We start from the raw sequence: 57,339 nt of genomic DNA, 5'->3' as shown, positions 1-57,339 counted from the left end.
CCCGCCCGACGACCTCGGCGCTGAACCGCCGGCCGTCCGGCAGCTCCACCGTCACCGGTCCCCCGCCGCCCCGGGCCAGGATGTGGTCGTTGGTGACGATGTGCTGCTGGTTGTCGATGGCGAAGCCGGAGCCGGTGGCCGACGACCCCGCCGCCCCGCCGGCCATCACCGAGACCACCCCCGGCACCGTCTTCTGGGCGGCGGTGACCAGCTCGGCCGGGACCGGCGCCGCCGAGGCCGCGGCGGGGCCGGGCGCGTCCCGGCCGGCGACCCACCCACCCGCCGCCGCGCCGGAGACGGTGGAGAGGGCCACCACCGCCAGCGCGGTCAGCCACCGGCCGGGCCGCCGCCGCCCCGGATCCCGGTCCGAGCCCGGTACGTCCCAGCGTCCGCGCCCGTCCGGATCGAGGTCCGGCGAGATGAACCAGGGACCGCGTGGCTCCCCCAGTCCGGTCTGCACTGCCATCCGTGCGCTCCTCACGTGTCGTGCGGCTCAGGTGCGGTCAGCGCCGCTCCGTGCCGTGGTCAGGGCAGGCGGGAGAACCACCGCAGCGACCCGGCCGCGGCGCCCATGGCGAAGACCAGTCCCAGGCCGATGAAGCGGGCGGAGATGTCCTGCCGCTCAGTGCGGTAGCCGACCGAGGTGCCGATGTCCTCGTAGACGGCCCGCAGCTCGGCGGTGGTGGACGCCTCGTGGAAGCCGCCGCCGGTCTCCTCGGCGACCGCCTTGAGGGTCTGCCCGTCGACCGGCACCTGGATGGCCCGGCCGCCCCGGTCCACCGAGCCGGACGGGGTGCCGAACGAGATGGTGTGCACCGGCACCTTGACCGCGACCGCCTGCGCGGCCGCCTCCATCGGGTCCATGCCGGAGGTGTTCGCCCCATCGGAGAGCAGGATGATCCGGGCCGGCGGGGGATCCTTGACCGCATTGCTGTCCAGGCTCTTCACCGCCCCGAGCGAGGTGCTGATCGCCTCCCCGATCGCGGTGCCCTGGACCCCGGTGATCCCCTCGTTCAGCCGCTCGATCCCCTCGTGCAGCGCCTCCCGGTCGGTGCTCGGCGGCACCAGCACCGCGGCGCTGCCGGCGAACGCGACCAGCCCCACGTTGAACTCGTCGGGCAGGCCGTCGACGAAGCGCCGGGCGGCCTCCTTCGCCGCGCTCAGCCGGTCCGGGTCGACGTCGTTGGCGAGCATCGAGGTGGAGACGTCCACCGCGACCATCACCGTGGCCCGCTCCCGGGGCACCCGCACCTCCGCGTTGGGCCGGGCGAAGCCGACCACCAGCAGCGCCAGCATGGCGAGGAACAGCCCCGCCGGGACGTGCCGGCGCCAGGCCGGCCGCTGCGGCGCGACCCGGTCCAGCAGCCGCAGGTTGGTGAAGCGGACGGCGTACCGGCTGCTGCGACGCTGCATCACCAGGTAGCCCACCACCAGGGCGAGCACGCCGAGCAGCAGCCAGAGCCGGGCGGGCGACTGCCAGGTCACGCGGCACCTCCCCGGGCCGCGGCCGGCGCGGCGACCAGCCGACGCTGGGCGTGCACGTGCCGGACGATGTCGGCGCTCCAGTCCCGGTCCGTCCGCAGCGCCAGGTGGGTCGCCCCGGACCGGCGCAGCGCGTGACGTACCTGGTCGCGCTGGGCGGCGGCGGCCTCGGCGTACCGCTCCCGCAGCGCCCGGTCGCCGGTCCACACCTCGCGCCGCCGGCCGGTCTCCGGGTCGACCAGGGTGATCAGGCCGACGTCCGGCAGCTCCAGCTCGCGCGGGTCGGTCACCTCGACGGCGAGCACCTGGTGCCGGACGGCCAGCCGGCGCAGGCCCGCCTCCCACGGCGGGGCGCCGGCCGGGTCGTCGGGCAGCCCGTCGAGGAAGTCGGAGACCACCACGACCAGCCCGCGCCGGTTCGCCACCCGCCCCACGCCGTCGAGCCCGTCGGTGAGCGTCGGCGGCACGAGCGGAGCTGTCTCCTCGTCGTAGCCGCCGGCGCGCGGGGCGGCGAGCAGCGCGCGGAGCAGCGCGAGCAGGTGGGTACGTCCGCTGCGGGCCGGAAACCGGCGCAGGCCGTCCGGGCCGAGCACCTGCGCGCCGAGGCAGTTGCCGACGCCGGCGGTGAGGAAGCCGACCGCGGCGACGGCGGCCACCGCGAGTTCCCGCTTGTCCAGCTCGGCGGTGCCGTACTCCATGCTGGGGCTGGCGTCCACCAGCACCCAGGTGGTCAGCTCCCGGTCGGCGTCGACCTCACGGACGTGCGGGACGGTGGTCCGGGCGGTGACCGCCCAGTCCATCCGGCGTACCTCGTCCTCGCCCGGGCGGTACTCGCGGCTGCCCGCGATCTCGCTGCCCGGCCCGGGCAGCAGGCCGCGGTGCTGCCCGTGCAGCAGCCCGTCGAGCCGGCGGGTCACGGTCAGTTCCAGCCGGCGCAGCCGCTGGTCGCCGGCGAGGTCGGCCAGGCCGGGATCGGCGGGACGGGACGGGGCGGGGCGCCGCCTCATGCCGCTGCCAGGTCCGGCGCCACCTCGGGGTGGCCGGTGGCGACCCGGGGCGGCGGCACCGCCTCGACCAGCCGGCGCACCACCGCCTCGGCGGAGACCCCGTCCGCCACCGCGTCGAAGGAGAGCACCAGCCGGTGGGCGAGCACGTCCACCGCCAGCTCCCGGACGTCCTCCGGCAGCACGTACTCGCGCCCGCGCAGCAGCGCCTGGGCCCGGGCGGCGGCGACCAGGCCGAGGGTGGCCCGGGGACTCGCCCCGTACGCCAGCAGCGGCGCGATCTCGGGCAGCCCGAACCGGCCCGGGTCCCGGGTGGACAGGATGAGCCGGACGACGTACTCGGCCAGCGCGTGGTGCACGAAGATGTGGCCGGCGCGCCGCTGCAGCTCGCGCAGCCGGGGCGGGTCGAGCACCTGCCGGGGGCTGGGCCGGTCGGCGCTCATCCGGTAGAGGATGGCCAGCTCGTCGGCGTCGCTCGGGTAGTCGACGACGACCTTCATCAGGAACCGGTCGCGCTGCGCCTCGGGAAGCTGGTAGACGCCCTCCGACTCGATCGGGTTCTGGGTGGCCAGCACCAGGAACGGGTCGGGGACCGGCCAGCTCCGCCCGCCGAGCGAGACCTGCCGCTCGGCCATCGCCTCCAGCAGCGCCGACTGCACCTTGGCCGGGGCCCGGTTGATCTCGTCGGCGAGGACCAGGTTGGCCATGATCGGACCGAGCTCGACGTCGAAGGTCTCCGTGGAGGCGCGGTAGATGCGGGTGCCGACGATGTCCGAGGGGACCAGGTCGGGGGTGAACTGGATCCGGGAGAAGCTGCCCCCGACGACCCGGGCGAGAGTCTGGGCGGCGAGCGTCTTCGCGACGCCGGGCACACCCTCAAGGAGGCAGTGCCCCTCGGCGATCAGGGCTGTGAGCAGGCGTTCGACGAGCCGATCCTGCCCCACGATCACGCGTTTGACCTCGAAGAGGGTCTGATCCAGCTCGACGCCGCTCGCGTCGGCATCGACCGGGCTGGGCACGCTGGCCAGGGTGTCCGAGATGTCCGTCACGGTGCTTGCTTCCCGTGCCGGCGGTGCGCAAACGTCGGATTATCAGCCCTCAGCGGCCCTTTGTCGCCCGAATCGGGACAACTCCCCCGACCGGCCCGTAACGGCGCGGACGGTACGGCCCGACGCAGGTGGGCCCGGACGGCACCGGCCCGCGCCGGGGCGGGGCCAGCACGTTCGGTGCGTCGCTCAGTTGGCGATGACGATGTGGAACGGCCGGTCCGACGGGTTGCCGGACGAGCTGCGGGTCCGGGCGAAGATGGCGTCGGGGGTCAGGGTCCGTGGGGCGACCGAGGTCTCGCCACCGGGCGGCACGTGGAGCGGATCGTCGGTCGGCGGCGGGCAACAGACTGACGCGTCGACCGGTAGCGTGGACGTGGTGGCCACGGGGACGCCTCAGCGGCGGGTCGAATGGCAGGCCCGGGCGGCGACGGCGGCCTGCTGGCTCGGCGTCGGGCCAGGGGCGGCCTGGGCGCTGCTCCGGCTCGCCGGGCTGGAACGCGGGCCGCTGGTGCAGGCGGTCGCCTTCACCCCGTACGTTGCCATCGGGACGCTGGCCCCGCTCGTGCTGGCGCTCGCCCTGCGGCGCCGCTGGCCCGCGGTCGTCGCGGCCGTCGCGGCGCTGGCGCTGGTCGGCGTGGTGACGCCCCGCGCGTTCGCCTCCGGGCAGCCGACGGTCGGCGGGCCCACCCTGCGGCTGCTCACCGCCAACCTGCTCAAGGGCAGCGCCGACCCGCCCACCCTGGTCGACCTGGTCCGCGCGCACCGGGTGGACGTGCTGACCGTGCAGGAGTTCACCCCGGGGATAGCCGCCGAGCTGGATCGGCTGGGGCTGGCCGAGCTGCTGCCCCACCGGCAGCTCAACCCCGAGCTGGGCACCACCGGCTCGGGCCTCTACGCCCGGTTCCCGATCACCGAGGCGGGGGTGCGCCGCAACCAGGGTTTCTTCTTCAGCCAGGCCTACGGAACCCTCATCGTGCCGGGCGCGCCGCCGCTCCGGGTCGAGTCGGCGCACCCGGCCGCCCCGTACGCCGTCGAGGTGGTCCCGGACTGGTGGACCGACCTGCGGGCGCAGCCGCCGGCCACCCCGGACGAGAGGCTGAGCATCCTGGCCGGGGACTTCAACGCCACCCTCGACCACACCCCGCTCCGCGCCCTCATCCGCACCGGGTACGTCGACGCCGCCGATCAGGCCGGTGCCGGCCTGGCCGGCACCTGGGGCCCCTACGACGGCGACCTGATCCCGCCGGTCACCATCGACCACGTCCTGGCCGACCGCCGCATCGCCGTCCGGTCGGTCACCGTGCACGGTCTCCCCGGCAGCGACCACCGCGCCGTCCTCGCCGAACTCCGCCTGCCCGCCACCTGACCAGCGTCACACCCGGGCGCGGTCGAGACCGTAGGTGAGCGAATCGACCAGGGCGTGCCAGGAGGCCTCGACCACGTTGGGGTGGACCCCCACCGTGGTCCAGTCGCGGCCCCCGGCGCCGGCGGTCTCCACCAGCACCCGGGTCACCGCGCCGGTGCCGTGGCTGCCCTCCAGGATGCGGACCTTGTAGTCGGCCAGCTCGAAGTCGCGCAGCTCCGGGTAGTGCCGGGCCAGCCCGACCCGCAGCGCCTCGTCCAGGGCGTTGACCGGACCGTTCCCCTCGGCGGTGGCGATCACCCGCTCGCCGCGTACCCGGATCTTGACCGTGGCCTCGGAGACCACCGCGCCGTCCTCCCGGTGTTCGACGATCACCCGGTAGGACTCCAGGGCGAACGGCCGGGGTGCCGCCCGGTCCGGCAGCTCGGAGCGGACCAGCAGCTCGAACGAGGCGTCGGCCGCCTCGAACGACCAGCCGCCCGCCTCCAGCTCCTTGACCCGCTTGGTCACCCTCGACAGCGCGTCCGGATGGCCGGCCAGGTCCAGGCCCAGCTCGCGGCTCTTGAGCTCGACGCTGGCCCGGCCGGCCATCTCGGTCACCAGGATCCGCATGTCGTTGCCCACCACCGCCGGGTCCACGTGGTTGTAGAGCAACGGGTCGACCTTGATCGCGCTCGCGTGCAGCCCCGCCTTGTGGGCGAAGGCGGCGGCCCCGGCGTACGCCTGGTGGGTGTCGGGGGCGATGTTGGCGATCTCGGCGATGGCGTGCGAGACCCGCACCATCTGTTCCAGGCAGCCGTCCGGGAGGACGGGCAGCCCGAGCTTGAGCTGGAGGTTGGCGACGACCGCGAAGATGTCGGCGTTGCCGGGGCGCTCGCCGTACCCGTTGGCGGTGCCCTGGAAGTGCCGTACCCCGGCCTCGACGGCGGCGATGGTGTTGGCCACCGCGCAGGCGGTGTCGTTCTGCGCGTGCATGCCGAACAGCTCCGGGCCGACGCCGACCCGCGCGGTCAGCTCGGCGATGGCGGCGGTGACCTGGGACGGCAGCATGCCGCCGTTGGTGTCGCAGAGCACCATCCGCTCGGCGCCGGCGGCCAGCGCCGCCTCCACCACCGCGGCGGTGTACGCCGGGTCGTGTCGCCACCCGTCGAAGAAGTGCTCGCCGTCGACGAAGACCCGCCGCCCCTCCTTCACCAGGTGGGTCACCGTGTCGTGGATCATCGCGAGGTTCTCCGCGCCGCTGGTGCGCAGAGCCCGCTCCACGTGCCGGATGTCGGCCTTGGCGACCAGGGCGACCGCCGGGGTCTGCGCGTCCAGCAGGCCGCGCACCTGCGGGTCGGCGTCGACGGCGACGCCGGCCTTGCGGGTGGCGCCGAAGGCGACCAGGATCGCGTGCCGCAGCTCCAGTTCGGTGCGCGCCCGGCGGAAGAACTCGGTGTCCTTCGGCACGGCGCCCGGCCAGCCGCCCTCGATGAAGCCGACGCCGAACTCGTCGAGCAGCCGGGCCACGGCGAGCTTGTCGACGACCGAGTAGCTGAGCCCCTCGCGCTGGGCGCCGTCGCGCAGCGTCGTGTCGTACACCTGGAAGGTCATGGAAGTCCTCTTCTCGAACCACGGCGGAAGCAACAAAAAGACCCCCCGCGGGATGCGGGAGGTCTGCGCGCTCGGCGAGAGGGGAAGCCGGCGCGCTAGCTGCCAATAATCAGGACGGAGCTGGTCACGATCGCTACTTTGCCACCTCGACCCTGGTTTTGGGAGGCACAATCCACATATCGGGACAGTGACGGAGGGTGGCCGATACCTGATCGACGGCCGGGGTCGGGGCGGAACCCGCCCGTCGTGATCGGCTTCACAAGTCACCCGGCCGCCACCAGGCGGAAACATCGCTGCGGAAGTATCTGGAACCGATCCAGTTACCGGCCTCGCGCCGCTGACAAGCCGCTGCAAGGAGGACCCGTGCTCACTGTCGGTGACCGCTTCCCTGAGTACGAACTCACCGCCTGCGTGTCGCTCGACGCCGACAAGGCGTTCGAGACGATCAACCACAAGTCCCACGAGGGCAAGTGGCGGGTGGTCTTCTTCTGGCCGAAGGACTTCACCTTCATCTGCCCGACGGAGATCGCCGAGTTCGGTCGCCTCAATTGCGATTTCGCCGACCGCGACGCCCAGGTGCTCGGCGTCTCGGTGGACAACGAGTTCGTCCACTACGCCTGGCGCAAGGACCACCCGGACCTGCGCGAGCTGCCCTTCCCGATGCTCAGCGACATCAAGCGCGAGCTGACCGCCGACTGCGGCGTGCTCGGCGAGGACGGCGTCGCCCAGCGGGCCACCTTCATCGTCGACCCGGACAACGAGATCCAGTTCGCCATGGTGACCGCCGGCTCCGTGGGCCGGAACGTCTCCGAGGTGCTGCGGGTGCTCGACGCGCTGCAGACGGACGAGCTCTGCCCGTGCAACTGGAACAAGGGTGGCGCGACCCTCGACGCCAACGCGCTGCTCGCCGGGGCCGGGGCCTGACATGGGTCTGGACGCGGTCAAGGCGGCCCTGCCCGAGTACGCCAAGGACATCAAGCTCAACCTCGGCTCGACCATCAGCACCTCCACGCTGACGTCGTTGCAGGCCTGGGGCACCGCCCTGGCCTGCGCGGTGGCGGCCCGCAACCCGATGGTGCTGCGGGAGATCGCCGCCGAGGCGGCCACCCAGCTCAAGCCGGAGGCGATCGAGGCGGCCAAGGGCGCCGCCACGATCATGGCGATGAACAACGTCTACTACCGGGCCAAGCACCTGATCGGCGACGAGCAGTACGCCTCGATGCCGGCCCGGCTGCGGATGCAGATCATCGCCCGGCCCGGCGTGGAGAAGGCCGACTTCGAGCTCTGGTGCCTCGCCGTCTCGGCGATCACCGGCTGCGGCGTCTGCCTGGAGTCGCACGAGAAGACCCTGCGCGGCACCGGGTTCACCCGGGAGCAGGTGCACGAGGGGCTGCGGATCGCCGCCGTCGTGCACGCCGCCGCGGTGGCCCTCGACGCGGAGGCCGCGCTCGGCTGAGCCGTACGAACCAAGGGCCGGTGCCGCGACCGCGGCGCCGGCCCTTCGCCGTCTCGTGGTTGGAAAACCGACAGGTGGGTAGAAGTACCTGTGACAGCGGAAAACGCACTCTCCACGACGACTACGACAGTCGGGACAGGAGTATCCCTCATGGACAGGCTTGATCCGCACACGACGCACGGCACCACCGACCCGATGATCGACGGCGGTCAGGGCACCGTCGCCGGCGGCGCGCCGGCCGGCGCGTTCGACCCGTGGCGCTACCGGGACGAGGCGGGCATCGCCAGCGCCGACCTGGTGGGCTACAAGGTCGAGGCCACCGACGGCAGCATCGGCAAGATCGACAGCGCCAGTCACGAGGTCAACGACAGCTACCTGGTGGTCGACACCGGCCCGTGGATCTTCGGCAAGAAGGTCATGCTGCCGGCCGGCACCGTGAGCCACGTCGACCACGACGAGCGCAAGGTCTACGTCGACCGGGAGAAGGACCAGATCAAGGCCGCCCCGGAGTACGACGAGTCGAGCCACGCCGACCCGGCCTACCGGGACAAGCTCGGCGGCTACTACGGCGAGAACTACTCCGCGCTGCCGCCGGACGGCCCGGCGCGGGTCTGACGACTCGGCAGCCTGGTCCAATGATCGGGCAGAACGGCCGGTGGGGCGACGCCCCACCGGCCGTTACCGTGTCAAGGGTGGACGCCACCGAGACCAGCCCGTTCCCCGCCCTTTTCAACTTCCGCGACGTCGGCGGACACACCGGCCACGACGGGCGTACCGTCCGCCGGGGCCGGCTCTACCGCTCCGACTCGCTGCACCGGATCGACGAGACCGACCGGGAGGCGTTCACCGCCCTCGGCATCCGGACCGTCATCGATCTGCGCCGTCCCACCGAGGTGGAGCGGGACGGCCGGGTGCCCGCGTACGACGGGCTCACCTACCGGCACATCCACCCGGAGCACCGGGACTGGGCCGGGATCCGGTACGACCCTGCCCAGACCCTCGCCCGCTACCTCGCCGACCGGTACGCGGACCTGGCCGAGACCGGCACCGCCGGGCTGGCCGAGGCGGTCGGCCTGATCGCCGACAGCGCCAACGCGCCGGTGGTGGTGCACTGCGTCGCCGGCAAGGACCGGACCGGCATCGTCTGTGCCCTCACCCTCGCCGTGCTCGGGGTCGCCGACGCCGACATCGCCACCGACTACGCGTTGAGCACCGAGGCCTCGGCGCGGTTCAGCGCCTGGGTCGCCGCCACCACCCCGGCGGCCGAGGAGCTGCCCCCGCCGTTCCTCGCCTCCCCCGCCGAGGCGATGACGCTCTTCCTCACGGAGCTGCGCGTGGGGTACGGCTCGGTGGAGGGCTACCTGCGCCACGCCGGGGTCACCGACGCGCAGCTCGCCGCCCTCCGCGACCACCTGCTCGACTGAATCCCGCCGCGGCGTCGGCACCCGGCCGCGGCTCGACTGTTCCGCCTCGCCACCGGCCCGAACGGCGGCGAGGGCCGCGGCCCTCGCGGCGGCGGTTGGTCTCCGCACTCCCTATGAAGCTGATGACGCAGACGATTCAGGGCCTGGACGGGCCGGCGCTCGCGAGCGGGCCGGGAGTGATGGGCGGCAGCGGCCGGGCCGGCGAATCGTTTACGTCATCAGCTTCATAGGAACGCCCCGGCAACCCCGCGGCTTCCCATCACCGGTGACACTTCGAGCCGACGCGCCCGCGGGCCGGGCGAACGCGAACGGCCGGCACCGTCGTGGACGGTGCCGGCCGTTGTGGAATTCGCGCGGGTGGCCGAGGGCCGGGTCAGAGCACCTGCCGCACCCAGCCGTACGGGTCCTCGACCCGGCCGCGCTGGATGTCCACCAGCTGCTGCCGCAGCGCCATGGTGGAGCGACCCGGCTCGCCGCCGCCGACCAGGAACTCGCCGTCGGGGAAGCGCACCTGACCGATCGGGGTGATCACCGCGGCGGTGCCGCAGGCGAAGACCTCGCGCAGCCGCCCGCTGGCCGCGTCCGCCTGCCAGTCGGCGAAGCTGATCGGCCGCTCCTCGATCCGGTGCCCGGCCGCGGCGCCCAGGGTGAGGATCGCGTCGCGGGTGATGCCCGGCAGGATGGTGCCGGTCAGCGGCGGGGTGACCAGGGTGTTGTCGTCGTAGACGAAGAAGACGTTCATGCCGCCCAGCTCGTCGATGAACCGGCGCTCCACCGCGTCCAGGAAGACCACCTGGTCGCAGCCCGCCTCGATCGCCTCCGCCTGCGCGACCAGCGAGGCGGCGTAGTTGCCGCCGCACTTCGCGGCGCCGGTGCCGCCCGGGGCGGCCCGGGTGTAGTCCGGGGAGACCCAGACCGTGATCGGCTTGACCCCGCCGGAGAAGTACGCCCCGGCCGGGGAGGCGATGACCACGTAGAGGTACTCGTTGGCCGGCCGGACGCCGAGGAAGACCTCGCTGGCGAACATGAACGGGCGCAGGTAGAGGCTGGCGTCCTCGTGCTCGGGGATCCACTCCCGGTCGATCTCCACCAGCCGGCGCAGCGACTCGACGAACGTCTCCCGCGGCAGCTCGGGCATCGCCAGCCGCTGGGCGGAGGCGGCGAAGCGGGCGGCGTTGGCCTCCGGGCGGAACATCGTCACCGCGCCCTCGGCGGTCCGGTACGCCTTGAGCCCCTCGAAGATCTCCTGCGCGTAGTGCAGCACCGCGCTCGCCGGATCCATCGGGATCGGTCCACGGGCCTCGACCCGGGCGTCGTACCAACCCTTCCCGTCGGCGTACCGGATCGTCACCATGTGGTCGGTGAAGACCCGGCCGAAACCGGGGTTGGCCAGCAGGGCGGCCCGATCGGCGGCGGATACCGGCGCGGGATTCGGACGGATCTCGAATTCGAGCTTGTCACCACCGCTCATCGCGCTGACCTCCCTGCGGGTTGACGACATGCGGGACCGCACGCCGGATCTGGTGCCAGAAACTTACCCCGAACGGTCGTTCAGCGGATAGCTCCGCCCCGGCAGATCGAGCGCGCCGAATGGCGGGCACGATCGCGGTCGCGCCGTCACGGAGGACGTCGCGAGGTGGGCCCGGAGCGGGTCTGGCGGCCCGGATCCGGGCCGGCGGACGGCCCGGATCAGGCTACGGCGTACCCGGCGAGCCGGTCACCGACCTCGGCGGTGCGCAGCGGCACGCCCGGGGTCCGGCCGGCCAGCTCGGTGCCGACCGCGGCGGTGACCCGCGCCGCGGCGTCGGCGTGGCCGAGCTGGTCGAGCAGGAGCGCGGCGGAGAGCACCGCGGCCACCGGGTCGGCGACGCCCTTGCCGGCGATGTCCGGGGCCGAGCCATGCACCGGCTCGAACATCGACGGGTACGTCCCGGCGGGGTTGATGCAGCCGCTGGCGGCCAGGCCGATGCCGCCGGTGACCGCGGCGGCGATGTCGGTGAGGATGTCGCCGAAGAGGTTGTCGGTGACCACCACGTCGTACCGCTGGGGCTGGGTGACCAGGAACATCGCGGCCGCGTCGACGTGCTGGTACTCGGTGGTGACGTCGGGGTGCTCGGCAGCGACCGCCGCGAAGGCGCGGGCCCAGAGCGAACCGGCGTGGGTGAGCACGTTGGTCTTGTGCACCAGGGTGACCTTGCGCCGCTCGCGGCGGCGGGCCCGGGCGAAGGCGTCCCGGATCACCCGCTCGACGCCGTGCCGGGTGTTCAGGCTCTCCTCGGTGGCGACCTCGGCCGGGGTGTCCCGGTGCAGCGAGCCGCCGGCGCCGGCGTACAGGCCCTCGGTGCCCTCGCGGACGACCACCAGGTCGACCTCGCCGGGCTTCACGGTGGCCAGCGGCCCGGAGACCCCCGGCCAGAGCCGGGACGGGCGGAGGTTCACGTACTGGTCGAAGGCGAACCGGAGCTTGAGCAGCAGACCCCGCTCCAGCACCCCCGGCGGGACGGTCGGGTCGCCGACCGCGCCCAGCAGAATGGCGTCGTGCCCGGCCAGCTCGGCCAGCACGGAGTCGGGCAGCACCTCGCCGGTGCGGTGGTAGCGTGCGGCGCCGAGATCGTACTCGGTGGCCTGGACTCCGGGAAGCACGGCGTCGATGACCTTGCGGGCCTGCGCGACCACCTCGGGTCCGATCCCGTCGCCGGCCACCACCGCGATCCGTGCCACCTGTCGCTCCTCACCTCGTCGTTCCCGTGAACCGTACGTCGACGTCCCGTCTCCCGGTACGCGTCTTCCAGCATGCGGGAAATTCGAATGCTCAGCAGGCTCCCAGGTGGCATTCATGGTGCGGTCAACTCCACTGCCTAGGGTCGGTGGGGAACGGGTCACGGGGGCCCGTGACCGGCTTCGCCGCGGCGCTGCGGCGTCGTCAGCGAGGGAGCAGGTGTGATGCGGATCGACGAGCAGCCACGGGGCCGATGGGTCGACGAGCAGGCCCGGACCCGGTGGATCGACCAGGGCGCGTTCGGCAGCCGCCGCCCCGACCTGCGGCTCGGCACCCGCAGTCACCGGCTGGACCGGTCCGCCGGGACGGCCGGCGACCGGATCACCGCCCAGCACACCGTCCGCACCTCCACCGCCGAGTACTCGCTGCTGCTCAACGCGCCCGAATGGCTCGGCCGCCGGCTCGTCGGGGAGGCGCTCCGGGACGCCGTGGCCGAGCTGCGCGCCATCGACCTCACCTACGGGCCGACCCGGCCGGACAGCCTGGTCTCGAAGCTGCGGCGCGGCGAGATCACCCCCGAGTCGTACCCCCCGCTGGCCGACCTGGTGGGCCGCTGCGCCGCGATGCGCGCGGCCACCGACGGCTGGTTCGACGCCTGGGCGGTGCCGGGCGGCTTCGACCCGGGCGGCCTGCTCGGCGGCTGGGCCGTGGAGCGGGCCGCGGCCCGGCTGCGCGCCGCCGGCATCCACGACTACGCCGTGCTCAGCGGCGCCGACCTGGTGGTACGCGGCCACGCCGCGCACGGCGGCCCGTGGCGCGTGGCGGTGCACCATCCGACCGACGCCCGCCGCGCCCCGCTGGTGCTGGAGATGACCGCCGGGGCGGTGGGCACCTCCGGGGTCACCGGTCGCCGGGGCCACGTGGTGGATCCGCACACCGGGGAGCCCGCCGACCAGCTGGTCGCCGCCACCGTCGTCGGCCCGGACCTCGCTGTGGCCGACGCCTACGCCACCGCGCTCTACGCCGCCGGCCCGGCCGGGCTGGCCTGGTTCCGCACCGGCTCGGACTACCGGGCGCTCTTCGCCCACCGCCGCCGCTGACCGGTCCGCGCCGCGCTCCCCGCCCCGATCGGCCGTTGTCGCAGCACGGCCGCGCGCGGTGTGGAGGTGGCGGGTGGCTGGGCGCGGGGTCGCGCGCTGTTCCGCGATCGGCCCCCACGGTCTCGGCAACGACCGTGGGGGCCGGTCAGCGACGAGTGCGCGTGGCTCGCGCAATCGAGGGGTGCGGACCGGTGGGCCGGACGTCCGACCACGCCACCCGAAGACGGGCCGACGCCACGACTCCGCCAGCGACCGCACCGGTACGCTAGCGAATCGACGCAACTCGACGCAAGAGTCTCCACAGCGGACCGTCGCGATCCCCGAATCGACCAGTCCGCCACTGGCCTGCGGCGGGGCAGGGGTGACGGCGCGGACCCGGGATGGCACGCTGTCCGCCGTGAGTTTCGATCTGAGCGTGTGGGCCCTGCCGGAAGGGGCCACGCCCGCCGAGGTGCGGGCAGCGGTGCAGCGGTGCCGCGAGGGGCGGCACGGCGACCGTCACCCCGATCCCAGGGTGGTCGGCTTCTACCGGGCGATCACCGCCGCCTATCCCGACCGTCAGGCCGGTCCGGGCAGCCCGTGGGAGGTCACCCCGCTGCACGCGGCCGCCGACCACGTGGAGCTGAACCTCTTCCCGACCTGCGAGGACCAGGTTCTGCTCGACATCGAGCGGCTGGCCGGTGAGCACGGCCTGATGCTCTTCGACGCCCAGGACGGCTCGGTCTACCCACCGCCGGCCCGCGTCATCCCCTGACCCCTGGTCGCGGTACGACGAGGGGCCCGGCCGTGTCGGCCGGGCCCCCGAGGTGTCGCGCGCGGACTACTCGTCGCGCAGGTCGGCCGCGCTGGCCGCGACCGCGCCGATCGAGTCGGCCGCCGAGCTGAGCAGGTCCGCGCCGAGCGCCTGGTCGACGGTGAGCGTCATCAGCGTCTCGCCGCCGGCCTCCCGGCGGGCCACCTGCATCGCGGCGATGTTGACGCCGGCCTCGCCGAGCAGGGTGCCGACGGTGCCGACCACGCCCGGCCGGTCGACGTAGCGCAGGAAGACGAGGATGCCCTCCGCGCCGATCTCCACGTCGAAACCGTCCACCTCGGTCAGCTTGATGACGTCCCGGGTGCCGGTCTGGGTCACCGTGCCGGAGACGCTGACCGTACGGCCGTCCGGCAGCGCGCCGCGGACGGTCACCAGGTTGGCGTGGTCGACCGTCTCGGGCTGGGTCGTCAGGGTCACCTCGACGCCCCGCTCCGCCGCCAGGTGCGGCGCGTTGACGTAGGTGACCTGCTCCTCCACCACCGAGCTGAACAGGCCCTTGGTGGCGGCGAGCTTGAGCACCGAGACGTCGTGGTTGACGATCTCGCCGCGGACCTCGACGGTGACGCTGGCGGCCACCCCGCCGGCCACCGCGGTGAAGGCCCGGCCGAGCTTCTCGGCCAGCGGCAGCAGCGGGCGGACGTCCTCGGCGACCACGCCGCCGGCCTGCACGTTCACCGCGTCCGGCACGAACTCGCCCTGGAGCGCCAGCTTGACGCTCTTGGCCACGGCCAGGCCGGCCTTGTCCTGCGCCTCGTGGGTGGAGGCGCCCAGGTGCGGGGTGGCCACCACGTTGTCGAAGGCGAACAGCGGCGAGGAGGTGCAGGGCTCCTTGGCGTACACGTCGACGCCGGCGCCGGCGACCCGGCCCTCGGCGATCGCGTCGGCCAGGGCCTGCTCGTCGACCAGGCCGCCGCGGGCGGCGTTGACGATCCGGACGCCCGGCTTGACGATCGCCAGCTCCTTCTCGCCGATCAGGCCCACGGTCTCCGGGGTCTTGGGCAGGTGGATGGAGATGAAGTCGGCCTCCCGCAGCAGCTCCTCCAGCCCGACCAGGCGGACCCCGAGCTGCGCGGCGCGGGCCGGCTGGATGTAGGGGTCGTACGCGATCAGCCGGGTGCCGAACGCGGCAATCCGCTGCGCGAAGAGCACGCCGATGCGGCCGAGGCCGACCACGCCGACGGTCTTGCCCTGCAGCTCGACGCCGGTGTACTTGGACCGCTTCCACTCCCCCGCCTTCAGCGCGGCGCTGGCCGCGGCGGTGTTCCGCGCGACGGCGAGCAGCAGCGCGACGGCCTGCTCGGCGGCGGAGACGATGTTGGAGGTGGGGGCGTTGACGACCATGACGCCCCGCGCGGTGGCGGCCGGCACCTCGACGTTGTCCAGGCCGACGCCGGCCCGGGCGACCACCTTCAGGCGCGGCGCGGCGGCGATCGCCTCGGCGTCGATCTGGGTCGCGCTGCGCACGATCACCGCGTCGGCCTCGGCGAGCGCGGAGAGCAGGGCCGGGCGGTCGGTGCCGTCGACGTGGCGGACGTCGAAGTCGTGCGCGAGCACCTCGATGGCGGCGGGAGCGAGTTCTTCGGCGATCAGTACGACAGGATTCATTGGTCCTCGTAGATGTCGTCAGAGCGGTCGGCTGCGGCGGGGGGCGCCGCGCTGCGCCCTGCGGTGAGCCGTGCCATGGCCGTCAGGTGCCGGCTACGCACCTACCTGGGATCGTAGGGCGCGGGCCGGCCGGCGTGACCGGGACGGCGGGGTGAGTGCCCTCACAAACCCGACATGTCCCGGGGCTGAACAGGGGCGGAACGCAGGCGGTGGCGGGCCCGGCGCCGGGGAGAGCGCCGGACCCGCCACCGTGCGGGTCAGGCGGTCTCGGTGATCGGCCGGTCCACCCAGCTCATCATGGCGCGCAGCTTCTGGCCGGTCTCCTCGATCGGGTGCGCCGCGCCCTCGGCCCGCCACTTGGCGAAGTTCGGCCGGCCGGCCTCGTCCTCGGCCACCCACTCGCGGGCGAACTCACCGGACTGGATCTCGCCGAGGATCTTGCGCATCTCCTCCTTCACCCGGGAGTCGATGACCCGCGGGCCGCGGGAGAGGTCGCCGTACTCGGCGGTGTCGGAGACGCTGTAGCGCATCCGGGCGATGCCGCCCTCGTACATCAGGTCGACGATCAGCTTCAGCTCGTGCAGGCACTCGAAGTAGGCCACCTCGGGGGCGTAGCCGGCCTCGGTGAGCACCTCGAAACCGGTCTGCACCAGCGCCGCCGCGCCGCCGCAGAGCACCGCCTGCTCGCCGAAGAGGTCGGTCTCGGTCTCCTCGGTGAAGGTGGTCCGGATGGCGCCGGCCCGGGTGCCGCCGATGCCCTTGGCGTACGACAGGGCGAGCTGGAACGCGGTGCCGCTGGCGTCCTGCTCGACGGCGACCAGGCAGGGCACGCCCTTGCCGTCGACGTACTGGCGGCGGACCAGGTGACCCGGGCCCTTCGGGGCGACCATCGCCACGTCCACGTCGGCCGGCGGGGTGATCAGGCCGTACCGGATGTTGAAGCCGTGGCCGAAGAAGAGGGCCTTGCCGGGGGCCAGGTTCGGGGCGATCGCCTCGGCGTAGAGGGCCCGCTGCGCGGTGTCCGGCGCCAGGATCATGATCACGTCGGCCTCGGCCGCCGCCTCGGCCGGGGTGAGCACCCGCAGGCCCTGCTCCTCGGCCTTCGGCCGGCTCTTCGAACCGGCGGGCAGGCCGATCACCACGTCGACGCCGGAGTCACGCAGCGACAGCGCGTGGGCGTGGCCCTGGCTGCCGTACCCGATCACGGCGACCTTGCGGCCCTGGATCAGGCCCAGGTCGGCGTCGTCGTCGTAGTACACCTCAACGCTCATTGACTTCCTTTCGTACGGCGGTCCGCAGCGGCCCGTCGGGGACTTGTGTGGTGGTCAGGCGGCGCGCAGCGCGGGCCCGGCGGTGATGGAGCGCGAGCCGCGCCCGATCGCCACCGTGCCGGACTGGACCATCTCCTTGATGCCGAACGGTTCGAGGTCGCGCAGCAGCGCGTCGAGCTTGTCGGGGGTGCCGGTGGCCTCGATGGTCAGCGTGTCCGGCGCGACGTCGACCACCCGGGCGCGGAACAGGTTGACCGTCTCCAGCACCTGCGCCCGGCCGTTGCGGTCCGCGCGGACCTTGACCAGCAGCAGCTCCCGGGCGACCGAGACCTGCGGGTCCAGCTCGACGATCTTGAGTACGTTCACCAGCTTGTTGAGCTGCTTGGTGACCTGCTCCAGCGGGGACGACTCGGCGTTGACCACGATGGTGATCCGGGAGACGTCCGGGTTTTCGGTCTCGCCCACCGCGAGGCTGTCGATGTTGAAGCCGCGCCGGGAGAACAGGCCGGAGACCCGGGCCAGGACACCCGGCTTGTTCTCCACCAGCACGGAGAGGGTGTGCATCGTCATCAGAGTTCGTCCTCGTCGAAGGCGGGGCGGACGCCCCGGGCGAACATGATCTCGTCGTTGCCGGTGCCAGCGGCGACCATCGGCCAGACCATGGCGTCCTTGCCGACCACGAAGTCGATCACCACGGGGGCGTCGTTGATCGCCATGGCCGCCTCGATGGTCTTGTCCACGTCGGCGGCGTTCTCGCAGCGCAGCCCGACGCAGCCGAGCGCCTCGGCGAGCTTCACGAAATCCGGGATGCGGTGCTTGTGGGTGCCCAGCTCGGTGTTGGAGTAGCGCTCGCCGTAGAAGAGGGTCTGCCACTGCCGGACCATGCCCAGGTTGCCGTTGTTGATCACGGCGATCTTGACCGGGATGCCCTCCAGCGCGCAGGTGGCCAGCTCCTGGTTGGTCATCTGGAAGCAGCCGTCACCGTCCACCGCCCAGACCACCGTGTCCGGCTTGCCGACCTTGGCGCCCATCGCCGCCGGCACCGCATACCCCATGGTGCCGAGGCCCCCCGAGTTGAGCCAGGTGTACGGCTTCTCGTACGAGATGAACTGGCTGGCCCACATCTGGTGCTGCCCGACGCCCGCCACGAAGATCGTGTCCGGGCCGGCGATCTCGCCCAGCCGCTTGATGACGTACTGCGGGGAGAGCGTGCCGTCGGCCGGCTCCTCGTAGCCGAGCGGGTAGCGGTTGCGCAGGTCGTCGAGCTGGGTCCACCAGTCGCCGAGGTCGGTGGCCGGCCGGGCCGCCTGCTCGCTGGTGACCGCGGCGATCAGCTCGTCGATCACGTGCCGGGCATCGCCGACGATCGGCACGTCCGCGTGCCGGTTCTTACCGATCTCGGCCGGGTCGATGTCGGCGTGCACCACGGTCGCGTCCGGCGCGAACGAGTCCAGCTTGCCGGTGACCCGGTCGTCGAAGCGGGCGCCGAGCGCCACGATCAGGTCGGCCTTCTGCAGGCCGTAGACCGCGGCGACGGTGCCGTGCATGCCCGGCATGCCGAGGTGCTGCCGGTGCGAGTCGGGGAACGCGCCGAGCGCCATCAGCGTGGTGACCACCGGGATGCCGGTCAGCTCCGCCAGCCGGCGCAGCCCGTCGGTGGCCCCGGCCTTGAGCACGCCGCCCCCGACGTAGAGCACGGGGCGGCGGGCGCCGGTCATCAGCCGGGCCGCCTCCCGGATCTGCTTGCCGTGCGGGTGCAGGGTCGGCCGGTAGCCGGGCAGGTCCAGGGTGGGCGGCCAGGCGAAGGTGGTCGGCGCCTGGAGGACGTCCTTGGGGATGTCCACCAGCACCGGGCCGGGCCGGCCGGTCGAGGCCAGGTGGAACGCCTCGGCCAGGACCTGCGGGATCTCCTCGGGGGTCTGCACCAGGAAGTTGTGCTTGGTGATCGGCAGGGTGATGCCCTGGATGTCCGCCTCCTGGAAGGCGTCCGTGCCGATCGAGGGACGCGCGACCTGGCCGGTGATCGCCACCATCGGCACCGAGTCCATGTACGCGTCGGCGATCGGGGTGACCAGGTTGGTCGCGCCCGGGCCGGAGGTGGCGATGCAGACGCCGACCTTCCCGGTCGCCTGCGCGTAGCCGGTGGCGGCGTGGCCGGCGCCCTGCTCGTGCCGGACCAGGATGTGCCGGACGGTGGAGTCGTAGAGCGGGTCGTACGCCGGCAGGATCGCACCGCCCGGGATGCCGAAGACGACGTCGACGCCGAGCGCCTCGAGCGAGCGCACCAGCGATCCGGCGCCGGAGACCTGCGCCGGAGCGGCCTGCCGTACCGCCGGGGCGGCCGGTGCGGCCCCGTTGCGGGGGGTGGGGGCGTGGTCGGCGTCGCTCGCCGGCTCGGAGGCCGGGCGGGCTCGCCGGACGGAGTGGGCGAGGGTCTCTGGCGTGGGTCTCGTCATGGCGGTTCAGGCCTTCGGCTGGAGTGGGTGAGGCTCTTTCACACAGTGCAACGCGGGCGGTGCCCGCCCCGATGGGGTCCGACGGCAATAAAAACGGCCCACGTGCAGATGCACGGGGCCAGCGCACTCTCGATGAGGGAGAGTGCGCTCAGGTAAGTACTCGCAGCGACCGGTTCGACGACATGCGGCTAAGCCTGACGCATCTCACGCGATGAGTCAACTGATCCCACATTTTGGTTCACGGACGTGGGCGTGTCGTACCCGGACGTGGCACCAGCGACCCCTCCCACCTGCGGAAAATCCTCCTGCGGAGCGCGCGGCGCGGGCAGCGGCGGCGTCGCCGCGGGCGGGTTCGACCGCAGTCGCGGCAGCAGCGGCGACGGCGCGGGGCGGCGCGGGGCGGCGGGTGGGCCGGGGGGCAGCGGCGCGGGGCGCGCGCCCGGCGAGGTCGCCGCCTCCAGCATCGCCTCCAGGTGCTCGGCCGGCACCCCCCAGCCGAAGAGCGCCCCCTGCCCGAACCGGCAGCCCGCCGCGACCACCGCGGCCAGCTCGGTCGGGTTGGTGACGCCCTCGGCGATCACCTCCAGCCCGAGCTGGTGACCGAGCCGCATGACGATGTCGACCATCGGCGCGAACGCCGGCCCGTCCCGACCGACGGGACGCACCGGCTCGTGCTCGGCGACCAGACTGTGGTCGATCTTGAGGATGTCGATCGGCAGCCGGCGCAGCTGCCCCAGCGAGGAGTAGCCGGCGCCGAAGTCGTCCAGCGCGATCCGGACCCCGGTGAGCCGCAGCGCGGTCAGCCGCCGGATCAGCTCGTCGAGGTCGGTGGCGACGGCGTGCTCGGTGACCTCCAGCACCAGCCGCTGCGGCGGCACGTGGTGCGCGCGCAGCGCGTCGGCCACCTGGACGACGTACTCCGGGGCGTGCAGCTCGCGCGGGGAGACGTTCACCGAGACCCAGACGTCGTGGCCGTCCGCCAGCCAGCGGGAGAGCTGGTAGCAGGCCTGGTGCAGCACCCAGGCGCCCAGCTTGGCGATCATCCCGCACTCCTCGGCGAGCGGGATGAACTCGTCCGGGCGGACGTTGCCCAGCTCCGGGTGGTGCCAGCGGAGCAGCGCCTCGGCGCCGACCGGACGCACCGACGGCAGCGACGCCACCGGCTGGAACGCCAGCCGCAGCTCGTCGCGCTCGATCGCCCCGCGCATCTCGTGCTCGAGCGTGGTGCGCCGGCGCAGCAGCTGGTCGTACGCGGCGTCGTACCGCTCGATCCGGTTCTTGCCCCGCTGCTTGGCGTAGCGCAGGGCCAGGTCGGCGTTGCGCAGCAGCAGCTCCACGTCGGGCTCGCCGCAGTTCCCGGCCACCCCGATGCTGACCGAGAGGAAGACCGGACCCTCCGGCTGGTCGTACGGGCGGCCCAGCACCCCGAGCAGCCGCTCGGCGACCCGCTCGGGGTCGGTCGAGCCGTGCATCAGCACCGCGAACTCGTCGCCGCCGAGCCGGGCCGCCAGGTCGCCCGGGCGCAGGTTGCCGCGCAGCCGGCGGCCCACCTCGGCGAGCACCACGTCGCCCACGTCGTGGCCGCGCATGTCGTTGACGTTCTTGAAGCCGTCCAGGTCGAGGCCGAGCAGCACGCAGGGCACGTCAGCCTCGACGCAGCGGTGCAGCGCCCGCAGCAGCCCGCGCCGGTTGGCCAGGCCGGTCAGTGGGTCGGTGTGCGCCAGCTCACGGAAGTGCGCCTCCCGCGCGGCCAGCCGGCCGGCGTAGCCCCGCACGTCGTTGAGGGCGAGGTACTGCCGGGCCACCAGCGCGAAGCCCTCGACGCTGCCGGCGACGATGCCGAACGCGTCGAACCGGCCGCCCTGGAAGAGGTGGAACATCGCCGAGGCGGCCATGGCGAACATCGGCACGAAGGCGTACTCGCCGTCCCGGCGGATCAGGTCGACGTCCACCTGACCGGGCGGGTCGACCCGGTGCACCGCCGGGACGACGGCCAGCAGCCCCGCCGCCTGCACCGCCGCGCCGGCCAGCGCCATCCCCGGGCCGGCCTGGCAGAGCCCGGCGGCGAGGCCGAGCCCGCCGCAGGTCACCGCGGTGACACCGGCGCCGAGCAGGGCGAGCCGGCGCCGGGGCGGGGCGGCCCGCAGGACCATGATCATGGTCAACCCGGCGGTGAGCGCGGCGGTCACCGTGGCCAACGCGATCGGCACGCAGGCAATCGGGGTGGCCGCGCCGAGCAGCCGGGTCGGTTCGGAGAAGACCACCCAGCCGACGAACCAGAGCGCGCTGGCCATGATCAGGCCGTCGAGGAGCAGCCGGGCGGTGGCGGGCCCGGCCGCGGCCGTCCCGGGGAGCCGGAGCAGGGCGGCGCCGAGGGCGAGCCCGCAGAGCGCCGTACCGACCGAGACCAGGGTCGCGAAGCCGGTGCGCTGCCCCTGCTGATGGGCCCAGTGCTCGCCGTCGGCGAGCGTGGCGGTGACCCCGACGAGGAGGGTGAGCAGCGCGATCCCGGCCGCGGCGGCGAGCAGCAGGTGAGCCTGGCGGTGCGGCCCGACCCGGCGACGGGCCGACGCGGTCAGCAGCGCGGTGGCGACGGCGGCGACGAGCCCACTCAGCACCGCGACGGCGACCATGCCCGGGGGGAAGTGCACGACCTCAACTGTGCCGGATCGGCGCCCTCCGTGGGGCACCGGGTGTGCAACTGTTGGGACACGGCGCGCGTGCCGGGGGGGTCGCCGCGAGACCGGTGTCAGACTGGTACGCATGCCTGAGCTGCGGTCGAGGACCTCCACCCACGGTCGGACGATGGCCGGCGCCCGGGCCCTGTGGCGGGCCACCGGGATGACCGACGACGACTTCGGCAAGCCGATCGTCGCCATCGCCAACAGTTTCACCCAGTTCGTGCCCGGTCACGTACACCTCAAGGACCTCGGCGGCCTGGTCGCCGACGCGGTGGCCGAGGCCGGCGGCGTGGGCCGGGAGTTCAACACGATCGCGGTGGACGACGGCATCGCGATGGGCCACGGCGGCATGCTCTACTCGCTGCCCAGCCGGGAGCTGATCGCCGACGCGGTGGAGTACATGGTCAACGCGCACTGCGCGGACGCCCTGGTCTGCATCTCCAACTGCGACAAGATCACCCCCGGGATGCTGCTGGCCGCGCTGCGGCTGAACATCCCGACCGTCTTCGTCTCCGGCGGCCCGATGGAGGCCGGCAAGACGATGGCGATCGAGGGGATCGTGCACTCCAAGATCGACCTGATCGACGCGATGATCGCGTCCTCGAACGAGGCGGTCACCGACGACCAGCTCGGCGAGATCGAGCGCTCGGCCTGCCCGACCTGCGGATCCTGCTCGGGCATGTTCACCGCCAACTCGATGAACTGCCTGACCGAGGCGATCGGCCTGGCGCTGCCGGGCAACGGCTCGACGCTGGCCACCCACGCCGCCCGCCGGTCGCTCTTCGTCGAGGCCGGCCGGACCGCCGTGGAGATCGCCAAGCGCTGGTACGACGGGGACGACGCCTCGGTGCTGCCCCGCGCCGTCGCCAACCGGAGCGCCTTCGAGAACGCGGTCGCCCTGGACGTGGCCATGGGCGGGTCGACCAACACGATCCTGCACCTGCTCGCCGCCGCCCGGGAGGCCGAGCTCGACTTCGACGTGGCCGACATCGACGCCATCTCCCGCCGGGTGCCCTGCCTGGCCAAGGTCGCGCCGAACTCCCCGCAGTTCCACATGGAGGACGTGCACCGGGCCGGCGGCATCCCGGCCATCCTCGGCGAGCTGGACCGCGCGGGCCTGCTCAACCGGGACGTGCACGCGGTCCACTCCCCCTCGCTCACCCGGTGGCTGGCCGACTGGGACGTGCGCGGCGGCTCGGCCACCCCGGAGGCGGTCGAGCTGTTCCACGCCGCCCCGGGCGGGGTGCGCACCACTGAGCCGTTCTCCACCACCAACCGCTGGTCGTCGCTGGACACCGACGCGGCCGGCGGCTGCGTGCGGGACCGCGAGCACGCGTACTCGGCCGACGGCGGGCTGGCCATCCTGCACGGCAACCTGGCCCCGGACGGCTGCGTGGTCAAGACCGCCGGGGTGCCCGAGGAGTGCCTGACCTTCCGCGGCCCGGCGAAGGTCTACGAGTCCCAGGACGACGCGGTGTCGGCGATCCTGGCCAAGCAGGTGGTCGCCGGCGACGTGGTGGTGATCCGGTACGAGGGCCCGAAGGGCGGCCCGGGCATGCAGGAGATGCTCTACCCCACCTCGTTCCTGAAGGGTCGGGGGCTGGGCCGGTCCTGCGCGCTGCTCACCGACGGCCGGTTCTCCGGCGGCACCTCCGGCCTGTCGATCGGGCACGTCTCCCCCGAGGCGGCCTCCGGCGGGCTGATCGCGCTGGTCCGCGAGGGCGACGAGATCGTCATCGACATCCCGGGGCGCTCCATCGAGCTGAACGTCCCTGAGGACGTGCTCCAGGCCCGCCGGGTCGCCGAGGAGAAGCGGGACCGCCCGTACACCCCGGCCGACCGGCAGCGGCCGGTGTCGGCGGCGCTGCGCGCATACGCCTCGATGGCCACCTCGGCCAGCGACGGCGCCTACCGCCGCGTCCCGGAGTAGGCGGCCCCCCACGTCGCGCCCCGACGGTATGGTCCGGCGTCGGGGAGGCGATCATGAGCTACGCACGACTGATCCGACCGGTCATCGACCGGGTGTACGTGGGTGCGCGCTGGGCGGCGCGGCCGCGGATGGAGGCGTTCTACGCCGAGCGGGGCGCGAGCCTCGGCTTCGAGAACAGCTTCTTCTCCGGGGTGCTGGCCCGGCCGATGCCGGCGGAGGCCCTGGCCGACGCCCTGGTCTACACCGACGGGGACATGACCGCCGAGCTGGCCCAGGGCGTGACCGTGGTGGACGCCGACGGCACGTGGCACCTCACCGAGCCGGGCCGGGAGCTGGCGCTCTTCGCGCAGCGGGCGACCGCCGAGGCCGCCGCGGAGCTGTGGTCCGCCGGGCCCAGCCTGCTTCCCGGGCTGGCGTCGGTGCCCCGGCTGGCCGACCTGGTCGGCCGGGTGCTGGCGGCCGGCCTCGCCACCGGCGGGCCGGCGTTCCGGGCGATGGCCCCGGCGTACGAGCCGGACGACGCCTCGCCAGCCATGTTGTTGACCACCCGGCTCGGGACGCTGCGCCACCACCGCGCCGACGCACACCGGGCGGCGTGGCGGGCCGCCGGGCTGACCGTCGAGCAGATCACCGCGCTGCCCGACGGGCCGGAGCGGCAGGCGATCGAGTCCGAGACCGACCGCCTCGACGAGCCGGCCTACGCGGTGCTGTCCGCCGACGAGCGGTGGGAGCTCCTCGCCGGCCTGGGGGCCCTGCCGAGCTGACGACCCGCTGCCGTCCGGATTCCGGCGGGACGCCAGCCGGCCGACGGCGTTCCCGACCGGGAGGGACCGGCGGGATCAGGCGGTGACGGCCGGCACGGGGGCGTCGGCTCCGGCCAGCGCGACGGTCCGGGCGTGGCGGATCGCGGCCGGGGTGTCCGGGAAGACCAGCCCCTCGCGGCGCAGCTCGTCGGCGACCCCGAGGGTGCTGAGCACCTGGTCGTGGCCCGGGGTGATGCCGGAGAGCAGCACGGTGATGCCGCGTCCCCGCAGCCGGCGGATCGCGTCGCCGAGGACGTGCGCCCCGGTGGCGTCCATCGTCGTCACCCGGGACATCCGCAGGATGACCACCCGAACGTCGGCGACCTCGGAGAGCTCCAGCAGGAAGGTGTGCGCGGCGGCGAAGAAGAGCGGCCCGTCGAGCCGGTACGCCACGATGTGCTCGGCCAGCAGCGCGTGTTCCTCGGCGCGGTGCTCGCCGGGGTCGAGGGGAACCTGTTCCAGCCGGGCGCTGCGGGCGACGGCGCGCAGCGCGAGGACCACGGCGACGGCCAGGCCGACGGCCACCGCGGTCACCAGGTCCCAGATCACGGTGACGGCGAAGGTGAGCACCAGCACGAGAGCGTCGCCCCGGGTGGCCCGGGCGAGCGCCCAGAGCGAGCCGGCCTCGACCATCCGCACGGTGGTCGCCAGCAGCACGCCGGCCAGGGCGGCGAGGGGGATCCGGCCGACCAGCGGCGCGGCGGCCAGCACGATCGCCGCGAGGGCGACGGCGTGGGTGAGGGCGGCCAGCTTCGAGGCCGCCCCGGCCCGGACGTTCACCGCCGTGCGGGCGATGGCGGCGGTCGCCGGGATGCCGCCGAAAAGCGGAGAGGCGAGGTTGGCCAGGCCCTGGCCGAAGAGCTCCCGGTCCGGGTCGTGCCGCTGGCCGACGGTCATGCCGTCGGCGACGGTGGCCGACAGCAGGCTCTCCAGCGCGGCGAGGGCCGCGACCGCGAGCGCGCTGGGCAGCAGCACACCGACCGCGCCGGGGTCGAGGAAGCCCAGCGACGGCGCGGGCAGCCCCTGCGGCAGCGCGCCGATGCGGACCAGGTCGACCGGGGCGAGCTCCGCGAGGACCGTCGCGGCGGCCACCCCGAGCAACGAGAACGGCAGCCCGGGACGCCACCGGGCGCCGAGCAGCATCAGCGCCGCGACGGCGAAGGCCACCGCGAGGGCCGCCGGTTTCGGATGTACGACGAACCGGGCGACCGCGTCGGCGGCCACCGCCCAGACCTTGTCGCCGTGGGCGTCGGTCACGCCCAGCGCGGCGGGCACCTGTTGCAGGGCGATCACCACCGCGATGCCGGCGGTGAAGCCCTCGATCACCGGGGTGGGCAGGTAGCGGACGTACCGGCCGAGGCGGGCCAGGGCGAGGGCGAGCAGCACCAGCCCGGCCATCGCCCCGACCATGAGCACGCCGGTGGGGCCGAAGCGCTGCACCACCGGCACCAGCACCACGGTCATCGCCCCGGTCGGCCCGGAGACCTGGAGGTTGGAACCGCCGAAGACGGCGGCCACGGCGCCGGCGACCACGGCGGTGACCAGCCCGGCCTGGGCGCCCAGCCCGGAGGTGACGCCGAACGCCAGGGCCAGCGGCAACGCCACCACCGCCACGGTCAGCCCGGCCAGCAGGTCCCGCCGGGGTGAGCGGCGGGCCGCCGCCCAGTCGGCCCGGCCGGGCAGCAGCCCGAACACCCGGCTCCGGAGCAGGCCGCCGATGCGCCGCAGCCGGCGCCCGTCGCCCTGCCGGCGACCCCGTCCCCTACCGGCGTCGCCGGTGGCCGGACCTGCGACGTGGCCCAACGCCGCTCCGGTCACCGGTCCCCTCCCGAGGCACGCAGCTCGTCGAGGAGGCCGTCCCGGTCGGTGAGGACCGCGCCGAGGATGCGCCGCCCGGCCGCCAGCAGGTCGACCACGTCGGGGGTACTGAGCGCGTACATGACCAGGGGACCGTCACGGTGGGAGGTGACCATCCCGGCGCGGCGCAGCACGGCGAGCTGCTGGGAGAGGTTGGACGCCTCGACGCCGATGGCCGCGAGCAGGTCCCGGACCGGCTTCGGGCCGTCCTGGAGCAGTTCCAGGACCCGGATCCGCACCGGGTGCCCGAGCGTGCGGAACAGCTCGGCCTTGGCCTGGTACAGCGGCACCGACATGAACATCCTCCCCCTCGCCCTGAAGACTTTAACACTTGAAGAATTCTTCAAGTGATGGGAGCGGGTGGCGTCGCGACGGAGGGCACGGCCCTGCCGGGGAGGGCGCGGCGTGTCGCGGCCGGCGAGAACTGTGCGCGGTGAACGACATACCTGAGAGGCATAAATATGACTCAGCGGCATATCGCTCGCGGCGACATCCGCCGGGGAGGTCGCCATTAGACGCGATCAGGCCGCCCGGGATGCAGGACGAGACGGCGCACCTCACCCCGCGCTCACCGCGACGCCGACGGGAACTCCTCGAACCACGCCTCCACCCGCTCCGCGGTGGCCGGCCACGCCAGCGCGAAACCCTGGCCGTACCGGCAGCCGGCCCGACGCGCCCCGACGACCTGGGCGTCGGACTCCAGCCCCTCGACCACCACCTCCACCCCCAGCCGGTCGCCGAGGCTGACCACCACCTCGATCAGCGGGCGCTGCGCGTCGCCGGCCGCCCCGACCAGGTGCGGGCCGACCTTCAGCAGGTCGATCGGGAGCCGGCGAAGCTGGGCCAGTGAGGCGTGTTCGGCCCGGAAGTCGTCCAGCGCCGTCCGCACGCCCAGCGACCGGAGCCCGGCCAGCCGGGCCACCACGGTCGGCAGCTCGGCGGCGACCGCCGGCTCCGCCACCTCGACCACCAGCCGCTCCGCCGGCACGCCGTACGCGGCCAGCGCGGTGGCGGTCCGCGGCACGAAGTCCGGCGCGACCAGCTCCCGCGGCCCGACGTTCACCGACATCCACAGTTCCCGACCGCCGTCGGACCACTCGGCGAGCTGCCGGCAGGCGCGGTCGAGCACCCAGCGGCCCACCTCGCCGACGAGGTCCAGGTCCTCGGCGACCGGCAGCAACTCGGCGGGGAGCACCGTGCCCAGCACCGGGCTGCGCCAGCGCAGCAACGCCTCGGTGCCCACCGGCAGCCGGTCCGCGAGGTCCAGCACCGGCTGGTAGACCAGGTCCAGCTCGCCCCGGGCGACCGCCCCGGGCAGCTCGCGCTCCAGGTCCAGCCGGCGGACCAGCTGCTCCTCCAGGTAGGCGTCGTACCACTCGACCCGGTCCCGGCCGAGCTGCACCGCCCGGCGGCGGGCCAGGTCCGCCTGGCGCAGCACGTCCTCCGGCTCGCCGCCGGGCGTCTCCGCCAGCCCGACGCTGGCCTGCAGGCGCGCCGCTCCGACGGGCAGCGGGTACGGCTCGGTCAGGGCGGCGAGCAACCGGGTGGCCAGCGCGTACGCCAGCACCGGCCCGACGTCGGCGAGCACCGCGAAGACGTCACCGGTCAGCCGGGCCACCAGGTCCCCGGGCCCGCAGCCGGCCCGGAGCCGGCCGGCGACCTCGACCAGCACCTCGTCGCCCGCCGCGCGCCCCGATCCGGCGTTGACCGCGCCCAGTCCGTGCAGGTCGACGACGAGCAGCGCACCGGGCGGCGACCCCGCCCCACGGTCGGCCAGCTCGCGCAGCAGCTCCTGGCGGTTGGCCAGGCCGGTGAGCTGGTCGGTGGCGGTGAGCCGGCGCACCGTCCGGGCCAGCCGGTCCCGCTCGTCGAGGCCGCCGACGAGCTCCCGCAGCCGGGCCTCCCGGTCGGTGAGTCGCTCGGCGCGCCGGCGGTGGTCCACGGCGGTGAGCAGCTCCTGGAGCACCATCGGCGGGATCACCGCCAGCCCGAGCACGATCGCCGGGGCGGTGAACTCCCCCACCGCCCAGAGGTGGTGACCGGCGGCGAGCGCGGCGATGCCGGCCGGGGCGGTCACCCGGGGCCAGGGCGCGGGCGGCCCGGCGGGCCGACGGGTCTCCCCGGCCGAGGCGCGTCGGGCTCCGGTGGCGGTGAGCAGCGCGCCCGCCACCAGCGGCGGCACCACGGTGAGGACGGCGGGCTCCGGCGCCGGGTAGGCCAGCAGCACCGCGAGACCGGCCAGTCCGGAGAGGGTGGCTGCCGCCCCGGACAGGCAGAGCGCCGCGCCCGGGGGGCGACGCCGGTCGGCCAGCGCGGCGACGAGGAGCACCGCCAGCCCGACCGCGCCGGCGACGCTCGCGGTCCGCGCCACCGCCGGCACCTGGCCCGCCGGCAGCAGCACCCAGCCGGCGAAGATCAGGCTGACGCCGAGGCCGACCACGTCCACGGTCCGGCGGAGCCGTTGCGGGCCGGCGAGCCGGGGGCGTCCGGGCAGCCGGAGCAGGCCGACGGCCTGGAGCGCGGCGACGACGGCCAGCCCGACCAGCACGACCGGCGGCCGGTGCGCCGCCTCGGTCAGCGGCAGCACGGCGACGGTGAGCCCGGCCGCCAGCACCGCCGCGTCGAGGATCGCGACCACCCGGCGGGACACCGCGACCCGGCCGGCGCGCCGCCCGAGCGGGGGGCTCGGGTCGGTCGCCGTCGGCACGCGGGTGTCGACGCGTTCCGGCGGGTGGGCGGGGCCGCCGGGCGGTGCGTCGCCGCCCGGGGGCGATCCCGGGTCGCTCGATGCGGGTGGACCGGCGCCGGGCCGGGCGGGCGGCACCGCGACGGCGGACGGGGCCGGCGCGGGCGGGGTGGCCCGGGCACCGGCGAGCCCGGAGAGCCGGACGCAGGCCAGGGCGGAGCCGACCGCGACGGCGAGCGCCAGGGCCGCCGGCGGCGGGACGAGGCCGGCGGCGCCGGCCAGGACGAGCAGCGCGCCGACCGCCAGCACGACGAGATCGGGCGGCGACGGGCGGCGACGATGCTCGCCGGAGAGGTACGCGACGGACACGGCGGACGCCTTCGTGAGGGGGCACGGGGCGGTGCGTTGCGAAGCGACGTGCGGTTGTCTCGGCGGTACGGGGTGGACGGGGGCGGCGTGGGTGCGACGGAGCGGCGGGCGGGGATCCGGCGCGACCACGCGGACAAACGATTCCCCACGAAGGGCGGTTACGGGTCAGCGTCGGTGACGCCGGTCACATCGCCCGCCGCCGCCTGGCGCTTCCCTGCCCGGCCGGAGCCGGGCCGGGCCGAGGTGCGATCATCGGGGGGTGAGTCGCGCCGACACCGTCCGTTTCCGGCCCAACCAGGCGATCCTGGTCGCCGCGATCGTCGCGTTCATCGGCGCCCTGCCGCTGGCCACCGCCCGCTGGTGGCTGCTCTGGGTGCTGCTGATCCCGCTGGCCGTCGCGGTCTGGGCGTGGCGGTCCGGCACCGAGGCCGACCCGCGCGAGCTGCGGCTGCGGGCGCTCGCCGGGCAGCGCCGGATCGCCTGGGAACGGGTCGCGGAGCTGGCCGCCGACGAACGCGGCCGGGTGGTCGTCCGGCTCGACGACGGCGAGCGCCTGGTGCTGCCCGCCGTCCGGGCCGCCGACCTGCCCCGGCTGATCGCCGCCACCGGTCAGGAGCTCCCCGACAGCACCCGCTGAGCCGGCCCGGTCAGTAGCCGTCCACCACCCGGTTGACCAGCGGCTCGCCGGCCGCGAACCGGCGCAGCTGCTCCCCCACCAGCCGGTACGCCCGCGGCAGGAGGCCGCGCACCGAGCCGGCGACGTGCGGGGTGAGCAGCACGTTCGGCAGCCCCCACAGGGGATGGTCGGCGGGGAGCGGCTCGGGATCGGTGACGTCCAGCGCGGCCCGGAGACGACCGGTGGTCAGCTCGGCGACCAGCGCCGACGTCCGGGCCACCGGGCCGCGGGCCGCGTTGACCAGCAGCGCGCCGTCGGGCATCGCGGCGAGGAACTTCTCGTCGACCAGGCCGCGGGTTTGCTCGGTCAGCGGCACCAGCAGCACCACCACGTCCGCCTCCGGCAGCAGGCCGGGCAGCTCGTCCACCCCGTGCACCCCCTCGGCGGGCCGGGCGGTGCGGGCGACCAGGGTGAAGGTGACCTCGAACGGGGCCAGTCGGGCCCGGACCGCCGCGCCGATCGAGCCGGCGCCGACGATCAGCACCCGCTTGCCGGCCAGCTCGTCGGTGGGGGCCACCTCGTCATACGCCCACTCGCGACGCCCCTGGGCCCGGGCCAGCGGACCGAAGCCGCGCAGCTGGGACAGGACGGCGGCGACCACCCACTCGGCGGTGGCCGAGTCGTGCACCCCGCGGGCGTCGCAGAGGGTGATGCCCGCGGGCATCCGGCCCACCCAGGCGTCCGCCCCGGCGGAGAGCAGCTGCACCACCTCGAGGTCGGGCAGCTCGGCCAGCAGGGCGCCGGCGGCGGGACCGGCGAGGAACGGCGGCACCCAGAACCGCACATCGTCCGGGGCTGACGGGAACCGGGCCGGGTCCTCCATGACGTCCACGGTGACGCCCGGGGGCAGCTCACCGAGGAGGGCGTGACCGGCGCGGTGCGGGATCCATACCTTCACGACCGCCGACGATAACCGTCCGCGCCCGCGGACGACCGCGCGGTGTCCGGATATGCCGGTCATACCTGGTGAATCGCCCCGGTACGCGGGCAACGTGACCTTGACGACTGCGGTTCGGCCGAGATGCCGGACCGCACCGCCGGGTATAACCGATGACGGAGCGTCGTCCGGCGCTCCCCCGCCCGCAGACAGGTGGCCGATGACCGAGGAAACCGCCGAACGTCCGGCTGCGCCCATCCCGGCGCTCACCGAGCCGGAGCGGCTGCGGGCACTCGCCGAGACCCGGCTGGACGCCGCGCCCGACGAGGCCTTCGACCGGTTCGCCCGGCTGGTCAGCGACCTGCTCGACGTACCGGTCGCGCTGGTCTCGCTGGTCTCGCCGGAGCGGCAGTTCTTCCCCGGCGCGGTCGGCCTCCCCGAGCCGTGGGCCGGCCGGCGGCAGACCCCGCTGAGCCACTCGTTCTGCCAGCACGTGGTCGACCTCGAGGTGCCGATGGTGCTGCCGGACGCCCGGCTCTACCCGCGGGTCCGCCGGAACCTGGCCATTGAGGACCTGGGCGTGGTCGCGTACGCCGGCATCCCGCTGACCGACCTGAACGGCCGGGTCCTCGGCTCGCTCTGCGCGATCGACAGCAAGCCCCGGGCCTGGACCGCCGAGCAGCTGCGCACCCTCGCCGACCTGGCCGCCGCCTGCTCCTCCGAGCTGCGGCTGCGGATCGCGCTGGAGGGCGCCGAGGTGGCCCGCCGGCACGCCGAGGAGGCGCACGACCGCCTCGCCATGCTCGCCGGCATGAGCGAGATCCTCGCCGGCACGCTGGACATCACCACGGCGGTGAGCCGGCTGAGTCACGCGATGGTGCCGCTGCTGGCGGACTGGTGCCTGGTCACCCTGGTCGACCCGGCCGGCGCGCCGCGCACCGTCTCGGCCGTGCACCGGGACCCGGACCGGGCCGCCGACGTGGCGCGCTTCGCCGAGCTGATGGTCACCGGCCTCGGCCCGGAGTCGATCATCCGGTCGGTGCTGCGTACCGGTCGGCCGGTCCTCGGCAGCGCGGCCGGCGTGGCCGACGTCGAGCGCGGCACCACCGATCCCGAGCTGCCGCCGCTGGCCACCCGCCTCGGCATCGCCTCCCAGCTCAGCGTGCCGGTCACCGCGCCCGGGCGGGCCGGCACGATCGGCTGCATCACCCTGGTCAGCGGGGTGCAACGGCGGGCGTTCGACGACGGTGACCTGCAGACCGCGCTGGACATCGGCCGGCGCGCCGGCCAGGCGGTCGGCAACAGCTGGATGTACGGCGAGCAGCGGCACGTCGCCGAGGTGCTGCAGCACAGCATGCTGCCCCACCTGCCCGTGGTGCCCGACATCGAGCTCGCGGCGCGCTACCTGGCCGCCGCGGACCGGGTGGAGGTGGGCGGCGACTGGTACGACGCCTTCGTCCAGCCCGACGGCGACCTGATCGCCGCCATCGGCGACGTCGCCGGCCACGACATCGAGGCGGCGGCGACCATGGGTCAGCTCCGCAACCTGGTCCGCGGCAACGCGTACGGCCGCACCGACGCGGTGGGCGACCTGATGACCCACCTGGACGGGGCGATCCGCGGGCTGCGCATCCCCACGGTGGCCACCGCCATCCTGGCCCGGGTACGCCCGACCGGGGCCCACGGGCTCGCGGTGACCTGGTGCAACGCCGGGCACCCGGCGCCGCTGCTGATCCGCGCGGACGGCTCGGTCGAGGTGCTCGACGAGGCGCGGGAGCCGCTGCTCGGCCTGGCCCGCCCGACCCGCCGGACCAGCCGGGAGCTGGCGCTCGCGTCGGGCGACACGCTGCTGCTCTACACCGACGGCCTGATCGAGCGGCGGGACCGCTCGATCGACGAGGGGCTGGCCGAGCTGGTCGACCGGCTCGCCGGCGCGGCGAAGCTGCCGCTGGGTGACCTCTGCGACCAACTGCTCGCCACGGCGCACCGCGCGGAGGACGACGTCGCCCTGCTCGCCCTCCGGGCACGTTGACGCGCGAGTTGTCGCGCCCGGATCGTCGGCCGGCCGCACTAGGCTGGGCCGGGTGAGCGCCCCTCCCCCGTACCCCCGCATCGGCCGCCTCCGGGCGGCGCTCGCGGCGTCCTGCGCGGCGCTGCTGCTGGGCACCGCCGGCTGCGCCTTCGGCGAGCCCGGGCCCGACCCGGCCGGCGAGCCGCCGAACCTCCCCACACCGTCGGCGACGGCCAGCGCGGGCGGCGCCGGCCAGCAGGTGGTGGCCACGGTGCTGGCCAAGGGGCTGCGGGTGCCGTGGGCCATCGCCTTCCTGCCCGACGGCGCCGCGCTGGTCACCGAGCGGGACAGCGGACGGATCCTCCAGGTGGGCCCCGGCTCCGGGCCGGAGGGGCTGACCGTCACCGTCGTGCAGACCGTGCCGGACGTGGCGGCCGGCGGGGAGGGCGGGCTGCTGGGCATCGCCGTCTCCCCGTCCTACGCCAGGGACCGCACGGTCTTCGTCTATTACACGACCACACAGGACAACCGGATCGCCCGGATGCCGCTCGGCGGGCGGCCCACCCCGATCCTCACCGGCATCCCGGCCGCCGGGAACCACAACGGCGGCGGGCTCGCCTTCGGCCCGGACGGCAGCCTGTACGCCAGCACCGGTGACGCCGGCCGGCAGGCGAACGCTCAGGACCGCAAGAGCCTCGGCGGCAAGATCCTCCGGATCAACCCGGACGGGAAGCCGGCGGCCGGCAACCCCTTCCCCGGCTCGCCGGTCTGGTCGCTGGGGCACCGCAACGTCCAGGGCTTCGCCTGGGACGCGGCGAAGCGGATGTACGCCGTCGAGTTCGGCCAGAACACCTGGGACGAGATCAACCAGATCACCCGGGGCGGCAACTACGGCTGGCCGCAGGTCGAGGGGCGGGCCGGCGACAAGCGGTACGCCGACCCGATCGTGCAGTGGCGCACCTCCGAGGCCTCCTGCTCCGGACTCGCCGCGGCCGAGCGGCTGCTGGTCACCGCGTGTCTGCGCGGCGAGCGGCTCTGGCTGGTCGAGCTGACCGACAAGGGCACCGTGCTCGGCCAGCCCCGCGAGCTGCTGACCGGGAAGTACGGTCGGCTCCGGGCCGTGGCCAGCGCCCCGGACGGATCGCTCTGGGTCACCACCTCCAACCGGGACGGGCGGGGCCAGCCGGCGCCGGAGGACGACCGCATCCTGCGGCTGGTCTTCGCTGGCGGCGGGGCCGGGCGCAGCTGACCGACCCGCCGTAGCCGGCCGGCTCCGCCCGGGGCGGAGCCGACACGCGGGTCGGGCAGGTGAGGACGCGCCGGCTTCTATCGGGTTTGCCAAGATCCCTCGACGGGCAGGTCAGAATTTCAGCATGGACGGCCAGGAGAACGAGCAGCGCGACACCGGGGGCGAGGGCACCCCGGCGACCGGACGGGCCCGACGCTGGGCGAGCTGGCCGCGGCGTGCCGCCCGGTCGTGGCGGAGCGGCTGGCTGCGGCGGGTCGGCGTGGCGCTGGCCATCCTGGCGGTCGCCCTGGGTGGGGTGGTCGCCGGCACGTACGCCGGCGGGCACGTCGGCACCGACATCGGGCCGTTCCGGGCGGAGCTCGACCTGAGCCCGTCGCTCCACGGTGGCACCACCGTCGACGTCCCGCCGCTGGGCGCGCTGCTGCTGAACAGCCACGACGGGCCGACCTACCTCACGGTGCGGCTGGGCGCGCTGGACCAGCGGCGGACCCAGGCGCTGATCGACGACCCGGCGAGCATCAGCCGGGCCAGCCAGTCCGCCGTCGCCGACGTCCGCGCCGGGGTGATGCGCCTGGGTTTGAAGACGCTGGGCGCGACTCTGCTGGCCACCCTGCTGCTGGCGGGGCTGGTCTTCCGCGACACCCGGCGGACGGCCTGGGCCGGTGGGCTGGCCCTGATGATCACGGCCGGCAGCCTTGGGCTGGCCGCGGTGACCATGCGCCCGCAGGCGATCGAGGAGCCCCGGTACGAGGGACTGCTGGTCAACGCCCCGGCGATCGTCGGTGACGCGCGCCGGATCGCCAACGACTACACGAAGTACGCCGAGCAGCTCCAGCGGCTGGTGGGCAACGTCAGCCAGCTCTACACCACCGTCTCGGCGCTGCCCGTCTACGAGCCGGCGCCCGGCACCACGAGGGTGCTGCACGTCTCGGACATGCACCTCAACCCGACGGGGTGGCAGCTGATCCGGACGGTGGTGGAGCAGTTCGGCATCGACGTGGTGATCGACACGGGCGACATCACCGACTGGGGCAGCGAGCCGGAGGCGTCCTTCGTCGGCTCGATCGCTCTGCTCAAGAAGCCGTACGTCTACATCCGCGGCAACCACGACTCGGCGAGGACGGCCGCGGCGGTGGCTCAGCAACCGAACGCGATCGTGTTGGACAACTCGACGACCACGGTGGCCGGGCTGACCGTGGCCGGGATCGGCGACCCCCGGTTCACCCCGGACAAGAACACCTCACCGGCGGGCAGCGGCCTGACGAAGCAGGTGGCCGACCAGGTGATCGGCGCCGGCGAGAAGCTCGCCACCACCGTCACCGGCTCGCCGCGCCCGGTGAACATCGCGCTGGTGCACGACCCCGCCTCGGCCGGACCGCTCTCCGGCACCTGCCCGCTGGTGCTTGCCGGGCACACCCACGCCCGGCAGGTGTCCAAGCTGCCGCAGGTGCCGGGGAAGCAGCCGACGCAGCTGTTCGTGGAGGGCTCCACCGGTGGCGCCGGGCTGCGCGGCCTGGAGGGCGAGAAGCCCACCCCGCTGTCGATGTCGGTGCTCTACTTCGACCAGCAGAAGATGCTTCAGGCGTACGACGACATCACCGTGGGCGGGACCGGCCAGGCGCAGGTCAACCTGGAGCGGCACGTGATCAAGGATCCGGCGCAGGGCGCGGAGGTGCCGGTCACCCCCACACCGACCCGCGGCGGGCCCGAGCCGGCCAGCCCGAGCCCGACCCGCTGACGCGGCTCAGCGCAGCGACAGGGCGGCCAGGGCGGCGTTGACGATGCTGCCGGGCAGCAGGTCGTGCAGCTCGTACAGCTCCTGCACGCTGCCGGACTGGCCGAACTCGTCCACCCCGAGCGGCACCGCCGGGGCGCCGAGCGCCGAACCGAGCCAGGCCATCGCGTGCGAGGCGGCGTCGTGCACGGTGACCACCGGCACCCGGTCCGCGAAGGCCGACCGCAGCGCGCCCGGCACGCTCGGCACGGTCGCCGTCCGGACGCCCTGCCGCAGGGTCCGCTGCCAGGCCCGGTAGAGCCGGTCCAGCGAGGTGACGTCCACGACGTGCGCGGCCACCCCCTCCTCCGCCAGCTCCGCGGCGGCCGCGAGGACCTCCGGCAGCACCGCGCCGGAGGCGGCGAGCTGCACCACCGGGGCGTCCGCCAGCTGCGGGTACGCCTGGTGCGCGTCCACCAGCCGGTACGCCCCGGCGACCACCTGCCGGCGCAGCACCGCGTCGCCGATCCGGGCCCGCGCCGCCTCGAACGGCGCCTGGTCGATCGGGCGGGTGCTGAGCCGGAAGTAGTACGCCCCGTCCTCCGCCGGCGCGGCGGTGGCGGCCGGCGCCGCGCCCCCGGCGATCTGGCCCAGCGCGTCGCAGAGCAGCCAGTCCAGGCTGCCCGCGTACGCGGGCTCGAGGAAGGTCACCCCGGGCAGCTCCAGGCCGACCGAGGCGGTGATGGTGGACTGGTGGGCGCCGCCCTCCGGGGCCAGGGTGATGCCGGACGGGGTGCCCGCCACCACGAACCGGGAGCCGGAGTAGGTGCCGTAGAGGAATGCGTCCAGGCCGCGCAGCACGAACGGGTCGTAGACCGTGCCGACCGGCAGCAGCGGCTGCCCCGACAGGTCCCAGGAGAGGCCGAGCTGACCCAGCAGCAGGAACAGGTTCATCTCCGAGATGCCCAGCTCGATGTGCTGGCCCGACGGGCTCTCCGTCCAGCGCAGCATCCGGTCCTCGGTCCAGGAGCGCTGCTCGGTGGGGGCGAAGACACCGGTCTTGTTGATGAACCCGGCGAGGTTGGTGGAGGTGGCCACGTCCGGCGCGGTGGTCACCAGGTAGGGCGCCACGGCGGGATCCCGGGCCAGGTCGACCAGCACCCGGCCGAAGACCTCCTGGGTGGAGACCGGCTTGTTCGCGCGTACCTTCGTGGTCTCCGGGACGGTGACCCCCAGCGCCCGCTCGCGGGGCGCGCGGGCCAGCGCCTCCCGACGCTCGCCGGCCCGGATGCCGGCCGGGGACGCCGGGTCGAGGCGGTCCCACTCGGTCTCCGGCGTGAGGCCCTGCGCGGCGCGCAGCACGTCGACCTGGTCGGTGGTCAGCAGCGCCGAGTGGTTGCGCGGGTTGCCGGCGATCGGCAGCCCCCAGCCCTTGACCGTGTACGCGAAGACCACGCTGGGCCGGTCGGTGACCGCGTCGCACTGCGCGTACGCGTCGAGCATCGCCGTCAGGTCGTGGCCGCCCAGGTCGGTGACGAGCGGGCCCAGCTCGTCGTCCGCGACGTCCGCGACGAAGGCGGACACCTCGGCCGGCGCGCCGTCGAGGAACTGCTTGCGCAGCGCCGGCCCGGCCAGCCCGAACAGCGACTGGTACTGCTCGTTCGGCATCCGGTCGATCCAGTCGCGCAGCGCCGCCCCGCCCGGCCGGGCGTACGCCTCGGCGAGCTTGCGGCCGTACTTGACCTCGACCACGTGCCAGCCGGCGGCCTCGAACTGGCCGCGCCACTGGTTGATCCGGATGCCCGGCACGACCCGGTCCAGGGACTGGCGGTTGAAGTCGACCAGCCACATCACGTTGCCCAGGCCGGTGGTGGCCGGGTCGGCCACGGCCTCCCAGATGTTCCCCTCGTCCAGCTCCGCGTCGCCGATCAGCGCCACGAACCGGGAGTGCGGCCGGGCGCCGAAGTGCGCGTCGACGTAGCGGCGGGTGACCGCGGCGAAGAGCGGCGCGGCCGCGCCGAGACCGACCGAGCCGGTGGAGAAGTCCACCTCGTCCGGGTCCTTGGTCCGCGACGGGTACGACTGGAGCCCACCGCGCGCGCGCAGCTTCGGCAGGTACGACCGGTCCAGGTTGCCGAGCAGGTACTGGATGGCGTGGAAGACCGGGGAGGCGTGCGGCTTGACGGCCACCCGGTCCTCGGCGTCCAGGTGGGCGAACCAGAGCGCGGTCATCGCGGTGACCAGCGAGGCGCTGGACGCCTGGTGCCCGCCGACCTTCACCCCGTCGCCGGTGTTCCGGTCGTGGTTGGCGGCGTCCACGATCCGGGTGGCGAGCCAGAGCACCCGGCGCTGGATCTCGTCGAGGACGTCGAGGTCGTGCTGGTTCACGGTGACTCCATCCGGGCGTCGCCGTTGACGCCCTCGCGAGGGGATGCGGGGTGGCCGCGTACTCGAAGAAGGCGGGGAGGCCGCCGCCGGTCGGACGGCCTCCCCGGTGGGCTCAGCCCTGGACGCCGAGGCGCGCCAGGATCAGCTCGCGGACGGTCTTGGCGTCGGCCTGGCCGCGGGTGGTCTTCATGACCGCGCCGACCAGCGCGCCGGCCGCGGCGACCTTGCCGCTGCGGATCTTGTCCGCGACGGTCGGGTTGGCGGCGATCGCCTCGTCCACGGCGGCGGTGAGCGCGCCGGTGTCGGAGACGACCTCGAGGTGGCGGTTGGTCATGATCTCGGTCGGCGAACCCTCGCCGGCGACCACGCCCTCCAGCACCGTCCGAGCCAGCTTGTCGTTGAGCTTGCCGGCGTCGACCAGGCCCTGGAGCTCGGCGACCTGCGCCGGGGTGGCCCCGACGTCGGCCAGCTCGATGCCGGTCTCGTTGGCCCGCCGGGACAGCTCACCCAGCCACCACTTGCGGGCGGCGGCCGGGGTGGCGCCGGCGGCCACGGTCTGCTCGATCAGCTCGACCGCGCCGGCGTTGAGCACCGACTGCATGTCCAGGTCGGAGAGGCCCCACTGCTGCTGGAGCCGGCGGCGGTGCAGCCGGGGCAGCTCCGGCAGGGCGGCCTTCAGCTCGGCCACCCAGGCGGTGTCCGGCGCGAGCGGCACCAGGTCCGGCTCCGGGAAGTACCGGTAGTCGGTGGCGGTCTCCTTGGACCGGCCCGGCGTGGTGTCGCCGGTGTCCTCGTGGAAGTGCCGGGTCTCCTGGGTGATCTTGCCGCCGGCGTCGAGCACCGAGGCCTGCCGCAGCATCTCCGACCGGACCGCCCGCTCGACCGAACGCAGCGAGTTGACGTTCTTGGTCTCGGTGCGGGTGCCCCACTCCTCGCCCGGCAGGTTGAGGGAGGTGTTGACGTCGCAGCGCAGCGAGCCCTCCTCCATCCGGACGTCGGAGACGCCCAGCGTGCGGATCACGTCGCGCAGCTCGGTGACGTACGCCCGGGCCACCTCCGGCGCCAGCGCGCCGGTGCCGGGGACCGGCTTGGTGACGATCTCGACCAGCGGGATGCCGGCCCGGTTGTAGTCGACCAGCGACTCGGTCGCGCCGTGGATGCGGCCGGTGGCGCCACCGACGTGCAGCGTCTTACCGGTGTCCTCCTCCAGGTGCACCCGCTCGATGCCGATCCGGACCAGCTCGCCGTTGACCTCGACGTCCAGGTAGCCGTCGAAGCAGAGCGGCTCGTCGTACTGGCTGATCTGGAAGTCCTTCGGCATGTCCGGATAGAAGTAGTTCTTCCGGGCGAACCGGCACCACTCGGCGATCGAGCAGTTCAGCGCCAGGCCGATCCGGATCGTCGCCTCGATGGCCGCCTTGTTGGCCACCGGCAGCGAACCGGGCAGGCCCAAACAGACCGGGCAGACCCGGGTGTTCGGCTCGCCGCCGAAGTCGGTCGGGCAGCCGCAGAACATCTTGGTGTTCGTGCCCAGCTCGACGTGGGTCTCCAGGCCGATCACCGGTTCGTAGCGCGCGACGACCTCGTCGTACGCGGGCAGTGTCGTCGTCATCTGAGCTCCTGCCTCACAGTGCCGGTGGGGTGAATGTGCCGACCACGGACTCCAGCGCGGCGGCGACCCGGTACATCCGGTCGTCCGCCATCGTCGGGGCCATCACCTGCAGGCCGACCGGCAGGCCGTCGGAGAGGCCGCAGGGCACCGAGATGCCCGGACCGCCGTACAGGTTGGTCGGAATGGTGAACAGATCCGCCAGGTACATCTGGTACGGGTCCGAGGTGCGCGCCCCGATCGGGAACGCCACGAACGGCGTGGTCGGCGAGATCAGCGCGTCGACCTGCTCGAAGGCAGCGGTGAAGTCCCGGGTGATGAGCGTCCGGACCTTCTGCGCCTGGCCGTAGTAGGCGTCGTAGTAGCCCGAGGAGAGCGCGTACGTGCCGAGCATGATCCGCCGCTTGACCTCGGGGCCGAAGCCGGCCTCCCGGGTCAGCGACATGACCTCCTCCAGCGACCGGTTGCCGTCGTCGCCGACCCGCAGGCCGAACCGGACGCCGTCGAAGCGGGCCAGGTTGGAGGAGCACTCGCTCGGCGCGATCAGGTAGTACGCCGACAGCGCGTAGCGGAAGTGCGGGCAGGAGACCTCGACGATCTCGGCGCCCAGCTTCGCCAGGGTGTCGACCGACTCGCGGAACGCGGCCATCACGCCCGGCTCCGCGCCCTCGCCGGTGAGCTCCTTGACGATGCCGAGCTTCACGCCGGTCAGGTCGCCGGTGGCGCCGAGCTTCGCGGCGGCCACCACATCCGGCACCGGGGCCGGGATGGAGGTGGAGTCGCGCGGGTCGTGCCCGCCGATCACCTGGTGCAGCAGCGCGGCGTCCAGCACCGTACGGGCGCACGGGCCGGGGGTGTCCAGCGACGAGGAGAACGCCACCAGGCCGTACCGGGAGGTGCCGCCGTAGGTGGGCTTCGCGCCGACGGTGCCGGTGACCGCGCCGGGCTGGCGGATCGAGCCGCCGGTGTCCGAGCCGATCGCCAACGGCGCCTCGTACGCGGCCAGCGCCGCGGCGCTGCCGCCACCCGAGCCGCCCGGGATCCGGTCCAGGTCCCACGGGTTGTGCGTCGGGCCGTACGCGGAGTATTCGGTGGAGGAGCCCATCGCGAACTCGTCCATGTTGGTCTTGCCGAGCATCACCGTGCCGGCGTCGCGAAGCCGCTGCACGATGGTCGAGTCGTACGGCGGGCGCCAACCCTCCAGGATCTTCGACCCGACGGTGGTGGGCACGCCCTTGGTGGTGAGCACGTCCTTGACCGCGACCGGAACGCCGGCCAGTGGGCCCAGCTCCTCGCCGGCGGCCCGACGCTCGTCCACCCGGCGGGCGGCGGCCAGCGCGCCCTCGCCGTCGACGTGCAGGAAGGCGTGCACTCGTTCGTCCACGGCGGCGATCCGGTCCAGGTGGGCGTGCGTCACCTCGACGGCGGAGGCCTCACCGCTGGCGACGAGACCCGCGATCTCGACGGCGGTCAGCTTGGTCAGGTCGCTCATGAGGCCACATCCTCGTCCAGGATCCGCGGGACGCGGAACCGCTGCTGGTCGGCGTCGGGGGCACCCGACAGCGCCTCCTGCGGGGTCAGGCACGGCGTCACCACGTCCTCGCGGAGGACGTTGGTCAGCGGCACCGAGTGGGAGGTCGGCGGGATGTCCGCCGCGGCGACCTCGCCGACCTGGGCGACCGACTGGAGGATCACGTCGAGCTGACCGGCGAAGGTGTCCAGCTCCTCCTCGGTGACGGCGAGCCGCGACAGTCGCGCCAGGTGCGCGACCTCCTCGCGGGAGATGGCGGCCATCGGTGCCCCCTTCGTGGCTGTCCTGCTGCGTCTGCGTGTGCCGGCCGCGCGGTCGAGGTGGAGATGACGCGCGGTGACCGGAGCGAGTCTATTGTCCTGCGCTCGCGCCGACGCCTCCGACTCCCCCTCCACCCGCCCACCGGGACGGTCAGCGGGTCGGCCGGCGGGGCACCTCCGCGTCCGCCGTCACCGCCGGACGCACCGGCCGGTACCGGGCCAGCCAGGCGGCCAGCTCCTCAGCCGGCATGGGCCGGGCGTGGAACCAGCCCTGCGCCACGTCGCAGCCGGCCGCGTGGAGCAGCCGCCAGGTCCGCTCGTCCTCCACGCCCTCGGCCACCACCCGCAGCCCCAGCGCCCCGGCCAGCTCGATCATCGAGCGGACGATCGCCGCGTCGTCCGGGTCGTCGGCCATTCCGAGCACGAACGACCGGTCGACCTTCACCTCGGACAGCGGCAGCCGGCGCAGGTGCTGCAGCGACGAGTAGCCGGTGCCGAAGTCGTCCAGCGCGATGCCCACCCCGATCCGGTGCAGCTGGGAGATGGTGGCCAGCACCCGCCGGGGGTCGGCCATCAGCGCTCCCTCGGTGATCTCCACCTGCAACCGGTCCGGCCGTACGCCGTAGCGGGCGAGCCGGTCGGCGATCTGGTCGGCGATCTCCCCGGTGTGCAGGTCGCGGACGCTGACGTTCAGCGCGGCGCGCAGCGTGATCCCGGCCGCCGACCACTTGGCCAACTGCTCGACCACGTCGTCCACCACCCGCCGGGTGAGCAGCCGCATCACCGCGCTCTGCTCGGCGACCTGGATCAGCTCCCCCGGATCGACCATGCCGCGACGCGGGTGGCGCCAGCGCAGCAGCGCCTCGACCCCGACCACCTCACCGGTGGCGATGGCGATCTGCGGCTGGTAGTACATGGTGATCTCGCCCGGGTCGCCGGCCGGGTCCTCGTCCCGCCCGGGCACCGCGCGGACCCGGACGGGAGCCGGGGCCTCCGTCGGCGCGGCCGACGCCGGACCGCTGGTCGACGCGGCCGACGCCGGACCGCTGGTCGACGCGGCCGACGCCGGACCGCCGGTCGGTGCCGCCGACGCCGGACCGCCGGTCGACGCGTCGGCCGGCGGTCCCTGGACGGCCGCCTCCGCCGCGGCCGAGCGGGCCGCCCGGCGGCGGATCGGGTCGGCACGGGTGACGATCTCGTTGATCAGCTCGTCGTCGTGCCGGACCTCCGGCCGTTCCCGCCGCCGCCGGAACCGCCACCGCCCCGGCCCGCCGCCGCCGCGCGGCTCACCGTTCGTGCGCCCGCCGACCGCCGGCGGAAGCGCCGCACCGGCCGGGAGCGCGGCGCCGTCGCCGCCGCGCGCCCCGACCGGGTCGGACACCACCGGCCCCGACTCGAGTACGCGGCGCAGGTCGGCCAGGAGGCTCAGCCGCTCGGCCGAGTTGTGGTCGGACTCGGCGGCGTAGACGGCGACGGTGTCGTTGCGGTGCTTGGCGTCGTACATCGCCACGTCGGCGTGGCGCATCAGGGTGGTGAAGTCCTCGCCGTGCTCGGGGAAGACGGCGATGCCGATCGAGCCCCCGACGTCCAGCGGCAGGCCGTCCAGGGAGACCGGCTCGGCGAGCGCGGCGACCACCCGGTCGGCCAGCGCCCGGGCCTCGTCGGTGCCGGTCAGCCCCGGGACCACGATGGCGAACTCGTCACCGCCGAGCCGGGCGACCAGGTCTCCGTCGCGCACCACGTCGGTGAGCCGGGCGCTCACCTCGACCAGCAGCCGGTCCCCCACCGCGTGCCCGAGCGCGTCGTTGACGTGCTTGAACCGGTCCAGGTCGATGAGCAGGAGGGCGAGATGCGCGTCGGGCGTCCCCCGAGCGACCCGCTCGGCGTGCAGGTGCACCTGCTCGGCCACCTCGGCCAGCAGCGCCTTGCGGTTGGGCAGCCCGGTGAGCGGGTCGAGCGCGGCGAGCTGCTCCTGCTCGGTGGAGAGCCGGGCCATCCGGTAGACGGCGAAGAGCGGCACCAGCACCAGCGGGATCAGCGCCGCGCTGGCCCGGGCCGCGGCGACCAGCACCGGGGCGAGCAGCAGCAGCGAACCGGTGGAGAGCAGCTCGTACGCCAGGCCGAGCCGGACACTGGGCCACCAGCGGTCCCCGAAGCGCAGCCGGATCGCGCTGCTGACCAGGCCGTAGTTGACCGCGAACCAGGCGGCGGTGGCGCCGCCGACGGCCGCGACGTCGGTCCAGTGCAGCCGGCCGCCGTCGAAGATGGCGCCCGGGCCGAGCCGGGTGACCCCGTACGCGGCGCCGAGGGCGCAGGCGTACTGGGCGGCGTTGAAGCCGGTACGCCACACGGCGTGCCCCATCCGCCAGCCGGAGACGGCCACCGCCACCGCCTGCACGGCGACCGCCGGGCCCAGCCCCCAGCCGAGCAGGATGGCGAAGGTGAAGCAGGTCGACGGGAAGACCGCCGAGGACTCCCGGCGGCCGGGCGGTACGAAGGGACGGGCGTCGCAGGCGACGGCGAGCGCCGCCATGGTCCAGAACGCCGCCGGCAGGTCGGGCAGCCGGTCGCGCAGCCCGGCCAGCGGCCCGGCCGAGATCAGCACGGCCAGCGCGAAGACCGCGGCGACGAAGCCGAAGAAGGGCGCCAACCGGCCGGGCGGGACGGAGTTTCGCGGATCGGCGGCCGCCATCGCACCTCCCGGGGATCGGCCGTGGCGTGCTCCGCTCACACGCCGTGCACCAATGAAACGCCCTCGGTCCCGGTTTCCCCGCCACGACAGTCACGAATCGGTCGTAGTCGTAATTAAGTTGGTATCCGCCGCCAGGCCCCGCAAGGTCGACCGGCAGCCGTCGTCACTCCTCGGTGCGGGCGACCTCCCGGGCCGCGTCCGGGCCGGCCTCCAGCAGCACCCGGAAGCCCTCCTCGTCGAGGACGGGCAGCTTGAGGCTGGCGGCCTTCTCCGCCTTGGAGCCCGGGTTGTCCCCGACCACCACGAAGCTGGTCTTCTTGGAGACCGAGCCGGTCACCTTGCCGCCCCGGCTCTGGATCGCCTCGGACGCCTGGTCGCGGCTGAACCCGGCGAGGGTGCCGGTCACCACCACCGTCAGCCCCTCCAGCGGGCGAGGCCCCTCGTCCACCGCCTCCTCGGCCATCCGTACGCCCGCCTCGGCCCACGTGCGCACCACCTCGCGGTGCCAGTCGACGGCGAACCACTCCTTGATGCTGGCGGCGATGGTCGGGCCGACACCGTCCACCGAGGACAGCTCCTCCTCGCTGGCCGCCTCGACGGCGTCCATCGAGCGGAAGTGCCGGGCGAGGGCCTGCGCCGCGGTGGGGCCGACGTGCCGGATGGAGAACGCGACCAGCACCCGCCACAGGTCGCGCTCCTTGGCCACGGCGAGGTTGTCCAGCAGCTTGATGGCGTTGCTGCCCAGGCTGCCGTCCTTGTTGACGAAGAACGGCGAGCGGGCGAGCTGGTCGGCGTCGAGCTGGAACAGGTCACCCTCGTTCGTGATGATCTGCGCGTCCAGCAGCGCGGCCGCGCCCTTCTCGCCGAGCACCTCGATGTCGAGCACCTTGCGGCTCGCCAGGTAGTAGATCCGTTCGCGGATCTGGCCCGGACAGGTACGCGCGTTGGGGCAGCGGATGTCGACGTCGCCCTCCTTCGCCGGGGCGAGCGGGGTGCCACAGGCCGGGCAGGCGGTGGGCATGACGAACGGCCGGGCGTCGGCGGGGCGCAGGTCGACCACCGGGCCGAGCACCTCGGGGATGACATCGCCGGCCTTGCGCAGCACCACCGTGTCGCCGATCAGCACCCCCTTGCGCTCGACCTCACGGGCGTTGTGCAGGGTGGCCAGGGCGACCGTGGAGCCGGCCACCCGGACCGGTTCGAGCACGGCGAACGGGGTGACCCGTCCGGTGCGCCCCACGTTGACGTCGATGTCCAGGAGCTTGGTGGTCACCTCCTCGGGCGGGTACTTGAAGGCGATCGCCCAGCGCGGCGCGCGGCTGGTCGAGCCGAGCCGGCCCTGGATGGCGACCGGGTCGACCTTGACCACCACGCCGTCGATCTCATGCTCGACGTCGTGCCGGTGCTTGCCGTAGTAGGCGATGTACTCCGCGACGCCGGCCAGATCGGGCACCACCCGGACCCGGTCGCTGGTCGGCAGCCCCCAGGCCTTCAGCGCCGCGTACGACTCGGACTGCGCCGCCGGCTGGAATCCCCTGCGGGCGCCGATGCCGTGCACCACCAGGCGCAGCGGCCGGGAGGCGGTGATCCGCGGGTCCTTCTGCCGCAGGCTGCCGGCCGCGGCGTTGCGCGGGTTGGCGAACGGGGCTTTGCCCTGCTCGACCAGGCCGGCGTTGAGGTCGGCGAAGGCGGCGATCGGGAAGTAGATCTCGCCCCGGACCTCCAGCAGCTCCGGCACGTCGGGGAAGTCGTCGGAGGGGGTCAGCTTCGCCGGCACGTCCCTGATGCTGCGGACGTTGGCGGTGACGTCCTCGCCGGTGCGCCCGTCGCCCCGGGTGGCGGCCCGGACCAGCCGCCCGCGCTCGTAAGTGAGGTTGATCGCCAGGCCGTCGACCTTCAGCTCGCAGAGGTACGGCACCGGGCCGCCCGCGTCCCGCTCGACCCGCTCGGCCCAGGCGGCCAGCTCCTCGTCGGCGAAGGCGTTGTCCAGCGAGAGCATCCGCTCGGCGTGGGTCACCGGGGTGAACTCGGTGGAGAAGGTGCCCCCGACCCGCTGGGTCGGCGAGTCGGGGGTGCGCAGCGCGGGGAACTCCGCCTCCAGCGCCTCCAGCTCGCGCAGCTGCTTGTCGAACTCCGCGTCGGAGATGGTCGGCGCGTCGAGGACGTAGTAGCGGTACTGGTGCTCGGTGAGCTCCTGGCTCAGGGTGGCGTGCTGCTCTCGCGCCTCCGGGGTCGGCTCGGCGCCCGCCGCCGCCTCCTGCGCGGGGCTGACCTGCTGGGGAACCGCTTCTTCGGACACCCTGCCGCCTTCGGACACCGCTGTCGACCTCCCGTGATCGTGCTTCCCCCGCACGGTAGCGGTCGGGTCGGACAACCGTCCCGCCACCCGCCCTGACCAGGCTCGCCGGCCCCGCCGCGCCGACGGGCGGAGCGGCCGGGAGCGTGCGAGGATCGCCGGGCGGCGGCGCGGTGCGCCCGCCCGAGGGCGAGAGGCAGGGGTACACATGCCGGAGTGGGTGCCGTGGGCGGCCGCGATCGTGCTGGCCGTCGCGGCCGGCTGGCTGTGGAGCGAGTGGCGCCGCCGGGCCGCCGGACGCCCCGCCACCCGGCGGGACGGCGGCCGGAGCGGCACCGGTCCCGGTCGTGGCGGCACCCGGTCCGGCGGGGCTGGCACCCGCCCCGGCGGCGCCGAGCCGTCCCGGGGTGGGACCACCGCCCCGCCCAGGCCGCGCGGGGCGGACGGGCGGCCGGCCACCGCGCCGCGAGCCGGCGAGATCTGGTGGGCCGACGTGCCGTACGCGGACGGCACCGGCTCGAAGGTGCGCCCCTGCCTGGTGCTGCGCGCCGATGACCGGGGCGCCGACGTTCTCAAGATCACCAGTCAGGACAAGTCGGACCGCGACGACCACGTCCGCATCCCGACCCGGAGCTGGGACGCCGACGCCGACCACGACAGCTTCCTCGACGTCAGCGAGCCCATCCGCATCCCCACCACCGCCTTCGAGGACCGCGCCGGCACCTGCGACCAGAGCCTCTGGCGCCAGATCCGCCGCCTCCCCCACCTCACCCCCTGACCCCCATTCCGCCCGGCTGATCATGAAGTTGTCGCCACCGGCGCCGGCGTGTCGGGGCAACAACTTCATGATCGACGGCCCCGATCGGGCGGGGGTCGGGACGGGGGCGGTCGGCGGGGTCAGTCGTGGGGGGCGGTGAGGGTGGTGAGGGTGGTGAGCTGGTCGGCGTACTCGATGCGGGTGGACCAGTCGGCGGGCCAGGCGGCCATGCCGTGGGCCGTGCCGACGAAGGCGCCGGCGAGGGCGGCGATCGAGTCGGAGTCGCCGGCGGTGGTGGCGCCGCGGGCCAGCGCGCCGACGGGGTCGTCGGCGTGCCGGATGGCGCAGAGCAGCGCGGTGGCGAGCGCCTCCTCGGCGATCCAGCCCTCCCCGGTCAGCCGGCACGGGTCACCGCCGTCGTCGGGGCCGGCCAGCGCGGCGTCGAGGCGGGCCAGGGCGCGCAGGCACTCGTCCCAGCCCCGGGCGATGAACTCCGCCGGCGTCCCGACCCCCGGAAGCTGCCACAGGTCGCCGAGCCAGTCGGCGCGATAGACCAGACGCTGCTCGCGGGCCCGCTCGGCGAGCAGGCCGGGCAGCTCGGCCAGCGCGGCGCCGTCGCGCAGCAGCCGCACCGCGTACGCGGTCAGCTCGCTGGCCGCCAGGCCGGTCGGGTGACCGTGGGTCAAGCCGGCCTGGAGCTGGGCCAGCCCGGCGAAAGTGTCCAGGTCGACGTCGAGGAGGCCGACCGGGGTGACCCGCATGTTGGCGCCGCAGCCCTTCGAGTCGGCCACCGTCGCCTCCTGCCAGCGGGTGCCCCGGGACAGCTCGGCGCAGGCCCGCAAGCAGGTCATGCCGGGCGCGCGATTATTGTCGGGGCTGGCCGCCCAGTCGAGGAAGCGCTGCCGCAGCAGCGGCTCCACCGCCTCCGGGGTGAAGGCGGGCGCGTCGTGCAGCGCCCAGGCGACGGCGAGCGCCATCTGGGTGTCGTCGGTGACCAGCGCCGGGGCCCCGGCCAGCTCCCGGGGACCGGCCGGGCCGTACCGGCGGACGATCTCGGCGACGGTGAGGAACTCCGTGGGCTTGCCCAGGGCGTCACCGTAGGCCAGACCGAAGAGCGAGCCGGAGGCCCGGCGGAGCGAGGTGTCGATCACGGTGGCGATCATGCACCGTGCCGGCAACCCCCGCCACCGCCGGCCGTGCGGCCCGTGCCGGTCAGTCCCAGCAGAGGCAGAACGGGTGCCCGGCCGGGTCGGCGTAGACCCGGAAGCCCTCCCCCTCGCCCGGCAGTCGCCGGGCGCCCAGGGCCAGCGCCGCCTTCTCGGCGGTCTCGATGTCGTCGACGGTGACGTCGAGGTGGAACTGCTGGGGCCGCTCCGGGTCGGGCCAGGCCGGCGCGCGCAGGCCGGGTGCCCGCTGGAAGGCGAGCCGCGGCAGGTGGCCGGGCGGACCGCCGAGCACCACCCAGTCGTCACCGTCGGAGTTGTCCTCGATCACCGGCAGGCCGAGCAGCTCGGCGTAGAAGCCGGCCAGGGCCCGCGGGTCGGGGCAGTCGATCACCACAGAACGCAGCTGTCCAATCATGCCGGTCATCCTGCCCCGCAGGTACGACGGAAAACCTCACTCCTCGTACAGCCGGCGGCCGGCGTCCCGGCAGGCGGTGAGGACCGCGCGGGCGTACCCCGGGGTGGCCCCGGCGAGGCCGCAGGCCGGGGTGACCACCACCTGCTCGGCGAGCTGGCGGCGGGGGAAGCCGAGGCGGTCCCAGAGCTGGCGTACCCGGTCGGCGACCTGGGCCGAGGTCGGCGCGCGACCGGCGGGCGGCGGCGACGTGGGCGCGGCGCCGGCCAGCAGCCCGAGCCCCGCGTCGATCGCCTCGCCGAGCGGGTCGAGGTCGGTGACCAGGCCCAGGTCCAGCGCCACCCCGACCGCCCCGGCGGTGCGGATCAGCTCCAGCGGCACGTCCGGGGCGCAGCAGTGCACCACCAGCGGCACCCCGGCCGCCTCGACGATCGTGCGCAGCAGCGTGCGGGCGACCTCGGACTCCACGGGCCGGTGGGCGCCGAAGCCGCTCTCGGTGGGCACCCGGCCGGCCAGCACCGCCGGCAGGGACGGCTCGTCGAGCTGGAGCAGCACCGACGCGCGGGGCAGCCGCCGGCGCACCGCCTCGACGTGCCCGCGCAGCCCCTCGGCGAGCGAGCCGGTCAGGTCGCGCACCGCGCCCGGGTCGCGCAGCAGCTTGCCACCGATCGGCAGCTCCAGCGCGGCGGCCAGGGTGAACGGGCCGGCGGCCTGCACCTTGACCGGCCCGGCGTACTGCTCGGCCTGCTCGGCGAGCTGGTCCAGGTCGCGTTCCATCAGGTCACGGGCGCGGCGCAGGTCCCGTCCCGGGCGTAGGGCGATCCGCCAGCGAGCCGCGTACAGCTCGACCGGCAGCTCGACCAGCAGGCCGCCGGTGCGGCCGATCAGGTCGGCGCCCGGCCCCCGGGCGGGCAGCTCGGGCAGGTGCGGGAAGGCGGGCAGCTCACCGAACACGATCCGCTGCGCCTCGGCGATGTCGGTGCCGGGCAGCGAGCCGATGCCGGTCGCCGCCCCGGCGGGCCAGGGCCATGCGTGATCAGTCACGCGCGAAGACTATCCGCTGCGCCCGGCACCGCCCGCCGGGACGGCGCTCCCCGCCGGGTGAAGGCCCCGGTCGGGGGACGATCCCCGGTGACCGCGCGGCCGCCGCCCGTTCCCGAAGCGGCGCCGGACGGCTCACGACCGCGGTGGGCACCTGCCGTCGATGCCGACGGCCGGCGGTATCGCCACGCCACGCTACGAGGCTGATGACGTGAATGGATCGGCCGTCCTCGACCATTCGGCGGAGAGCCTGTCGCCGCGGGTCGCCCCCCGGAGTCCGATTCATCTACGACATCAGCTTCGTAGGGTGGTGCGGGGATGTCCCCCGCCGGGCGGCGAGCGCCCGTCCGCGGGCCGCCGGTCGGTCTGGTGCAGGCCGTCGTCCGACCACTGCCGGCCCGGGGGCGGTCAGCCGGTGATGGTGGCCGAGCCCAGCACCACGTCCCCGGCCGGGTCCGGCCGGTACGCCACGATGGCCTGGCCGGCGGCGACCCCGCGGACCGGGCGGCGCAGCTCGGCGGCGAGCCCGTCGGCGGAGAGCTCGACGGTGGCGGGTACCACGTCGCCGTGCGCCCGCAGCTGCACCTCGCACCCGACCGGCGCGGTCGGCCGCTCGCCACCCGTCCAGACCGGCCGGGCCGCCCGAACCTGGGAGACCTCCAGCGCCTCGGCCGGGCCGACGGTCACCGTGTTGGTCTTCGGCGTGATGGAGAGCACGTAGCGGGGCCGGCCGTCCGGGGCCGGCCGGTCCAGGTGCAGCCCGCGCCGCTGGCCGACGGTGTAGGCGTACGCGCCGGTGTGGCTGCCGACCACCGCGCCGCTGACCGCGTCGACCACGTCGCCGGGCGACTCGCCGAGCCGCTGGGCGAGGAAGCCGCGGGTGTCGCCGTCGGCGATGAAGCAGATGTCGTGCGAGTCGGGCTTGTCGGCCACCGCGAGGCCGCGCCGGGCGGCCTCGGCGCGGACCTCGGCCTTGGTGGAGTCTCCGAGCGGGAAGATCGACCGGTCCAGCTGCGCGCGGGTCAGCACCGCGAGGACGTACGACTGGTCCTTGGCCAGGTCGACGCTGCGCCGCAGCAGGCCGTCGGGGCCGAGCCGGGCATGGTGGCCGGTGACCACCGCGTCGAAGCCCAGGGCCACGGCCCGGTCCAGCACCGCGGCAAACTTGATCTTCTCGTTGCAGCGCAGGCAGGGATTCGGGGTACGACCGGCCGCGTACTCGGCGACGAAGTCGTCCACCACGTCCTCGTGGAAGCGGTCCGCCATGTCCCAGACGTAGAACGGGATGCCGATGACGTCGGCGGCCCGGCGGGCGTCCCGGGAGTCCTCCAGGGTGCAGCAGCCGCGGGCGCCGGTGCGGTAGGTCTGCGGGTTACGGGCCAGCGCCAGGTGCACGCCGGTCACGTCGTGCCCGGCCTCCACCGCGCGCGCCGCCGCCACGGCGGAGTCCACCCCGCCCGACATCGCCGCCAGAACCCTCACCAGCCCACTCCCCTCATCCCACCGAGCGTAGCCGGGGTCAGCGGGGGGTGCGGAGGGCGGCGGCGCGGCGGGCCCGGTCCACCGCCGCCGGGAGGGCGGCGATGAGGGCGTCGACGTCGGCGCGGGTGCTGGTGTGGCCGAGGGTGAAGCGCAGCGAGGAGCGGGCCCGGTCGTCGTCGGCGCCCATCGCCAGCAGCACGTGCGACGGCTGGGCCACCCCGGCCGAGCAGGCCGAACCGGTCGAACAGGCGATGCCCTGGGCGTCGAGGAGCAGCAGCAGCGCGTCACCCTCGCAGCCGGGGAAGGAGAAGTGCGCGTTGCCGGGGAGGCGGTCGACCGGGTCGCCGTTGAAGATCACCTCGGGCACCGCCCGCCGGACCCGCTCGACCAGCTCGTCGCGGAGCGCGGCCACCCGGGCGGCGTACTCCTGCTGGCCCTTCACCGCGGCCTCCACGGCCACGGCGAAGGCCACGATGCCGGCGGTGTCGAGGGTGCCGGAGCGCACGTCCCGCTCCTGGCCGCCGCCGTGCAGCAGCGGGGTGGCCGCGACGTCCCGGGCCAGCAGCAGCGCACCGACCCCGGCCGGGCCGCCGAGCTTGTGCCCGGTCACGGTCAGCGCGGCCACGCCGCTCGCGGCGAAGTCGACCGGCACCTGGCCGACGGCCTGGATGGCGTCGGTGTGGAACGGCACGCCGTGCTCGGCGGCGACCGCCGCCAGCTCGGCCACCGGCTGCACGGTGCCCACCTCGTTGTTGGCCCACATGGCGGTGACCAGGGCCACCCGGTCACCGTGCGCGGCCAGCTCCGCGCGCAGCCGCTCCGGGCCGAGCCGGCCGACGGCGTCGACCGGCAGCCAGCCCACCTCGGCGCCCTCGTGCCCGGCCAGCCAGTCCACCGCGTCCAGCACCGCGTGGTGTTCGACCGCGCTGGAGATCACCCGGTGCCACTCGGGGCGGGCGGCGCGACGGGCCCAGAAGATGCCCTTCACCGCGAGGTTGTCGCTCTCCGTGCCACCCCCGGTGAAGATCACCTCGGAGGGGCGGGCGCCGAGCGCGGCGGCCACCCGCTCGCGGGACTCCTCCACCCGTCGCCGGGCACGCCGGCCCGCCGCGTGCAGCGAAGACGCGTTGCCGACCTCGCGGGCGGTGGCGACGTACGCCTCGAGTGCCTCGTCGAGCATCGGGGTGGTCGCCGCGTGATCCAGGTAAGCCATCACCGTTCAGCCTAACGGCCGAGACCCGGCCCGCCGGATGCCGGAGTGCCGCTCGGCGTCCGGGGGCGGCCGCCACCGCGGTCGAGGTGCTCGACAACCAACTCCACCTGCACGTCGCGAATCTCCCGAGGGTTCCGGGGTACTACGAGTCTGGCTGATCGATCCCAGGACGATGCAGATGTTCTCGATCGGTACGCTGAGCAGAACAAGCCCGCCCACTCCGGCGACAGTTTGCTGAGGGGCAGCCTGACGGGCTGATCGGCGGGCCGGCTCAGCTCCCCGGCCCGCCGATCAGCTCCCTTCCACCGCACGGAAGGGCCGCAACACGGAAAGAGCCGCCGCCCGGAAACCCGGGCGGCGGCTCTTTCGTGACCGAGTCGGTCACTTGCGCTTGCGGATCTCCTCGGCGGCCTGCGGGACGACCTTGAACAGGTCGCCGACCACGCCGAAGTCGGCGAGCTCGAAGATCGGGGCCTCGCCGTCCTTGTTCACGGCGACGATGGTCTTCGAGGTCTGCATGCCGGCCCGGTGCTGGATCGCGCCGGAGATGCCCAGCGCGACGTAGAGCTGCGGGGAGACGGTCTTGCCGGTCTGGCCGACCTGGAACTGGTGCGGGTAGTAGCCGGAGTCGACCGCCGCGCGGGACGCGCCGACGGCGCCGCCGAGCAGGTCGGCGAGCTCCTCGACCAGCTTGAAGTTGTCGGCGTTGCCGACACCGCGACCGCCGGAGACGACGACCGACGCCTCGGTCAGCTCGGGGCGGGTGCCCTTCTGCTCGGCGACCCGGTCGACGACCTTGGCCAGCTTGTCGGCGTCGGTGACGGCGACGGTGAGCTGCTCCACCGCCGGGGTTGCGGCGGCCGGGGTCGGGTTGACCGAGTTCGGCCGGACGGTGACCAGCGGCAGGCCCTTGGTGACCTTCGACTTGACGATGGTGGAGCCGGCGAAGGCGACCTGGGTCGCGGTGCCGTCGGCGTCGAGGCCGACCACGTCGGTCAGGATGCCGTTGTCCAGCTTGACGGCGAGCCGGGCGGCGATCTCCTTGCCCTCCTGGGCGGAGGCGAGCAGCACGGCGGCCGGCTGTACCCGCTTGACCAGTTCGGCCAGCACGGTGGCCTTCGGGGCCACCAGGTAGCCGTCGATCTCCTCGCCCTCGGCGGCGTAGATCTTCTCCGCGCCGTACTCGCCCAGCTTGGCGCTCAGCGCCTCGGCGGCGCCGGTGCCACCGAGCACCACCGCGCTGGGGGTGCCCAGCTCGCGGGCGAGGGTGAGCATCTCCAGGGTGACCTTCTTGGCGCCGAATTCCTTGGTGGCTTCGACGACGACGAGAACCTCAGCCATGTCCAGACCTCTCACACGAACTTCTCGGTGGCGAGGAACTCGACCAGCTTGACGCCGCCCTCGCCCTCGTCGGTGATCTTGGCGCCGCCAGAGCGCGGCGGGCGCTTGGTGTGCTCCAGCACGGCGCTGGTCGCGCCGTCGAAGCCCACCTCGGTCGGGGCGACGCCGAGGTCACCCAGGGAGAGCGTCTGCACCGGCTTCTTCTTGGCGGCCATGATGCCCTTGAAGGACGGGTAGCGCGGCTCGTTGATGGTGTCCCAGACGGAGACCACGGCCGGGGTCGAGGCGGTGACCACCTCGTAGCCCTCCTCGGTCTGCCGCTCGACGGTCAGCGTGGCGCCGTCGACGGTGAGCTTGCGCGCGCCGGTGAGGGCGGCGACGCCCAGCCGCTCGGCGATCATGTGCGGGATGACCTGGACCCGGCCGTCGGTGGACTCGGCGCCGCAGATCACCAGGTCGGCGTTGAGCTGCCCGAGCGCGGCGGCGAGCACCTTCGAGGTGGCCACGGCGCAGGACCCGTGCAGAGCGTCGTCCACGACGTGCACGGCCTTGTCCGGGCCCATGGAGAGCGCCTTGCGGATCGACTCGGTCGCCCGGTCCGGACCCATGGTCAGGATGGTGACCTCGCCGCCGTGCGCCTCCTTGATCTTCAACGCCTCTTCGATGGCGTACTCGTCCATCTCGTTGATGACGTTGTTCGCCGAGCCGCGGTCGACGGTGTTGTCGTCAGAACGCAGGTTGCGGTCCGCGCCCGAATCGGGCACCTGCTTGACGAGTACGACGATGTTCATCGCGCTTCGACGACCCTCCTGGTTGGTGTTGCGATCACTCGCCCGGTCTCGGGCGCAGCCTCCCGCGTGACTTAACGGTCGGTCAACCGCGGGCTGCTGTGCAGTTGCCCACGGCGCAATGTTACCCGCAAGTAGCATCGCTCCCCCGGGGCCTCAGAGTGACACAACTCACCGAGGGCCGCAGCGCCGGGTAAGCTCCCGAATCGGGAGGTGACGTATATGTCGGAAGTTAGCGTTTCGGCGGCGACCCGGCGTGCGCCGGACGGCGCGGAGGAGGCCCGGCGACCCTGCCGCCGGATGCTCCCCGACACCTACCGTTGCACCTGCGGACGGGTCCGGGACCGCTGCGTCCGGAGCGCCGTCCGCGCGCTCTGGTCCGCCGCGGTCAGGCCGGCGCGGCCAGCGCGGCCCTGATCCGGTCGATCACCGCCGCCTCCGCCGGCGCCACCCCGCGGTGCGCGCCGGCCACCTGGTCGGCCGCGGTCAGCACCACCGAGCGGTACGCCTCGACGTCCCCCGGCGACTTCTCCCGCAGGATCGCCACCGCCCTGCTCAGCGCGGGCAGCACCATCGACTCGATCTCCAGCGCGGAGTCCCGGGGCAGCTGCGGCAGCGGGCCGACGGTGAGCGCCTCCTTCACCACGCCGCTGGCGTCGGCCATTGCCCCGGACGCCGCGACGCTCTCCCGGATCATCGCGAACATCCCGGGCTCGGCGTTCGACACCAGGAAAACGGCGCCGAACGCCCCGGTCTTCAGGGTGAGCCGCTCCTCCGCCGTCAACCGCTCCATGATCACGGAGTGTAGACGTACGGGGTCGTCGTGGTGACCGCTACCAACCCGAGCCGCTCCAGGATCGGCCGGCTGTCCTCCGAACAGTCCACCTGGACCAGCGTCCGGCCGCGCTGCTCGGCCAGCCGCGCCCGGTACGCCACCAGCGCCCGGTAGATGCCCTTCCGGCGCCACTCGGGCAGGGTCGAGCCGCCCCAGAGGGTGCCGAAGCCGTTGTTGGCCGGGTAGCGGATCCAGCCGGCGCTGACCACGGTCTCCCCCGCCTCGGCCACCACGATCGTGATCGACTGCGGGTCGGCCTCGATCTCCTTCGTCAGCCCGGTCACCAGGTGGCTCCGGTCGTCGTGCCAGACCTCCTCCTCCATGGCGGCGATCCGCTCCAGGTCCTCGCGGGCGGTGACCTCGCGCAGGCGTACCCCCTCGGGCAGGACCGGGACGGCGCCGGCCAGCGCCGCGACCGGGCCGACCACGACGGTCTCCTGGTCCTCCGGGACGAAGCCGGCGGCGCGCAGCCGGTCGCCCAGGTCGGCCGGCTCGTCGTGGCCGTTGAGCTTCCACTCCACGCCCTCGCCCCGGGCCCGGAAGAACTCGACCTGCCGGGCGATCAGCGCGTCCAGCTCCGCGCCGGCCAGCCCGTCCAGCGTGCGGTAGGTGAGGAAGCCGCGCTGGTCCAGGCCGAGGATCCGGACCAGCGGGCCGTCCCGTTCGACGGTCACCCCGGCGGGCAGCGGATCCGGGATCTCCGGACGGAGCTGGGTGTCATAGGCGTCGCGCAGGGTCCGCGCGTCAAGATCGGTCATCCCCCCAGGCTATTCACCGGGCAAAGCGGATAATCGGCGACGTGTGGGAGGCGATCAGGCGGTGGTTCGACCCGCGCGAGATGCGGTCGGTCGGCAGCAGGCCCGACTACCGCTTCTCGCTGGCCAACGAGCGGACCTTCCTGGCCTGGCTGCGCACCGGGCTGGCGCTGATCGCCGGCGGGCTGGCCGCCGCCCAGTTCCTGCCACCGCTGCCCGTCGCCCACCTGCGCGAGGTGATCGCCATCGCGCTGCTGCTGCTCGGCGCGGCGGTCGCCGTCCGGGCGGTGGACCACTGGGCACGTACCGAGCGGGCGATCCGGCTCGGCGAGGAGCTGCCGGCGTCCCGCTTCCCGGCCGTGCTGGCCCTCGCCGTCGCCGTCGGCGCGCTGCTGCTGGTGATCGCGGTGCTGGCCCGGGCGCTCGGGTGACCGGCGACCCCGGGCTCCAGCCGGAGCGGACCCGGCTGGCCTGGCGCCGTACCCTGCTGGCGTTCACCGCGGTCGCCGTGCTGCTGGTCCGGCTCGCCCTCACCGGCGACCTGGCCGGCGCGCTGCTGGCCGGCGTGGCGGTGGTGGGTTGGC

At 74.2% G+C, this 57,339-nt stretch carries 48 protein-coding genes (2 of these 48 running past the window's edge); 16 read left to right on the top strand and 32 right to left on the bottom strand.

Going from position 1 to position 57,339, the window contains the following annotated elements; genetic code table 11:
* From EV384_RS11475 to EV384_RS35895, 5 genes are all read right to left on the bottom strand, one after another.
* A protein-coding gene (locus EV384_RS11475) for a S1C family serine protease (protein WP_130332778.1) crosses the window boundary here: on the bottom strand, window positions 1-466 show its 5' portion. It extends 392 nt beyond the left edge of the window; the window shows 466 of its 858 coding nt (coding positions 1-466); the start codon lies at window positions 464-466; its stop codon lies off the left edge, out of view.
* A gap of 59 nt (window positions 467-525) precedes the next feature.
* Window positions 526-1,485 (bottom strand): VWA domain-containing protein, encoded by a 960-nt coding sequence (locus EV384_RS11470; protein WP_130332776.1) that lies wholly within the window; start codon window positions 1,483-1,485, stop codon window positions 526-528.
* On the bottom strand, window positions 1,482-2,489 hold the full coding sequence (locus EV384_RS11465; RefSeq protein WP_130332774.1) for a DUF58 domain-containing protein: 1,008 nt from the start codon (window positions 2,487-2,489) through the stop codon (window positions 1,482-1,484). The genes EV384_RS11470 and EV384_RS11465 overlap by 4 nt, the downstream gene beginning before the upstream one ends.
* Window positions 2,486-3,535, bottom strand: coding sequence for an AAA family ATPase (locus EV384_RS11460; RefSeq protein ID WP_130332772.1), 1,050 nt, complete (start codon window positions 3,533-3,535; stop codon window positions 2,486-2,488). The genes EV384_RS11465 and EV384_RS11460 overlap by 4 nt, the downstream gene beginning before the upstream one ends.
* A gap of 186 nt (window positions 3,536-3,721) precedes the next feature.
* Window positions 3,722-3,919, bottom strand: a complete 198-nt coding sequence (locus EV384_RS35895; RefSeq protein ID WP_242624017.1) for a hypothetical protein — start codon at window positions 3,917-3,919, stop codon at window positions 3,722-3,724.
* Between EV384_RS35895 and EV384_RS11455 the strand changes: the two genes are divergently transcribed.
* Window positions 3,909-4,901 (top strand): endonuclease/exonuclease/phosphatase family protein, encoded by a 993-nt coding sequence (locus tag EV384_RS11455; protein ID WP_423202951.1) that lies wholly within the window; start codon window positions 3,909-3,911, stop codon window positions 4,899-4,901. The genes EV384_RS35895 and EV384_RS11455 overlap by 11 nt on opposite strands.
* 6 nt (window positions 4,902-4,907) lie before the next feature.
* Here the strand turns inward: EV384_RS11455 and cimA are convergent, their stop codons facing one another.
* Window positions 4,908-6,491, bottom strand: a complete 1,584-nt coding sequence (gene cimA, locus EV384_RS11450; protein WP_130332768.1) for a citramalate synthase — start codon at window positions 6,489-6,491, stop codon at window positions 4,908-4,910.
* Window positions 6,492-6,854: 363 nt separating this feature from the next.
* On the opposite strand from cimA, the gene EV384_RS11445 reads away from it, so the two are divergent.
* The 4 genes from EV384_RS11445 to EV384_RS11430 all read left to right on the top strand — a co-directional run bounded on the left by EV384_RS11445 (window position 6,855) and on the right by EV384_RS11430 (window position 9,371).
* Complete coding sequence (locus EV384_RS11445; protein ID WP_130332766.1) at window positions 6,855-7,415, top strand: peroxiredoxin; 561 nt, start codon at window positions 6,855-6,857, stop codon at window positions 7,413-7,415.
* A 1-nt stretch (window position 7,416) separates the two neighbouring features.
* The gene (ahpD, locus tag EV384_RS11440; RefSeq protein ID WP_130332764.1) at window positions 7,417-7,947 is read left to right on the top strand and encodes an alkylhydroperoxidase, AhpD family; all 531 of its coding nucleotides are present in this window, start codon (window positions 7,417-7,419) and stop codon (window positions 7,945-7,947) included.
* Window positions 7,948-8,097: 150 nt separating this feature from the next.
* Window positions 8,098-8,562, top strand: a complete 465-nt coding sequence (locus EV384_RS11435) for a PRC-barrel domain-containing protein (protein WP_130332762.1) — start codon at window positions 8,098-8,100, stop codon at window positions 8,560-8,562.
* 20 nt (window positions 8,563-8,582) lie between these two features.
* A complete protein-coding gene (locus tag EV384_RS11430) occupies window positions 8,583-9,371 on the top strand; it encodes a tyrosine-protein phosphatase (RefSeq protein WP_165439919.1) in 789 nt (262 codons plus the stop codon).
* A gap of 373 nt (window positions 9,372-9,744) precedes the next feature.
* Here EV384_RS11430 and EV384_RS11425 read toward each other — a convergent pair whose 3' ends face one another.
* Together EV384_RS11425 and EV384_RS11420 are read right to left on the bottom strand one after the other, a co-directional pair.
* Window positions 9,745-10,842: a branched-chain amino acid aminotransferase gene (locus tag EV384_RS11425; protein ID WP_130332760.1), complete on the bottom strand. Its 1,098-nt coding sequence runs from the start codon at window positions 10,840-10,842 to the stop codon at window positions 9,745-9,747.
* Between the two features lie 218 nt (window positions 10,843-11,060).
* Window positions 11,061-12,092 carry a 3-isopropylmalate dehydrogenase gene (locus tag EV384_RS11420; RefSeq protein ID WP_130332758.1) on the bottom strand — a complete coding sequence of 344 codons (1,032 nt, stop codon included), beginning with the start codon at window positions 12,090-12,092 and terminating at the stop codon, window positions 11,061-11,063.
* A 222-nt stretch (window positions 12,093-12,314) separates the two neighbouring features.
* Between EV384_RS11420 and EV384_RS11415 the strand changes: the two genes are divergently transcribed.
* Both EV384_RS11415 and EV384_RS11410 read left to right on the top strand, forming a co-directional pair.
* Entirely contained in the window at window positions 12,315-13,190 is an 876-nt protein-coding gene (locus tag EV384_RS11415) for an FAD:protein FMN transferase (RefSeq protein WP_130332756.1), read from the top strand.
* Window positions 13,191-13,587: 397 nt separating this feature from the next.
* A complete protein-coding gene (locus EV384_RS11410; protein WP_207232293.1) occupies window positions 13,588-13,944 on the top strand; it encodes a hypothetical protein in 357 nt (118 codons plus the stop codon).
* A 66-nt stretch (window positions 13,945-14,010) separates the two neighbouring features.
* Here the strand turns inward: EV384_RS11410 and serA are convergent, their stop codons facing one another.
* From serA to EV384_RS11385, 5 genes are all read right to left on the bottom strand, one after another.
* Window positions 14,011-15,609, bottom strand: coding sequence for a phosphoglycerate dehydrogenase (gene serA, locus EV384_RS11405; protein ID WP_130332752.1), 1,599 nt, complete (start codon window positions 15,607-15,609; stop codon window positions 14,011-14,013).
* A 257-nt stretch (window positions 15,610-15,866) separates the two neighbouring features.
* Complete coding sequence (ilvC, locus tag EV384_RS11400) at window positions 15,867-16,880, bottom strand: ketol-acid reductoisomerase (RefSeq protein ID WP_130332750.1); 1,014 nt, start codon at window positions 16,878-16,880, stop codon at window positions 15,867-15,869.
* A 54-nt stretch (window positions 16,881-16,934) separates the two neighbouring features.
* The gene (ilvN, locus tag EV384_RS11395; protein WP_130332748.1) at window positions 16,935-17,450 is read right to left on the bottom strand and encodes an acetolactate synthase small subunit; all 516 of its coding nucleotides are present in this window, start codon (window positions 17,448-17,450) and stop codon (window positions 16,935-16,937) included.
* Window positions 17,450-19,336, bottom strand: a complete 1,887-nt coding sequence (locus tag EV384_RS11390) for an acetolactate synthase large subunit (protein ID WP_130332746.1) — start codon at window positions 19,334-19,336, stop codon at window positions 17,450-17,452. The genes ilvN and EV384_RS11390 overlap by 1 nt, the downstream gene beginning before the upstream one ends.
* A gap of 188 nt (window positions 19,337-19,524) precedes the next feature.
* Complete coding sequence (locus EV384_RS11385) at window positions 19,525-21,969, bottom strand: putative bifunctional diguanylate cyclase/phosphodiesterase (protein ID WP_423202950.1); 2,445 nt, start codon at window positions 21,967-21,969, stop codon at window positions 19,525-19,527.
* A 130-nt stretch (window positions 21,970-22,099) separates the two neighbouring features.
* Between EV384_RS11385 and ilvD the strand changes: the two genes are divergently transcribed.
* Both ilvD and EV384_RS11375 read left to right on the top strand, forming a co-directional pair.
* Entirely contained in the window at window positions 22,100-23,947 is a 1,848-nt protein-coding gene (gene ilvD, locus EV384_RS11380; protein WP_130332742.1) for a dihydroxy-acid dehydratase, read from the top strand.
* Window positions 23,948-24,000: 53 nt separating this feature from the next.
* Window positions 24,001-24,711: a hypothetical protein gene (locus EV384_RS11375; protein ID WP_130332740.1), complete on the top strand. Its 711-nt coding sequence runs from the start codon at window positions 24,001-24,003 to the stop codon at window positions 24,709-24,711.
* A 75-nt stretch (window positions 24,712-24,786) separates the two neighbouring features.
* Here the strand turns inward: EV384_RS11375 and EV384_RS11370 are convergent, their stop codons facing one another.
* The 3 genes from EV384_RS11370 to EV384_RS36690 form a co-directional block, all read right to left on the bottom strand.
* Window positions 24,787-26,478, bottom strand: a complete 1,692-nt coding sequence (locus tag EV384_RS11370) for a SulP family inorganic anion transporter (protein WP_130340445.1) — start codon at window positions 26,476-26,478, stop codon at window positions 24,787-24,789.
* Window positions 26,479-26,564: 86 nt separating this feature from the next.
* Window positions 26,565-26,903, bottom strand: a complete 339-nt coding sequence (locus tag EV384_RS11365) for an ArsR/SmtB family transcription factor (RefSeq protein ID WP_130332738.1) — start codon at window positions 26,901-26,903, stop codon at window positions 26,565-26,567.
* Between the two features lie 272 nt (window positions 26,904-27,175).
* A complete protein-coding gene (locus EV384_RS36690; RefSeq protein ID WP_278045593.1) occupies window positions 27,176-29,662 on the bottom strand; it encodes a putative bifunctional diguanylate cyclase/phosphodiesterase in 2,487 nt (828 codons plus the stop codon).
* A gap of 259 nt (window positions 29,663-29,921) precedes the next feature.
* On the opposite strand from EV384_RS36690, the gene EV384_RS11355 reads away from it, so the two are divergent.
* Complete coding sequence (locus tag EV384_RS11355) at window positions 29,922-30,299, top strand: PH domain-containing protein (RefSeq protein ID WP_130332736.1); 378 nt, start codon at window positions 29,922-29,924, stop codon at window positions 30,297-30,299.
* 10 nt (window positions 30,300-30,309) lie between these two features.
* On the opposite strand, the gene EV384_RS11350 is transcribed toward EV384_RS11355, so the two are convergent.
* The gene (locus tag EV384_RS11350; protein ID WP_130332734.1) at window positions 30,310-31,236 is read right to left on the bottom strand and encodes a 2-hydroxyacid dehydrogenase; all 927 of its coding nucleotides are present in this window, start codon (window positions 31,234-31,236) and stop codon (window positions 30,310-30,312) included.
* A 199-nt stretch (window positions 31,237-31,435) separates the two neighbouring features.
* Between EV384_RS11350 and EV384_RS11345 the strand changes: the two genes are divergently transcribed.
* The 3 genes from EV384_RS11345 to EV384_RS11335 all read left to right on the top strand — a co-directional run bounded on the left by EV384_RS11345 (window position 31,436) and on the right by EV384_RS11335 (window position 36,213).
* Window positions 31,436-33,247, top strand: coding sequence for a SpoIIE family protein phosphatase (locus tag EV384_RS11345; RefSeq protein ID WP_130332731.1), 1,812 nt, complete (start codon window positions 31,436-31,438; stop codon window positions 33,245-33,247).
* A 52-nt stretch (window positions 33,248-33,299) separates the two neighbouring features.
* Window positions 33,300-34,475: a PQQ-dependent sugar dehydrogenase gene (locus EV384_RS11340; RefSeq protein WP_130332729.1), complete on the top strand. Its 1,176-nt coding sequence runs from the start codon at window positions 33,300-33,302 to the stop codon at window positions 34,473-34,475.
* A 124-nt stretch (window positions 34,476-34,599) separates the two neighbouring features.
* The gene (locus tag EV384_RS11335; protein ID WP_130332727.1) at window positions 34,600-36,213 is read left to right on the top strand and encodes a metallophosphoesterase; all 1,614 of its coding nucleotides are present in this window, start codon (window positions 34,600-34,602) and stop codon (window positions 36,211-36,213) included.
* 6 nt (window positions 36,214-36,219) lie between these two features.
* Here EV384_RS11335 and EV384_RS11330 read toward each other — a convergent pair whose 3' ends face one another.
* The 6 genes from EV384_RS11330 to ligA all read right to left on the bottom strand — a co-directional run bounded on the left by EV384_RS11330 (window position 36,220) and on the right by ligA (window position 46,968).
* Window positions 36,220-38,577 (bottom strand): transketolase-like TK C-terminal-containing protein, encoded by a 2,358-nt coding sequence (locus tag EV384_RS11330; RefSeq protein WP_130332725.1) that lies wholly within the window; start codon window positions 38,575-38,577, stop codon window positions 36,220-36,222.
* A gap of 112 nt (window positions 38,578-38,689) precedes the next feature.
* Window positions 38,690-40,189 (bottom strand): Asp-tRNA(Asn)/Glu-tRNA(Gln) amidotransferase subunit GatB, encoded by a 1,500-nt coding sequence (gatB, locus tag EV384_RS11325; protein WP_130332723.1) that lies wholly within the window; start codon window positions 40,187-40,189, stop codon window positions 38,690-38,692.
* Between the two features lie 13 nt (window positions 40,190-40,202).
* Complete coding sequence (gene gatA / locus EV384_RS11320) at window positions 40,203-41,678, bottom strand: Asp-tRNA(Asn)/Glu-tRNA(Gln) amidotransferase subunit GatA (protein WP_130332721.1); 1,476 nt, start codon at window positions 41,676-41,678, stop codon at window positions 40,203-40,205.
* A complete protein-coding gene (gene gatC / locus EV384_RS11315; protein WP_130332719.1) occupies window positions 41,675-41,980 on the bottom strand; it encodes an Asp-tRNA(Asn)/Glu-tRNA(Gln) amidotransferase subunit GatC in 306 nt (101 codons plus the stop codon). The genes gatA and gatC overlap by 4 nt, the downstream gene beginning before the upstream one ends.
* Before the next feature lie 148 nt (window positions 41,981-42,128).
* The gene (locus EV384_RS11310; protein ID WP_130332717.1) at window positions 42,129-44,669 is read right to left on the bottom strand and encodes a putative bifunctional diguanylate cyclase/phosphodiesterase; all 2,541 of its coding nucleotides are present in this window, start codon (window positions 44,667-44,669) and stop codon (window positions 42,129-42,131) included.
* Between the two features lie 163 nt (window positions 44,670-44,832).
* A complete protein-coding gene (ligA, locus tag EV384_RS11305) occupies window positions 44,833-46,968 on the bottom strand; it encodes an NAD-dependent DNA ligase LigA (RefSeq protein WP_130332715.1) in 2,136 nt (711 codons plus the stop codon).
* 205 nt (window positions 46,969-47,173) lie between these two features.
* On the opposite strand from ligA, the gene EV384_RS11300 reads away from it, so the two are divergent.
* Complete coding sequence (locus EV384_RS11300) at window positions 47,174-47,743, top strand: type II toxin-antitoxin system PemK/MazF family toxin (protein WP_130332713.1); 570 nt, start codon at window positions 47,174-47,176, stop codon at window positions 47,741-47,743.
* Window positions 47,744-47,862: 119 nt separating this feature from the next.
* On the opposite strand, the gene EV384_RS11295 is transcribed toward EV384_RS11300, so the two are convergent.
* The 9 genes from EV384_RS11295 to EV384_RS11255 all read right to left on the bottom strand — a co-directional run bounded on the left by EV384_RS11295 (window position 47,863) and on the right by EV384_RS11255 (window position 56,758).
* Window positions 47,863-48,885, bottom strand: a complete 1,023-nt coding sequence (locus tag EV384_RS11295) for an ADP-ribosylglycohydrolase family protein (protein ID WP_130332711.1) — start codon at window positions 48,883-48,885, stop codon at window positions 47,863-47,865.
* 49 nt (window positions 48,886-48,934) lie between these two features.
* Window positions 48,935-49,303 carry a VOC family protein gene (locus EV384_RS11290; protein WP_207232292.1) on the bottom strand — a complete coding sequence of 123 codons (369 nt, stop codon included), beginning with the start codon at window positions 49,301-49,303 and terminating at the stop codon, window positions 48,935-48,937.
* Window positions 49,304-49,339: 36 nt separating this feature from the next.
* Complete coding sequence (locus EV384_RS11285; protein WP_130332707.1) at window positions 49,340-50,344, bottom strand: methionine synthase; 1,005 nt, start codon at window positions 50,342-50,344, stop codon at window positions 49,340-49,342.
* A gap of 405 nt (window positions 50,345-50,749) precedes the next feature.
* Window positions 50,750-51,823, bottom strand: coding sequence for a tRNA 2-thiouridine(34) synthase MnmA (gene mnmA, locus EV384_RS11280; RefSeq protein WP_130332705.1), 1,074 nt, complete (start codon window positions 51,821-51,823; stop codon window positions 50,750-50,752).
* 37 nt (window positions 51,824-51,860) lie between these two features.
* Complete coding sequence (locus EV384_RS11275) at window positions 51,861-53,036, bottom strand: cysteine desulfurase family protein (protein ID WP_130332703.1); 1,176 nt, start codon at window positions 53,034-53,036, stop codon at window positions 51,861-51,863.
* Window positions 53,037-53,417: 381 nt separating this feature from the next.
* Complete coding sequence (locus EV384_RS11270) at window positions 53,418-54,377, bottom strand: electron transfer flavoprotein subunit alpha/FixB family protein (protein WP_130332701.1); 960 nt, start codon at window positions 54,375-54,377, stop codon at window positions 53,418-53,420.
* 11 nt (window positions 54,378-54,388) lie between these two features.
* A complete protein-coding gene (locus tag EV384_RS11265; protein WP_130332699.1) occupies window positions 54,389-55,168 on the bottom strand; it encodes an electron transfer flavoprotein subunit beta/FixA family protein in 780 nt (259 codons plus the stop codon).
* Window positions 55,169-55,553: 385 nt separating this feature from the next.
* Window positions 55,554-55,958, bottom strand: coding sequence for a hypothetical protein (locus EV384_RS11260; RefSeq protein WP_130332697.1), 405 nt, complete (start codon window positions 55,956-55,958; stop codon window positions 55,554-55,556).
* A 2-nt stretch (window positions 55,959-55,960) separates the two neighbouring features.
* Window positions 55,961-56,758, bottom strand: coding sequence for a GNAT family N-acetyltransferase (locus EV384_RS11255; protein ID WP_130332695.1), 798 nt, complete (start codon window positions 56,756-56,758; stop codon window positions 55,961-55,963).
* Between the two features lie 41 nt (window positions 56,759-56,799).
* Between EV384_RS11255 and EV384_RS11250 the strand changes: the two genes are divergently transcribed.
* Window positions 56,800-57,186: a YidH family protein gene (locus EV384_RS11250; protein ID WP_130332693.1), complete on the top strand. Its 387-nt coding sequence runs from the start codon at window positions 56,800-56,802 to the stop codon at window positions 57,184-57,186.
* Window positions 57,183-57,339 carry the 5' portion of a DUF202 domain-containing protein gene (locus tag EV384_RS11245; protein ID WP_130332691.1) on the top strand. Its footprint extends 143 nt past the window's final position, so the window shows 157 of its 300 coding nt (coding positions 1-157); it begins with the start codon at window positions 57,183-57,185; its stop codon lies beyond the right edge, outside the window. The genes EV384_RS11250 and EV384_RS11245 overlap by 4 nt, the downstream gene beginning before the upstream one ends.

Origin of the sequence: Micromonospora kangleipakensis (assembly GCF_004217615.1) — a bacterium.
Taxonomy (GTDB): Bacteria; Actinomycetota; Actinomycetes; order Mycobacteriales; family Micromonosporaceae; genus Micromonospora; species Micromonospora kangleipakensis.
The sequence above is the reverse complement of the archived record's forward strand: the minus strand, read 5'-3'. Positions and strand labels throughout refer to the sequence as shown.

What these genes read in the sequence shown, in the direction of transcription:
- EV384_RS11465 (WP_130332774.1), bottom strand. Translation starts at nt 2,489, where the DNA reads ATGAGGCGGCGCCCCGCCCCGTCCCGTCCCGCCGATCCCGGCCTGGCC.
- cimA (WP_130332768.1), bottom strand. Translation starts at nt 6,491, where the DNA reads ATGACCTTCCAGGTGTACGACACGACGCTGCGCGACGGCGCCCAGCGC.
- ahpD (WP_130332764.1), top strand. Translation starts at nt 7,417, where the DNA reads ATGGGTCTGGACGCGGTCAAGGCGGCCCTGCCCGAGTACGCCAAGGAC.
- EV384_RS11435 (WP_130332762.1), top strand. Translation starts at nt 8,098, where the DNA reads ATGGACAGGCTTGATCCGCACACGACGCACGGCACCACCGACCCGATG.
- EV384_RS11430 (WP_165439919.1), top strand. Translation starts at nt 8,583, where the DNA reads ATGATCGGGCAGAACGGCCGGTGGGGCGACGCCCCACCGGCCGTTACC.
- EV384_RS11425 (WP_130332760.1), bottom strand. Translation starts at nt 10,842, where the DNA reads ATGAGCGGTGGTGACAAGCTCGAATTCGAGATCCGTCCGAATCCCGCG.
- EV384_RS11415 (WP_130332756.1), top strand. Translation starts at nt 12,315, where the DNA reads ATGCGGATCGACGAGCAGCCACGGGGCCGATGGGTCGACGAGCAGGCC.
- serA (WP_130332752.1), bottom strand. Translation starts at nt 15,609, where the DNA reads ATGAATCCTGTCGTACTGATCGCCGAAGAACTCGCTCCCGCCGCCATC.
- ilvC (WP_130332750.1), bottom strand. Translation starts at nt 16,880, where the DNA reads ATGAGCGTTGAGGTGTACTACGACGACGACGCCGACCTGGGCCTGATC.
- ilvN (WP_130332748.1), bottom strand. Translation starts at nt 17,450, where the DNA reads ATGACGATGCACACCCTCTCCGTGCTGGTGGAGAACAAGCCGGGTGTC.
- EV384_RS11390 (WP_130332746.1), bottom strand. Translation starts at nt 19,336, where the DNA reads ATGACGAGACCCACGCCAGAGACCCTCGCCCACTCCGTCCGGCGAGCC.
- EV384_RS11385 (WP_423202950.1), bottom strand. Translation starts at nt 21,969, where the DNA reads ATGGTCGCCGTCGCGGTGCTGAGTGGGCTCGTCGCCGCCGTCGCCACC.
- ilvD (WP_130332742.1), top strand. Translation starts at nt 22,100, where the DNA reads ATGCCTGAGCTGCGGTCGAGGACCTCCACCCACGGTCGGACGATGGCC.
- EV384_RS11375 (WP_130332740.1), top strand. Translation starts at nt 24,001, where the DNA reads ATGAGCTACGCACGACTGATCCGACCGGTCATCGACCGGGTGTACGTG.
- EV384_RS11365 (WP_130332738.1), bottom strand. Translation starts at nt 26,903, where the DNA reads ATGTCGGTGCCGCTGTACCAGGCCAAGGCCGAGCTGTTCCGCACGCTC.
- EV384_RS11345 (WP_130332731.1), top strand. Translation starts at nt 31,436, where the DNA reads ATGACCGAGGAAACCGCCGAACGTCCGGCTGCGCCCATCCCGGCGCTC.
- EV384_RS11335 (WP_130332727.1), top strand. Translation starts at nt 34,600, where the DNA reads ATGGACGGCCAGGAGAACGAGCAGCGCGACACCGGGGGCGAGGGCACC.
- gatB (WP_130332723.1), bottom strand. Translation starts at nt 40,189, where the DNA reads ATGACGACGACACTGCCCGCGTACGACGAGGTCGTCGCGCGCTACGAA.
- gatA (WP_130332721.1), bottom strand. Translation starts at nt 41,678, where the DNA reads ATGAGCGACCTGACCAAGCTGACCGCCGTCGAGATCGCGGGTCTCGTC.
- gatC (WP_130332719.1), bottom strand. Translation starts at nt 41,980, where the DNA reads ATGGCCGCCATCTCCCGCGAGGAGGTCGCGCACCTGGCGCGACTGTCG.
- EV384_RS11310 (WP_130332717.1), bottom strand. Translation starts at nt 44,669, where the DNA reads ATGGCGGCCGCCGATCCGCGAAACTCCGTCCCGCCCGGCCGGTTGGCG.
- EV384_RS11300 (WP_130332713.1), top strand. Translation starts at nt 47,174, where the DNA reads ATGCCGGAGTGGGTGCCGTGGGCGGCCGCGATCGTGCTGGCCGTCGCG.
- EV384_RS11295 (WP_130332711.1), bottom strand. Translation starts at nt 48,885, where the DNA reads ATGATCGCCACCGTGATCGACACCTCGCTCCGCCGGGCCTCCGGCTCG.
- EV384_RS11290 (WP_207232292.1), bottom strand. Translation starts at nt 49,303, where the DNA reads ATGATTGGACAGCTGCGTTCTGTGGTGATCGACTGCCCCGACCCGCGG.
- EV384_RS11275 (WP_130332703.1), bottom strand. Translation starts at nt 53,036, where the DNA reads ATGGCTTACCTGGATCACGCGGCGACCACCCCGATGCTCGACGAGGCA.
- EV384_RS11270 (WP_130332701.1), bottom strand. Translation starts at nt 54,377, where the DNA reads ATGGCTGAGGTTCTCGTCGTCGTCGAAGCCACCAAGGAATTCGGCGCC.
- EV384_RS11265 (WP_130332699.1), bottom strand. Translation starts at nt 55,168, where the DNA reads ATGAACATCGTCGTACTCGTCAAGCAGGTGCCCGATTCGGGCGCGGAC.
- EV384_RS11260 (WP_130332697.1), bottom strand. Translation starts at nt 55,958, where the DNA reads ATGGAGCGGTTGACGGCGGAGGAGCGGCTCACCCTGAAGACCGGGGCG.
- EV384_RS11255 (WP_130332695.1), bottom strand. Translation starts at nt 56,758, where the DNA reads ATGACCGATCTTGACGCGCGGACCCTGCGCGACGCCTATGACACCCAG.